The 56,798-nt window shown below is 60.3% G+C and carries 55 protein-coding genes (1 of these 55 only partly in view); 15 read left to right on the top strand and 40 right to left on the bottom strand.

Annotation, left to right across the window (positions count from 1 at the left end):
* The 3 genes in view from HMPREF2822_RS05840 to HMPREF2822_RS05830 are tightly spaced (each overlapping or abutting the next) and all read left to right on the top strand, a layout consistent with a single transcriptional unit that may run on beyond the window.
* Window positions 1-648 carry the 3' portion of an ABC transporter substrate-binding protein gene (locus HMPREF2822_RS05840; protein ID WP_070522222.1) on the top strand. Its footprint begins 234 nt before the window's first position, so the window shows 648 of its 882 coding nt (coding positions 235-882); its start codon lies off the left edge, out of view; its stop codon occupies window positions 646-648.
* A complete protein-coding gene (locus HMPREF2822_RS05835; protein ID WP_070522219.1) occupies window positions 641-1,594 on the top strand; it encodes an amino acid ABC transporter permease in 954 nt (317 codons plus the stop codon). Before HMPREF2822_RS05840 ends, HMPREF2822_RS05835 begins: the two co-directional genes overlap by 8 nt.
* Window positions 1,594-2,358: an amino acid ABC transporter ATP-binding protein gene (locus HMPREF2822_RS05830; RefSeq protein ID WP_070522216.1), complete on the top strand. Its 765-nt coding sequence runs from the start codon at window positions 1,594-1,596 to the stop codon at window positions 2,356-2,358. The genes HMPREF2822_RS05835 and HMPREF2822_RS05830 overlap by 1 nt, the downstream gene beginning before the upstream one ends.
* Window positions 2,359-2,469: 111 nt before the next feature.
* Here the strand turns inward: HMPREF2822_RS05830 and nusB are convergent, their stop codons facing one another.
* From nusB to aspS, 15 genes are all read right to left on the bottom strand, one after another.
* Window positions 2,470-3,000, bottom strand: a complete 531-nt coding sequence (gene nusB, locus HMPREF2822_RS05825) for a transcription antitermination factor NusB (RefSeq protein WP_070522213.1) — start codon at window positions 2,998-3,000, stop codon at window positions 2,470-2,472.
* Between the two features lies 1 nt (window position 3,001).
* Window positions 3,002-3,565 (bottom strand): elongation factor P, encoded by a 564-nt coding sequence (gene efp, locus HMPREF2822_RS05820; protein ID WP_070522210.1) that lies wholly within the window; start codon window positions 3,563-3,565, stop codon window positions 3,002-3,004.
* Window positions 3,566-3,659: 94 nt separating this feature from the next.
* Window positions 3,660-4,751 carry a M24 family metallopeptidase gene (locus HMPREF2822_RS05815; RefSeq protein WP_070522207.1) on the bottom strand — a complete coding sequence of 364 codons (1,092 nt, stop codon included), beginning with the start codon at window positions 4,749-4,751 and terminating at the stop codon, window positions 3,660-3,662.
* A gap of 42 nt (window positions 4,752-4,793) precedes the next feature.
* Entirely contained in the window at window positions 4,794-5,219 is a 426-nt protein-coding gene (gene aroQ, locus HMPREF2822_RS05810) for a type II 3-dehydroquinate dehydratase (protein ID WP_070522204.1), read from the bottom strand.
* 18 nt (window positions 5,220-5,237) lie between these two features.
* Window positions 5,238-6,308 carry a 3-dehydroquinate synthase gene (gene aroB, locus HMPREF2822_RS05805; protein WP_070522202.1) on the bottom strand — a complete coding sequence of 357 codons (1,071 nt, stop codon included), beginning with the start codon at window positions 6,306-6,308 and terminating at the stop codon, window positions 5,238-5,240.
* Window positions 6,309-6,383: 75 nt separating this feature from the next.
* On the bottom strand, window positions 6,384-6,893 hold the full coding sequence (locus HMPREF2822_RS05800; protein ID WP_070522199.1) for a shikimate kinase: 510 nt from the start codon (window positions 6,891-6,893) through the stop codon (window positions 6,384-6,386).
* Entirely contained in the window at window positions 6,890-8,101 is a 1,212-nt protein-coding gene (aroC, locus tag HMPREF2822_RS05795) for a chorismate synthase (RefSeq protein ID WP_070522195.1), read from the bottom strand. The genes HMPREF2822_RS05800 and aroC overlap by 4 nt, the downstream gene beginning before the upstream one ends.
* A gap of 51 nt (window positions 8,102-8,152) precedes the next feature.
* Window positions 8,153-8,545, bottom strand: coding sequence for a prepilin peptidase (locus HMPREF2822_RS05790; RefSeq protein WP_070522192.1), 393 nt, complete (start codon window positions 8,543-8,545; stop codon window positions 8,153-8,155).
* 58 nt (window positions 8,546-8,603) lie between these two features.
* Window positions 8,604-9,410, bottom strand: a complete 807-nt coding sequence (locus HMPREF2822_RS05785) for a shikimate dehydrogenase (protein WP_070522189.1) — start codon at window positions 9,408-9,410, stop codon at window positions 8,604-8,606.
* A gap of 4 nt (window positions 9,411-9,414) precedes the next feature.
* Window positions 9,415-10,605, bottom strand: a complete 1,191-nt coding sequence (mltG, locus tag HMPREF2822_RS05780; RefSeq protein WP_070522186.1) for an endolytic transglycosylase MltG — start codon at window positions 10,603-10,605, stop codon at window positions 9,415-9,417.
* Between the two features lie 22 nt (window positions 10,606-10,627).
* Window positions 10,628-11,176, bottom strand: a complete 549-nt coding sequence (gene ruvX / locus HMPREF2822_RS05775) for a Holliday junction resolvase RuvX (RefSeq protein WP_070522183.1) — start codon at window positions 11,174-11,176, stop codon at window positions 10,628-10,630.
* A 58-nt stretch (window positions 11,177-11,234) separates the two neighbouring features.
* Window positions 11,235-13,922: an alanine--tRNA ligase gene (alaS, locus tag HMPREF2822_RS05770; RefSeq protein ID WP_070522180.1), complete on the bottom strand. Its 2,688-nt coding sequence runs from the start codon at window positions 13,920-13,922 to the stop codon at window positions 11,235-11,237.
* Window positions 13,923-13,989: 67 nt separating this feature from the next.
* On the bottom strand, window positions 13,990-15,345 hold the full coding sequence (locus HMPREF2822_RS05765) for a replication-associated recombination protein A (RefSeq protein ID WP_070522177.1): 1,356 nt from the start codon (window positions 15,343-15,345) through the stop codon (window positions 13,990-13,992).
* Window positions 15,345-16,547 carry a phosphotransferase family protein gene (locus tag HMPREF2822_RS05760; protein WP_070522248.1) on the bottom strand — a complete coding sequence of 401 codons (1,203 nt, stop codon included), beginning with the start codon at window positions 16,545-16,547 and terminating at the stop codon, window positions 15,345-15,347. The genes HMPREF2822_RS05765 and HMPREF2822_RS05760 overlap by 1 nt, the downstream gene beginning before the upstream one ends.
* Before the next feature lie 83 nt (window positions 16,548-16,630).
* A complete protein-coding gene (gene aspS, locus HMPREF2822_RS05755) occupies window positions 16,631-18,451 on the bottom strand; it encodes an aspartate--tRNA ligase (RefSeq protein WP_070522174.1) in 1,821 nt (606 codons plus the stop codon).
* A gap of 204 nt (window positions 18,452-18,655) precedes the next feature.
* Here aspS and HMPREF2822_RS05750 point away from each other — a divergent pair, with 204 nt between their 5' ends.
* From HMPREF2822_RS05750 to HMPREF2822_RS05725, 6 genes are all read left to right on the top strand, one after another.
* Window positions 18,656-19,549 (top strand): KPN_02809 family neutral zinc metallopeptidase, encoded by an 894-nt coding sequence (locus HMPREF2822_RS05750; RefSeq protein ID WP_070522171.1) that lies wholly within the window; start codon window positions 18,656-18,658, stop codon window positions 19,547-19,549.
* A 327-nt stretch (window positions 19,550-19,876) separates the two neighbouring features.
* Window positions 19,877-21,466, top strand: a complete 1,590-nt coding sequence (locus tag HMPREF2822_RS05745) for an inorganic phosphate transporter (protein WP_198530273.1) — start codon at window positions 19,877-19,879, stop codon at window positions 21,464-21,466.
* Window positions 21,467-21,594: 128 nt separating this feature from the next.
* A complete protein-coding gene (locus HMPREF2822_RS05740; RefSeq protein ID WP_070522165.1) occupies window positions 21,595-22,317 on the top strand; it encodes a CBS domain-containing protein in 723 nt (240 codons plus the stop codon).
* 45 nt (window positions 22,318-22,362) lie between these two features.
* On the top strand, window positions 22,363-23,469 hold the full coding sequence (locus HMPREF2822_RS05735) for an LLM class flavin-dependent oxidoreductase (RefSeq protein ID WP_070522160.1): 1,107 nt from the start codon (window positions 22,363-22,365) through the stop codon (window positions 23,467-23,469).
* Entirely contained in the window at window positions 23,470-24,147 is a 678-nt protein-coding gene (locus tag HMPREF2822_RS05730; protein ID WP_070522158.1) for an FMN reductase, read from the top strand.
* Between the two features lie 74 nt (window positions 24,148-24,221).
* Window positions 24,222-25,631: an L-serine ammonia-lyase gene (locus HMPREF2822_RS05725; protein WP_070522155.1), complete on the top strand. Its 1,410-nt coding sequence runs from the start codon at window positions 24,222-24,224 to the stop codon at window positions 25,629-25,631.
* Here HMPREF2822_RS05725 and hisS read toward each other — a convergent pair.
* From hisS to tpx, 3 genes are read right to left on the bottom strand one after another with little or no spacing between them, the layout of a single operon-like run.
* A complete protein-coding gene (hisS, locus tag HMPREF2822_RS05720) occupies window positions 25,628-26,905 on the bottom strand; it encodes a histidine--tRNA ligase (RefSeq protein ID WP_070522152.1) in 1,278 nt (425 codons plus the stop codon). The two genes, HMPREF2822_RS05725 and hisS, sit on opposite strands and share 4 nt — an antisense overlap.
* 5 nt (window positions 26,906-26,910) lie before the next feature.
* Window positions 26,911-27,555, bottom strand: a complete 645-nt coding sequence (locus tag HMPREF2822_RS05715; RefSeq protein ID WP_070522149.1) for an MBL fold metallo-hydrolase — start codon at window positions 27,553-27,555, stop codon at window positions 26,911-26,913.
* Window positions 27,555-28,052 carry a thiol peroxidase gene (gene tpx / locus HMPREF2822_RS05710; RefSeq protein ID WP_070522146.1) on the bottom strand — a complete coding sequence of 166 codons (498 nt, stop codon included), beginning with the start codon at window positions 28,050-28,052 and terminating at the stop codon, window positions 27,555-27,557. Before tpx ends, HMPREF2822_RS05715 begins: the two co-directional genes overlap by 1 nt.
* Before the next feature lie 106 nt (window positions 28,053-28,158).
* On the opposite strand from tpx, the gene HMPREF2822_RS05705 reads away from it, so the two are divergent.
* The 3 genes from HMPREF2822_RS05705 (at window position 28,159) to HMPREF2822_RS05695 (ending at window position 29,970) form a co-directional block, all read left to right on the top strand.
* A complete protein-coding gene (locus HMPREF2822_RS05705; protein WP_070522143.1) occupies window positions 28,159-29,019 on the top strand; it encodes a peptidylprolyl isomerase in 861 nt (286 codons plus the stop codon).
* A 288-nt stretch (window positions 29,020-29,307) separates the two neighbouring features.
* The gene (locus tag HMPREF2822_RS05700; protein WP_070522140.1) at window positions 29,308-29,658 is read left to right on the top strand and encodes a hypothetical protein; all 351 of its coding nucleotides are present in this window, start codon (window positions 29,308-29,310) and stop codon (window positions 29,656-29,658) included.
* A gap of 57 nt (window positions 29,659-29,715) precedes the next feature.
* Entirely contained in the window at window positions 29,716-29,970 is a 255-nt protein-coding gene (locus HMPREF2822_RS05695; protein ID WP_070522137.1) for a hypothetical protein, read from the top strand.
* Window positions 29,971-30,104: 134 nt separating this feature from the next.
* Here HMPREF2822_RS05695 and HMPREF2822_RS05690 read toward each other — a convergent pair whose 3' ends face one another.
* The 11 genes from HMPREF2822_RS05690 to ruvC all read right to left on the bottom strand — a co-directional run bounded on the left by HMPREF2822_RS05690 (window position 30,105) and on the right by ruvC (window position 43,448).
* Entirely contained in the window at window positions 30,105-30,647 is a 543-nt protein-coding gene (locus tag HMPREF2822_RS05690; protein WP_185963378.1) for a DUF421 domain-containing protein, read from the bottom strand.
* Between the two features lie 101 nt (window positions 30,648-30,748).
* The gene (locus tag HMPREF2822_RS05685; protein ID WP_070522132.1) at window positions 30,749-32,857 is read right to left on the bottom strand and encodes a bifunctional metallophosphatase/5'-nucleotidase; all 2,109 of its coding nucleotides are present in this window, start codon (window positions 32,855-32,857) and stop codon (window positions 30,749-30,751) included.
* Between the two features lie 171 nt (window positions 32,858-33,028).
* Entirely contained in the window at window positions 33,029-35,326 is a 2,298-nt protein-coding gene (locus HMPREF2822_RS05680) for a RelA/SpoT family protein (protein WP_070522129.1), read from the bottom strand.
* Window positions 35,327-35,360: 34 nt separating this feature from the next.
* Window positions 35,361-35,915, bottom strand: coding sequence for an adenine phosphoribosyltransferase (locus HMPREF2822_RS05675; protein WP_070522126.1), 555 nt, complete (start codon window positions 35,913-35,915; stop codon window positions 35,361-35,363).
* The gene (locus HMPREF2822_RS05670; RefSeq protein ID WP_083306818.1) at window positions 35,912-37,522 is read right to left on the bottom strand and encodes an ABC transporter substrate-binding protein; all 1,611 of its coding nucleotides are present in this window, start codon (window positions 37,520-37,522) and stop codon (window positions 35,912-35,914) included. Before HMPREF2822_RS05670 ends, HMPREF2822_RS05675 begins: the two co-directional genes overlap by 4 nt.
* A 3-nt stretch (window positions 37,523-37,525) precedes the next feature.
* The gene (gene secF / locus HMPREF2822_RS05665; protein WP_070522120.1) at window positions 37,526-38,677 is read right to left on the bottom strand and encodes a protein translocase subunit SecF; all 1,152 of its coding nucleotides are present in this window, start codon (window positions 38,675-38,677) and stop codon (window positions 37,526-37,528) included.
* Between the two features lie 2 nt (window positions 38,678-38,679).
* Window positions 38,680-40,527, bottom strand: a complete 1,848-nt coding sequence (secD, locus tag HMPREF2822_RS05660; RefSeq protein WP_070522115.1) for a protein translocase subunit SecD — start codon at window positions 40,525-40,527, stop codon at window positions 38,680-38,682.
* A gap of 186 nt (window positions 40,528-40,713) precedes the next feature.
* Window positions 40,714-41,046: a preprotein translocase subunit YajC gene (gene yajC / locus HMPREF2822_RS05655; protein ID WP_070522112.1), complete on the bottom strand. Its 333-nt coding sequence runs from the start codon at window positions 41,044-41,046 to the stop codon at window positions 40,714-40,716.
* Between the two features lie 39 nt (window positions 41,047-41,085).
* Window positions 41,086-42,171, bottom strand: coding sequence for a Holliday junction branch migration DNA helicase RuvB (gene ruvB, locus HMPREF2822_RS05650; RefSeq protein WP_070522109.1), 1,086 nt, complete (start codon window positions 42,169-42,171; stop codon window positions 41,086-41,088).
* 15 nt (window positions 42,172-42,186) lie between these two features.
* Window positions 42,187-42,795 carry a Holliday junction branch migration protein RuvA gene (gene ruvA, locus HMPREF2822_RS05645; protein WP_070522106.1) on the bottom strand — a complete coding sequence of 203 codons (609 nt, stop codon included), beginning with the start codon at window positions 42,793-42,795 and terminating at the stop codon, window positions 42,187-42,189.
* A 41-nt stretch (window positions 42,796-42,836) separates the two neighbouring features.
* Entirely contained in the window at window positions 42,837-43,448 is a 612-nt protein-coding gene (ruvC, locus tag HMPREF2822_RS05640) for a crossover junction endodeoxyribonuclease RuvC (protein ID WP_070522103.1), read from the bottom strand.
* Window positions 43,449-43,604: 156 nt separating this feature from the next.
* Here ruvC and HMPREF2822_RS05635 point away from each other — a divergent pair, with 156 nt between their 5' ends.
* Complete coding sequence (locus HMPREF2822_RS05635) at window positions 43,605-44,300, top strand: nitroreductase (RefSeq protein WP_083306817.1); 696 nt, start codon at window positions 43,605-43,607, stop codon at window positions 44,298-44,300.
* Between the two features lie 6 nt (window positions 44,301-44,306).
* Here the strand turns inward: HMPREF2822_RS05635 and HMPREF2822_RS05630 are convergent, their stop codons facing one another.
* A complete protein-coding gene (locus HMPREF2822_RS05630) occupies window positions 44,307-45,062 on the bottom strand; it encodes a YebC/PmpR family DNA-binding transcriptional regulator (RefSeq protein ID WP_070522100.1) in 756 nt (251 codons plus the stop codon).
* Window positions 45,063-45,191: 129 nt separating this feature from the next.
* Entirely contained in the window at window positions 45,192-46,058 is an 867-nt protein-coding gene (locus HMPREF2822_RS05625) for an acyl-CoA thioesterase (RefSeq protein ID WP_070522097.1), read from the bottom strand.
* Window positions 46,059-46,159: 101 nt separating this feature from the next.
* On the opposite strand from HMPREF2822_RS05625, the gene HMPREF2822_RS05620 reads away from it, so the two are divergent.
* Entirely contained in the window at window positions 46,160-46,642 is a 483-nt protein-coding gene (locus HMPREF2822_RS05620) for a DUF3817 domain-containing protein (RefSeq protein WP_070522242.1), read from the top strand.
* A gap of 52 nt (window positions 46,643-46,694) precedes the next feature.
* Window positions 46,695-47,897, top strand: a complete 1,203-nt coding sequence (locus HMPREF2822_RS05615; protein ID WP_083306816.1) for a glycosyltransferase 87 family protein — start codon at window positions 46,695-46,697, stop codon at window positions 47,895-47,897.
* Here the strand turns inward: HMPREF2822_RS05615 and HMPREF2822_RS05610 are convergent.
* The 9 genes from HMPREF2822_RS05610 to HMPREF2822_RS05570 all read right to left on the bottom strand — a co-directional run bounded on the left by HMPREF2822_RS05610 (window position 47,882) and on the right by HMPREF2822_RS05570 (window position 56,540).
* Window positions 47,882-48,340, bottom strand: a complete 459-nt coding sequence (locus tag HMPREF2822_RS05610) for a LemA family protein (RefSeq protein WP_070522091.1) — start codon at window positions 48,338-48,340, stop codon at window positions 47,882-47,884. The two genes, HMPREF2822_RS05615 and HMPREF2822_RS05610, sit on opposite strands and share 16 nt — an antisense overlap.
* Window positions 48,341-49,441: a glycosyltransferase family 4 protein gene (locus HMPREF2822_RS05605; protein WP_070522089.1), complete on the bottom strand. Its 1,101-nt coding sequence runs from the start codon at window positions 49,439-49,441 to the stop codon at window positions 48,341-48,343.
* Window positions 49,442-49,459: 18 nt separating this feature from the next.
* On the bottom strand, window positions 49,460-50,362 hold the full coding sequence (locus HMPREF2822_RS05600) for a phosphatidylinositol mannoside acyltransferase (protein ID WP_070522086.1): 903 nt from the start codon (window positions 50,360-50,362) through the stop codon (window positions 49,460-49,462).
* Window positions 50,363-50,425: 63 nt separating this feature from the next.
* Entirely contained in the window at window positions 50,426-51,061 is a 636-nt protein-coding gene (pgsA, locus tag HMPREF2822_RS05595) for a phosphatidylinositol phosphate synthase (RefSeq protein WP_070522083.1), read from the bottom strand.
* Window positions 51,054-51,671 (bottom strand): ATP adenylyltransferase, encoded by a 618-nt coding sequence (locus HMPREF2822_RS05590; protein ID WP_070522237.1) that lies wholly within the window; start codon window positions 51,669-51,671, stop codon window positions 51,054-51,056. The genes pgsA and HMPREF2822_RS05590 overlap by 8 nt, the downstream gene beginning before the upstream one ends.
* A 6-nt stretch (window positions 51,672-51,677) precedes the next feature.
* On the bottom strand, window positions 51,678-53,741 hold the full coding sequence (thrS, locus tag HMPREF2822_RS05585; RefSeq protein ID WP_070522080.1) for a threonine--tRNA ligase: 2,064 nt from the start codon (window positions 53,739-53,741) through the stop codon (window positions 51,678-51,680).
* Window positions 53,742-53,834: 93 nt separating this feature from the next.
* A complete protein-coding gene (locus HMPREF2822_RS05580; RefSeq protein ID WP_070522076.1) occupies window positions 53,835-55,115 on the bottom strand; it encodes a Dyp-type peroxidase in 1,281 nt (426 codons plus the stop codon).
* A gap of 64 nt (window positions 55,116-55,179) precedes the next feature.
* Window positions 55,180-55,875 (bottom strand): copper chaperone PCu(A)C, encoded by a 696-nt coding sequence (locus HMPREF2822_RS05575; protein ID WP_070522073.1) that lies wholly within the window; start codon window positions 55,873-55,875, stop codon window positions 55,180-55,182.
* 77 nt (window positions 55,876-55,952) lie between these two features.
* Window positions 55,953-56,540: a copper resistance CopC family protein gene (locus tag HMPREF2822_RS05570; RefSeq protein WP_070522070.1), complete on the bottom strand. Its 588-nt coding sequence runs from the start codon at window positions 56,538-56,540 to the stop codon at window positions 55,953-55,955.
* Window positions 56,541-56,798 lie beyond the last annotated feature (258 nt).

The raw sequence follows: 56,798 nt of genomic DNA, 5'->3' as shown, positions 1-56,798 counted from the left end.
CTTGAAATGGACTTGGCCAATGCAGTCGCTCAAGTGATGGGCCTCAAATTCCAGCCGGTGGAGCAGGACTTTTCCATGATCCTGCCGGCAGTCCAGTCCGGGCAGATTGATCTCGGCGGGTCTGGGTTTACCGATACCGATGAGCGCCGTGAGAACTTCGATTTCGTCGATATCCTCTACGCCGGCATTCAGTGGGCGGAGCTCACCGACAGCCCCAACAAGGTTGATCCATCGAATCCCTGTGGCCTCACCGTCGCGGTGCAGCGCACCACCGTGTCTGAGACTGACGACTTGCGTCCGAAGCAAGAAGCCTGCGATGGGGACCTAACCATCCTTCCCTATGACACGAGTGACAACGCCGCCCTTGCGGTACTCATGGGCCGCGCGGACGCACTTTCGGCGGACTCACCAGTCTCTGCGTGGGCGGTCAACCGCTCGGATGGGCGTATGTCCATGGTCGGCGAAATGTTTGACGCCGCTCCCTATGGGTTTGCCGTACCTAAGGACTCCGAGCTCGGGCCTGCCGTGGCGGCCGCGCTCCAGCACCTTATTGACACCGGGGCCTACGCAGAAATCCTCGAAAAATGGGGCGTTACCGAGGGGCTCGTCGAACACGCAATGATTAATGAAAGGCCGATCAATGACTAATTCCTCTCTCCCGGCAGCATCGGATTCTGCGGCTTCGGCTACCCCACCAAAGATCGAAGCCCGGCCACTTCGCCACCCGTGGCGATGGGTCTTCGCCGCCCTCCTCGTTCTCCTTGCTGTGTGGTTCGTCATCTCTTCGGCACGCAACGAGGCCTTCGGATGGGGCACTTACTTCCAGTACCTCTTCGACACTCGCATCGCCACCGCCGCGCTGCATACCATCGCGATTACGATTCTGGCGATGATCATCGGCGTCGTGGGCGGCGCCGCTCTCGCCGTGATGCGTATGTCCCCCAACCCCGTGCTCGGCGGTGTGTCCTGGCTCTTCCTGTGGCTATTCCGAGGAACCCCGATCTACGTGCAGCTCGTCTTCTGGGGTCTGCTCTCCGCGCTCTACCAATCCATCAACCTCGGGTTTACGGAGATTTCTCTCACAGAGGTACTCACCAATGCATTCCTACTCTCCGTGCTCGGTTTGGGCCTGAACGAAGCCGCCTACATGGCGGAAATCGTCCGCTCCGGAATCTCCTCGGTTCCCGAGGGCCAGAAGGAAGCCAGCAAGGCCCTGGGTATGGGCTGGTGGATGACCATGCGCCGCACGGTTCTCCCGCAAGCCATGCGCATCATCATTCCGCCGACCGGTAATGAGTTCATTTCTTTGCTGAAGACGTCTTCCCTTGTGGTGGCAATTCCCTACACCGCAGAGATTTTCGGCCGCGCCACGGATATTTCCGCTGCGCTTTTCGAGCCTATCCCGCTTCTCATGGTGGCAGCGACGTGGTACTTGGCCATCACCTCGCTTCTTATGGTGGGCCAGTACTTCTTGGAGCGCCGCTTCGAACGTGGCGCCACCCGCGAGCTCACCGGCCGCCAGCTGGCTGCGCTGGCGGATGCTGAAGGAACCATTCCCCGCAACGTGTCTGTCATCCCGGAGGTAAAGAACTAATGACCACCCCAATGATCTCTGCACAAAATGTGTATAAATCCTTCGGTCAGCTCGAGGTTCTCAAGGGCATCGATCTCACCGTCATGCCCGGCGAGGTCACTTGCCTACTGGGCCCCTCCGGTTCCGGAAAATCAACCTTCCTTCGCTGCTGCAATCACCTAGAGAAGGTCACGGCCGGCCGCCTCTACGTCGACGGCGAGCTCATTGGATTCCGTGAACGCAACGGCGTGCTCTATGAAATCTCCGAAAAGGAAGCCGCCGCTCAGCGCCAAGACATCGGCATGGTGTTCCAACAGTTCAATCTGTTCAGCCACCGCACAGTACTGGAAAACATCATCGAGGCCCCCGTCCAGGTGAAGAAACAGAATCCAGAGCAGGCAAAGAAGAAAGCGATGGAACTGCTGGAAAAGGTGGGCCTCGCGCACAAGGCAGATGCGTACCCGGTGCAGCTTTCCGGTGGTCAGCAGCAGCGCGTCGCCATTGCCCGCTCTGTGGCCATGGATCCAAAGCTGATGCTTTTCGACGAACCCACCTCCGCACTCGACCCCGAGCTGGTCGGCGAGGTCCTCCGCGTTATGAAGGAGCTTGCCGCCGATGGCATGACTATGCTCGTCGTTACTCACGAGATGGGCTTTGCACGTGAAGTCGCCGACAACATCGTCTTCATGGACGGCGGCAGCGTCATTGAAACCGGAACCCCCGAGCAAGTCTTGGACAATCCGCAGCACCAGCGCACGAAGGATTTCCTCTCTTCGCTGCTCTAGCGCACCTAGCCAAGGAACCAACTGCCCTATCAACTCATCCACGACAAAACTCCGGCCAATCCGCAAAGGATTAGTGGCCGGAGTTTAGGGCTTCCACGAAAGGCACAGACGCTACTCGGCGTCCCCTTCCGCTTCACCAGTCACTGTGGGCTCTTCAGATTCCTCGGCAGAAGCCGATTCCATTGGGCTATCCGCAGACTGGGCTTGGATGACGTCATCCAACACAGCGTGGATATAAGGTGCTGCCTTGTCATTGGAGTATTCCGAGGCAAGCTCGACACCTTCGACGAGCGCGGTAGCGTTAGGCACATCCGCGTTGAAGAGGATTTCCCATACCGCTACGCGCATGATCGCACGATCGACGGCCGGGATGCGCTCGAGCGACCACTCGCTGGAGAGGTAGCGGGCGATCGCGTCATCGATGTCATCCAGTTCTTCGGCAGCTCCGCTGACGATTTCGCGGGTGTAGTCCGCGACCGGCGCCACGCCGTTTTCAGGGTCGCGGGCCAGCTCTACGCGGTCCTCAACGATGGCTACCGGATCAACATCGCGCGATTCAGCTTCGAAAAGAATATCCGCGGCGCGGCGACGTGCTCGGTAGCGCGCCGTGTGGCGCTTATAGTTTGGCTCTGGTTGGGTCATCTTAGTTGTTGACGCGAGAGAGGTACTCGCCGGTACGGGTATCAATCTTGAGAACGTTTCCGATCTCAATGAACAGCGGAACCTGAATCTCGGCACCGGTCTCGAGCGTTGCCGGCTTGGTGCCACCATTGGAGCGGTCACCCTGCAGGCCCGGTTCGGTGTGCTCCACCTTCAGGTCAACGGAGATCGGCAGCTCGCCGAACAAAGCCTCACCGTCATGGAAGGACACCTGAACGCGCATGTTCTCCAGCAGGAACTTGCCAGCGTCGCCGAACTTATCAAACGGCAGCTCGAACTGCTCAAAAGTCTTATCATCCATGACCACGTAGTTCTGGCCATCGTTGTACAGGTAGGTCATGTCGCGGCGGTCGACGTTTGCGGTCTCCACCTTGACACCAGCGTTAAAGGTCTTGTCGGTCACCTTGCCAGAGACCACGTCCTTGAGCTTGGTGCGCACGAATGCCGGGCCCTTGCCGGGCTTGACGTGCTGGAACTCAACAATCTGCTGCAGCTTGTTGTCGATCTTCAGAACGAGGCCGTTCTTGAAATCAGTGGTATCTGCCATGAAATGACTCTCCCAAATAACTTGTAGTCGAAACTATGAAAACAGTGTCTAAGCATACCGTACGCGCATCAAGTACGGCGCCAAGGGGTGCTAGCTAAAGCACCTGAAGGTCCTTCGGGTAAGCCGTAATGATCTTCGGGGCACCTGAAGTGATAATGAGGCTGTCCTCGATGCGCACTCCTCCCTTGCCTGGGACGTAGATGCCGGGCTCAATGGTCAGGGTCATGCCCTCAGCCAACGTACCCTTTCCGGTTGTGGCCGCATAAGGCCCTTCATGCACGTCGAGACCAATGCCGTGGCCGGTGGAGTGAACGAAGTAGTCACCATAGCCAGCATCGGCAATAATGTCGCGGCAGGCCGCGTCGACGTCGACAAGCTTGGCACCTGGCACCGCTGCCTTGACACCCGCTTCCTGGGCGCACAGGACAACGTCATAGATTTCGCGGGCGAAATCAGAAACCTCACCGATGACGAAGGTACGGGTGCAGTCTGAGTTAAAGCCGCGGAGGTGAGCACCGAAGTCAATCGTTACCAGATCGCCCTTGCGCAGTTCGCGGTCATCCGCACCATGGTGGGGCTTTGCAGAGTTCTCGCCGGAGGCCACGATGGTGTCGAAGCTCACGCGTTCCGAACCAAGCATGCGCATCCGGTATTCAAGGTCGGCGGCTACCTGGCGCTCCGTGCGTCCAGCGGCGACTTCCCCGGCCTCGACGAGTTCGGTCAGCGCCTGGTTTGCCAAAGCTGCGATTTCTTCGAGTTTTTGAAGCTCGACATTGTCCTTGACGAGGCGAATCTTCTCTACCACGCCGGTGACAGGCACCAGAGTAACGCCCTCCGGTTTTGCTTTCTCCAGCCGCTCAAGTTGTGAAACGGTGACATAGTCGGCTTCATAGCCAACGCGAAGGTCCTCAGAAACCTGCCCCAGCAGGTGCGGGCCCACATCGCGGCCGAGTGTGGCTTCGATATCCGGGACCTCTTCCGCAATTTGTGTGGTGTAGCGGCCGTCCGTGGCCATGAGCGCGGAGAGGTCCTTGCGCAACAGTAGACCACCATTCGAACCGGAGAAGCCGGTGAGGTAGCGCACGTGCGTCAAATGGGTGACGATGATCGCGTCGACGCGCTGACCAGAGAGCTCGGTCATGAGCTTGCGGCGGCGGTTGCTATAACGAGTATCGGCTAATGCCATGTGAGAACCACTCCATTCATTTCAAGCGATACTCCATGATAGCTAATCTGCGAGGAAGTACCCCAGTGCCGCGACATATCCATAAGAGCCAAGCCCAGCGATGACACCGCGTGCTATCGGGCTCAGGTAGGAGTGCTGACGGAATGCTTCCCGCGCGTGCACGTTGGATAGGTGTACCTCAACAAAACCTGCACCATCGGCTACTTCCGCTAGGGCATCGCGCAGTGCCACCGACGTATGCGTAAACCCACCCGGATTGATGATGACGGGCCAGCCTTCGTCGGCGGCGCGATGCACCTGCTCGATGAGCTCGCCCTCGTGGTTGGACTGGAAGAAGACGATCTCTTCCTCCCCCGCCGCTGCGCGGACGCGACGCTCGATGTCCTCTAGGGTTTCGCTGCCATAGATTTCTGGTTGGCGCTTGCCCAGACGGTTGAGGTTCGGGCCGTTGAGAACGAGAATGGTCATGGCAAACTCCTTAAGCTTTTATGAGGCGAGCTGCGCATAGGCTGCGCGCAGCTCGTCGACGGTAGCATCTTCCAAGCGCGTGGTTTCCCCGATTCCCGTGAGGGCCACAAAACGGATGTGGCCACCGCGGTTCTTCTTGTCATGGCGCATGCCATCCAGCAGCTGTTCGAAATGGCCCTGCTCATAGGTTGTGGGCAACCCAATTCGGGTGAGAATGTCGCGGTGGGTGACTACCAGGTTGGCGTCGATAAGCCCGCGTGCGTGGGACAAGTAGGCGATGAACATCATGCCCACTGCTACCGCGCGGCCGTGGCGCCAGGTGTAGTTTTCGCGGCGCTCTACGGCGTGGCCGAAGGTGTGGCCGTAATTGAGGGTTTCGCGCAGCCCCGATTCCTTTAAGTCCTGGCCCACCACGTGCGCCTTGACCGCGATGGAACGCTGGATGAGCTCGGGCAGCAGGCCGTCGGGGTCCAAGCAAGCGGCAGGATCCGCAAGGTAATGCTCGATGATGCGCGGATCATGGATGAAGCCAGTTTTGATGATCTCCGCAGAACCGGCGACGATTTCGTCGGCAGGTAGGGTGCGCAGGTGGTCCAGATCGACAAAGACTGAGTCCGGCTCGTGGAAAGCCCCAACAAGGTTCTTGCCTGCGGCAGTGTTAATACCTGTCTTTCCACCAACGGCCGCGTCCACCATCGCGAGCAGTGTAGTCGGGGCCTGAATTACTGGGATACCACGCATCCACGTCGCTGCGGCAAAGCCTGCCAAGTCGGTCACGGCCCCGCCGCCGAGACCAATAACGGCGTCACGGCGGCTGAAACCAGCCTCCCCGAAGGTATCCCAAAGCCGGGCAAGTACATCGAGCTGCTTAGCTGCCTCTGCATCAGGTACCTCGACCAGAGTTGCCTCTATTCCCTGTGCACGGGCTTGCTCGGCGAGGTCACCGGCAGCCTGCGCGAGCGGCGGCTGGTGAATGACCGCCACCTTAGCCGCTCCAATGTCCGCCACGCGCCCAATCACTTCTGTGCTCAGACCAGTGCCAATTGTGACCTCATAAGGTGAAGGTCCTTTAACCGGAATAGTGTGCATGAGTAGTGCTCCTTTGGCTGGGCTAGCGGTGATTGTGCGGCTTCATCATGAGGTTAAAGCAAAACAGCCGGCGATTTAGAGGGTTTCAAGGAAACTCAGAATATCGCCCACTACCTGTTGCGGGGAGCGCACACCAGTGCGCACCTTCAAATCAGCTACCTCCGAGTAAAGGGGGCGGCGCGCCTCCAAAAGCTGGGTATAGTGCGCCAATGGATCTGCAGATTCCAACACGGGGCGGTTCGCATCACCCAACGTGCGGCTTACGCCTTCTTCCGGCGTGACATCGAGGAATACGACGGTCAGGTTATCGAGCAAGGCACGTGTGGATTCGGTCAGCACTGCTCCGCCGCCGAGGCTCACGACCCCAGTGGTGGCCAGTGCCTCGCGCACCGCTTCTGCTTCTACCTCACGGAATGCCGGCTCACCCAGTTCAGAAAACACTTCACCGCAGGCCTTGCCGTAGCGGGCCTCGATCAGATCATCAGAATCAACAACGTCACAATTCAGCGCCCGCGACAAACGGCGGCCAATCGTAGTCTTTCCGGAACCGGGAGGCCCAACTAAGACAACGCGTGGGGAGCTCATGCTTCACCCCAATCCAAGCGGCTTGCCACATAGTCCTGGTAGGAGGCGATGTTCCGCTTAGTCTCAGCGAGGCTATCTCCACCAAACTTTTCCAACACGGCGCGCGCGAGGACCAACGCCACCATTGCTTCTGCAACAACACCAGCAGCAGGAACCGCACACACATCGGAGCGCTGATGGATGGCAGTCGCCGCTCCACCTGTGGCCATATCCACCGTCTTCAAGGCGCGCGGAACTGTGGAAATCGGCTTCATCGCCGCGCGCAAGCGCAGCGTCTGGCCGTTGGTCATTCCACCTTCTAGACCGCCCGCCCGGTTAGTTTCTCGATCCACGCCGCGATCGGTTCGGACCATCTCATCATGAGCCTCGCTTCCGCGACGGCGGGCCTCAGCAAAACCATCACCGACTTCAACGCCCTTGATGGCCTGAATGCCCATCAAGGCGGCGGCGAGCTGTGCGTCGAGACGGTCCTCCCCTGACGTGTGCGAGCCCAAGCCAATTGGCAAGCCCTCCACGATGACCTCAACGATGCCGCCAAGGGTATCGCCTTGCTTCTTAGCGGCTTCAATCTCTGAGATCATAGATTCCTCTGCGGCCTTATCGCAGGCCCGAACCGGAGAAGCATCGATGGCCTCGATTTCTGCAAAGCTGGGCGACGGGCCTTCATAGGGCTCAGAGGCACCAATCGAAATCACGTGGGAGAGTACTTCGACTCCCAAGGTTTCACGAAGGAAGTTGCGTGCGACGGTGGCTGCAGCCACGCGGGCGGCGGTCTCGCGCGCGGAAGAGCGCTCCAGGATGGGGCGCGCCTCCGAATGATCAAACTTCACCATGCCGGCAAAATCGGCGTGGCCGGGGCGCGGGCGGGTCAGCGGGGCGCCGCGACCGGAAGCCATAGCTTTAGCGGACTCCGGATCCTCCGGATCCAAGGCATCGGGCGACATGATGGTGGTCCACTTTGGCCACTCAGTGTTGCCGATCATGATGGCGATAGGACTGCCCAGGGTCAAGCCGTGGCGGATGCCGCTGAGCAGGGTGAGGTCATCAGCCTCAAACTTCATGCGCGCGCCACGCCCATAGCCAAGGCGGCGGCGAGAGAGCTGGAGAGCGATGTCGTCTTGGGAAACGGGAACCCCGGCCGGCATGTGCTCAATGAGTGCAATGAGCGCTTGACCGTGAGATTCACCTGCGGTAGTCCAACGAAGCATGCGGACTATTATCGCATGCCAGGGCTTCTTTCGTGGTCACTAGGCCAACTATCACACCGTGTTGGGGCTAAAGAACACGACGAGAGCCGCAGCAAACAGCATCCCGGGACCATGCGCAGGCGCCCTATCCCGCGTGATGATTCCCCACAACACGGTGCTGAGAGCCGCCCCCATCATCGCCAACGCAACCCCTGGTAGGCCCGCTGCGTGGGCGGTCACCATTCCCAGAGGCAGAGCTAGCTTGAGGTCGCCCCCGCCCACGCTTCCTGTACGGCTAAACCAGGCCACTAACACGTAGAGCCCTATCCAGAGCAGGCCCGCCAAACTGAACCAGCACAACGATAAAGCCGCGGCCGGCAGCGTCAGATAATTAGGCAAGCGCTTAAAACGCAGGTCATAAACAATTAAGGCGCACCCCCACGCCAAGAAAAGCACATCCCCCATAGCCCGCAGCCTACCGCGCGGAAAGACAAGGCGCACGCGGTCGTTGAGAGCGAATTGCCTAGGGCAGCTTGAGCGCCTTGTTGAGCGCCGTCAACATCTCTGCCCGTGGAGCGGTGTGCCCTGTAAACTGCTCGAACTGCGAAAAGGCCTGGTTGGCCAGCATGACGTGCCCGCCGACTGTCGGGTAGCCGTCGGCAGCGGCATAAACGGTCAACGGAGTTGGCCACGGATCATAGATAACGTCAAATACCGGAGCTTTGGCCAGCTGCGTTAGGTGCTCTTCCAAGGCGGCGGAGGGAACGGTGGAGACCACGAGATCTACCGAACGCGCAAGCCCCGCGAGATCATCGCTGAACGTTGCCACGTGGAGGGTGAGGCCAAGGTCATCAGCCAGCGGGCGCAGCTCGGCGATGCGGTCGGAGCGATTGAGCACCGTAACGTCCTGCACACCGCGCTGGGCTAGGCCCCACAGGACAGGCCGTGCGGTTCCACCTGCTCCGATGAGCAGTGCCGTCGACGGTTGGGACCTTCCAAGCAGCTCGTCGAGCGCGCCCAGAACTCCCTCGGTATCCGTGTTATCCGCACGCCACCCTTCTTCGGTGCGCACCAGGGTATTCGCGGAGCCGATGAGCTCGGCGCGTTCGCTGACGATGTTCGCGCAGGCGAGTGCGTCGAACTTGAGCGGCATGGTGACCGAAAAGCCGCGGTACTCCTCCCCCGCATTGGCGAGGAAGGCAGCTAGGTCCGTCGCCTCAATCTTGGTGTAGTCCCAATCCTCCAAATTCACAGCTTCATAGCCTGCGTTATGGAGGACCGGGGACAAGGAATGAGCGACAGGGCTGCCCAGAACTGCGGCGCGGGGCATCAGGTTACTGCTCCTCGGCCGGTGGCTCGTCGGCCGGTGGCTCGCCAGCGCCTTCGCGCTGGCTGTCAAGGATGCCGGAGCGAACAGCGTCATCGACGTTGGCGAGGTGCTCGTCGTAATTATCGGTAAACACCGTGGTGCCCTTGTCGTCGACGGTGACGAAGAAGAGCCAGTTGCCCTCCGCGGGGTTCTCCATGGCCCCGATGGCTTCCTCCGAAGGAGAAGCAATCGGTGAATCTGGGAGACCATCCTTCGCGTAGGTATTCCAAGGAGTCTCGCGGTGGCGATCCTCATCGGTAGTGGCCAGCTCAACATCCTCGAGGCCATAGTTGACCGTGGAATCCAGCTCAAGGCGCATCGGCTCATCAAGGCGGTTGAGGATTACACGGGCGACCTTGTCAAACTCACCGGCCGGGGACTCGCGCTCCACCAGCGAAGCCGCAGTAAGAAGCTCGTAGGGCTTGAGGCCAATTGCCTGGGCGCGGTCAACGATATTGGTGTCGTTGTACTTCTTCGTCGAACGTGTGATGAGATCCGTCAGGATCTCCTTAGCGTCCATGTTCGGATCGAGGACGTACTGGCCCGGAGCGATAAGGCCCTCAATACGCTTGGGGTCCTCACCGCGGGCACGAATTTCCTCCAATGCCCACTCCGGCGCACCCAGCTCAGCAGGATCCACCGTGGCCGCGATCTTCTCCAGCTCCTCGGCGGATACGCATTCGCCCTCCTTGCAGGAGACCTGAGAAATCAGCGAGTAAATACCGTAGCGGACATCACCGCCGACCACGTTGACGTCGAGAAGCGTAGCTCCGCCCTGCACGTCGAGGAGGTCAACCATGTTGCCCTCATCAAGCAGCGCTTCGACGGCAGACTTCGCGCTCATCTCCTCCTGAAGGCGGTAGAATCCAGGCTTAATTTGGCTCGCGCGCGGATTCGAGTTGGCCGCAGAAGAGAAAGCTTCGGGCGTCTTCACCACGTTCTTCTCCGCCAATTCAGGTGCCAGCTCGCTCATCGACGAGCCCTCCGGAACCTGAACAAGCTGGGTTACTCCATTGCCCTGCCCCTCATAGTCCAAGGTGCTGCCCCCTCCCAACAGGCGGAAACCAATGTAGCCAAGTCCACCGATGATCAGGACCAAGCTCGCAATGAGCACGGCCATGCCGCGCTGACGGCGCTTGACATTTTGGGGTTCCATCGAGCGTCCGATGCGTGAAGGTTTACGGCTCACGTACTTCGTCTCCTACGTTTGAAGGGCTGTGGCCGTTCAACGCGAAATGGCGCGCATCCAGCCAGGATTGCAAAATTTCCACCGCGGCTGCTTGGTCAATCACCGAGCGACCTCGCTTCTCTGACACGCCAGAGGCCCGCAATGCGGAGGAGGCGACCACGGTAGTAAGGCGTTCATCCACCATACGCACGGGCGGAGGTTCTTTCATCCTGTCATCTTTTGCCAAGCGGCGGCGGATACGAAACGCGATTTCCTTGGCATGTTTAACACTTGATGAACCATTGCCCTTGAGATCACGCGGCAAACCAACGGCTACCTCAACGACGTCATACTCGTGAATCAGCTCAAGCAGGCGGTCAATATCGCCCTTGTCGCGGTCTTTAAACCCGGTCTCACGCCGGACGGTTTCGACCGGCATGGCCAAGCGCGCGTCCCGGTCAGAGACCGCCACGCCGATGCGGACGGTACCAACGTCGAGGCCCAAACGGCGCCCCGGGCCGGGATCGTCCACGCCTGGTTTGTCGGGTTCTACGGCCATCGTGCTCCTCCTGATTCTGCGAGTCAGCTACAACTGCACGCCAACTAGGGCGAGTTCGTTAGTGGGCTTCGAGCTCATCACGGACGGCGTCGAAGGCCTGCTGGAGACCTTCAGCGTTGGCGCCGGAACCTTGAGCCATATCGGGCTTTCCGCCGCCCTTGCCGTCAACATAGCCAGAAATAACCTTGACGAAGTCACCAGCCTTGACGCCGCGCTCGACGGCAGGCTTAGTGGCGCCAACGATGAACGGGAGCTTGCCGCCCTCGTTCTCCGATGCCAGGACAACCACACCGGCGACATCACCGAGACGGTTCTTGATATCCGAGGCCAACGTGCGCAGATCACCGCCGTTTACTCCGTTAGGAAGTTTGACCGATACGAGGGTGAAGTCATTAACGGTGGTCGCACCAGAAATCATCTCCGCGGTCTGCGACATGAGCTGGGCCTTGTGCAGCTCCGCAATCTGCTTCTCAGCGGCCTTGAGCTTCTCCGTCAGCTGCGCGATGCGCTCCGGAAGATCCTCAGTTTGGACCTTGAGCTCGCGGGAGACACCCTCCACAAGGGCGGTCTCCTTGGAGTAGTAGCGGAATGCATCCAGGCCCGAATAAGCCTCGATACGGCGCGCGCCCGAGCCCACGGAGGATTCACCGAGGACAGAGACCGGGCCGATTTCTGCAGTGTTCTTCACGTGCGTACCACCGCAGAGCTCGATGGAGAACGGGCCGCCCATCTCCACGACACGGACCTCGGAACCGTAGTTCTCACCAAAGAGGGCCATCGCGCCCATCTCCTTGGCCTTCTCCAAAGACGTCTCGATGGTATTGACCGGGAAGTGCTGGTCCACCGCCTGGTTCGTCACCAAAGCGATCTCATCGAGCTGCTCCTGGGTGAGCTGGTCCGTGTAGTTGAAGTCAAAGCGCAGGTAGCCGGGTCGGTTCAAGGAACCAGCCTGGACTGCAGTCGGGCCTAGCACTTGGCGCAGGGCTGCGTGGATAAGGTGCGTCGCCGAGTGCGCCTGCACGGCGCCGTGGCGCCATTGTGCATCAACGGCAGCCGTCACGCCGTTGCCCAACTCAAGCCCACCGGCGGTCACCGTAGCCTTGTGCACCCACAGCTTCTTGCCAATCTTCTGCACATCGTTGACTTCAAGGAGGGTCTCGCCCGCGAAGATTCGACCATGGTCGGCGGTCTGGCCACCGGCTTCAGCATAAAGCGGCGATTGGTCCAGGATTACCTCGACGGTATCTCCTGCCTCGACCTCGGTTACCTTCTGACCATCGCGCACAAGGCCGATGACCTTGGCCTCAGATTCCAGGGTCTCATAGCCCGTGAACAACGTCGGGTGGTTATCCACCCACTCGCGGTACAGAGACAAGTCTGCGTGACCATGCTTCTTGGCCTGGTTATCGGCCTTGGCGCGGCGGCGCTGCTCGCCCATGGCGGCGTCGAAGCCGTCCATATCTACGGTCAAACCGGCTTCCTGAGCCATTTCCAAGGTCAGGTCGATGGGGAAACCATAGGTATCGTGCAGTTCAAAAGCCTTCTCGCCGGAGAGGACCTTCGGGGTGGCCGCACGAGAGGTGCTCTTCAGTTCCTCCACGGCTTCGTCGAAAAGCTTGGTGCCTGACTCCAGCGTCTTCAGGAAGGCCTTCTCCTCCGCCACGGCAACGCGCAGGATACGCTCGCGGTTATCGGCGATCTCCGGGTAGGACGGAGTCATGGTGTCCATGATGGTGTTCATGAAACGCTCCATGGTCTCCCCCTTCGCACCAAGCAGCTTGGCGGAGCGGATGATGCGGCGCAGCAAGCGACGCAGAATGTAGCCACGACCCTCGTTACCGGGGGTAACGCCGTCCAAAATGAGCATCATGCCGGTACGCGAGTGGTCCGCCACCACGCGGAAACGGATCAGGTCTTCCTTCGGCGCATCCGGAACGTACTTCGCACCGGTAAGCTCCTCGGCTACGTCGATGACCGGGCGCAGCAGGTCCGTCTCGTAGACGTTGTCCACGCCCTGCAGGATGCAGGCCACGCGCTCGATGCCCATGCCGGTATCGATGTTCTTCTTGGGCAGCTCGCCCACGATCTCGAAGTTGCCCTTGCCGATGCCTTCGCCGCGCTCGTTCTGCATGAAGACCAAGTTCCAGATCTCCATGTAGCGGTTATCGTCCGCAATCGGACCGCCATCCTGGCCATATTCCGGCCCGCGGTCATAGTAGATCTCAGAGCACGGACCGCACGGCCCGGGAATACCCATGGACCAGTAGTTGTCTTCCATGCCGAGGCGCTGAATACGCTCGGTGGGCACGCCGATCTTGTTGTGCCAAATATCGGCCGCCTCATCATCGTCGAGGTAGACCGTGACCCACAAACGCTCCGGGTCGAGGCCCAAACCGCCTTCATCGACGGAGGTGGTCAGCAGGTTCCAGGCGTGGGTAATTGCGCCTTCCTTAAAGTACTGGCCAAAGGAAAAATTACCCGCCATCTGGAAGAAGGTATTGTGACGGGTGGTAATGCCCACTTCCTCGATATCCAGGGTGCGCACGCACTTCTGGATAGAGGTCGCCGTACCGTTAGCAAAAGGCGGGTTCTGCTGGCCCAAGAAGTAGGGCTTGAAGGGAACCATGCCGGCGTTAACGAAGAGCAGGTTCGGGTCATCCAGGATCAGCGACGCGCTGGGGACGGCCTCGTGGCCGGCCTTGACGAAGTGCTGGGTAAAGCGTTCCCGGATCTCATGAGTCTTCACGAGCAAAATTCCTTCACTGTTGAATGGTTTCTAGTCAGCGCTCAACTTTACCCGTCCGGTGCTGTGCTTAGCGACGCCGCCCCCGGATGATGTCCCGCAGCCTTCCCAGGTACTCGCGCACACGCTTCTCCGCGCCATGGTCGGTGGGGTGATAATACTCGGCATCCGCCAGCGTCTCCGGCAAATACTGCTGGGACAGTACACCGCGCGGATCATCATGCGGGTACTGATAGCCCACTGCATTGCCCAAGCGTTTCGCTCCCTCATAATGGCCGTCGCGCAGGTGCGCGGGCACATGCCCGCTCTTGCCGGCGCGAACGTCGGCCTGGGCCGCGTTGATGGCGTTGATAACGGAATTGGATTTCGGTGCCGTAGCGAGATGGATTGTCGCCTGAGCCAGCGGAATACGCGCCTCGGGTAATCCGATAAGGGCCGCGGCCTCCGCTGCGGCCACGGCAGTGGGCAGCGCGGTGGGATCAGCCATTCCGATGTCTTCGGAGGCATGCACGATAAGCCGGCGGGCGATGAAACGCGGGTCTTCGCCTGCCTCAATCATGCGGGCCAGGTAATGCAGCGCGGCATCCACGTCGGAACCGCGGATGGACTTAATAAACGCGGAGACCACGTCATAATGCTGGTCGCCGTCGCGGTCATAGCGCACCACCGCGTGATTGACGTTTTCTTTGAGAACCTCAACGGTGAGTTCACCGCCATCGGGCACTGCCTCGGCCGCCGCCTCAAGATAGGTCAGTGTGCGCCGAGCATCGCCCCCGGCGAGCAGCACCAGCTGGTCTAGAGCATCGTCCGTTGCGGTGATCCTTCCCGCCAATCCCCGCTCGCTGGTCAATGCGCGCTCGGCGAGGGTGCGCAGGGAGGCGTCGTCCAGCGGCTCCAAGTGCAGCAACAAGGAACGCGAAAGCAACGGCGCCACGACGGAAAAGGAAGGGTTTTCGGTAGTGGCGGCCACGAGCAGCACGGTGCGATTTTCGACGGCCGCGAGCAGCGCGTCCTGCTGAGTCTTGGAGAAGCGGTGCACCTCATCGATGAACAGCACGGTGCGGCGCCCTTGAATCAGCTCACGGCGGGCATGGGAGATCACCTCTCGAACCTGCTTCACGCCGGAGTCTAGGGCGGAAAGCCCAATGAAGTTATCTCCCAAGGAAGATGCGATGAGTGAGGCCAGCGTCGTCTTTCCGGTTCCCGGCGGTCCGTACAGGATGACGGAGGCCTCGCCTGAGCCTTCCACCAGCCTACGCAGCGGGGTTCCCGGCTCCAGGAGGTGCTTCTGCCCCACTACTTCATCGAGGTTTTGCGGCCGCATGCGCGCGGCCAGCGGCGAACCGGGGTGGGTTGCAAACATATCGGGGCCACCCGGCAGGCTTGGCGCTGACTGGTCATCGCCGAAGAGTGACTCCTGCCCCATCAGGGCTCCCGGAGTCGAGAGGCCACGGCTCGCCCAAACTCGGCGACCGCGGAGCACCCGTCATTGCTACATTGCGCGGCAAACCGCGACAGCGCTTCGAAGGTCTCATAAAGATCGCGCCGAATCAGTATTTCATCCTCGCTGAACGGACCATGGTCGGATCGACGAAGCAGAGAACGGTGCGGGTCACGGTAGATCTCAGCGTTGCCTTCCGCCAACGCGACGACCCCTTCGATCCCGCCGGCATACATCGTGGTCACGCTCGACAGAGCCCAACCGATGAGGCAGGAGACGAGCAACTCGTGCAGCGTCTTCTCATCGGCGAGCTGCGGCCAGACATCGACAATGCGGCGCTGCCAGGCATGGATGAAAAGCCCCGCCTCGGCATCAGTGATCGGCCGAGAAAAAAGAAACTGCGGGAAGCCGGCCACCACGCAGGCCACGTCAAAGCCGACGTTGCGGAAACCGGCCCACTCATAGTCCAAGAAGGTCAGCGTTGAGCCGACGATGATGTTGTCTGGGGACAGGTCGAAGGGAGTAAAAGCGCGGTTGCGGCCAGAACTCAGACTCTGCATGGCGGCACGGGCCAATGTGCGGACGTGTTCCGGCGGTTCCAGTCCTGCCTCGCTGAGGATATCCGCACCAATCAGAATGGAGCTCTGCAAGGAATCATCGCGCAATGCCTGGTGCTCGGCGTATTCGGGATGCCGACGTAACTGGCGCTTGAGCAGGGCGTCATAGTCTTCTTCGCGCCCGGCAGTCCCAGCATGCATTTTGCCCAACGCGCTGCCCAGAGCCCTGAGCAGCTCGCCGCGGTCTTCATCACCGCTGCGCGCAAGGGTGTCCGCCAGGGTGTCGCCTTCGCCGGCGTCGGACAGCACAAGAATGCGCTTGTCCACGTCGTGTGCGAGCAACACAGGTCCTGGGCGGACCTCCTCAGACAGCGCCGTGGTGAACTGATAGGCCACCACTTCACGGAGAAGCGCGGCGTCATCAATAGTGTGCCCGGTGACCGGGTTGTACTTGATGACGACCGAACGATGCGGGAAGAAGGCGCTGGGAGTCGTCCGAGCACGAAGTACCACGGCATTGCCCGAGCCGGTGAGTTGCTCAACGTCACTCAGCTCAGGCTCCCCGCCATAGCGGCGCGAAATCATCTGTGAGGCTTCTGCTACCACGGCATCAGCCACAGAATTATTCATGGACTCGTGTCCCGTCGGATTCACTTGCTTGCCTGCTTCCACTTGTTGTCGGCCCAATGAGGTACACCCATGGTGTGGGGCCTTTAGGACTCCTTCCCAGCCTTTTCACCCTGGGCTGCCTTCGCAGCCTTCTCCGGCTTGAAGTCCACACCGGTCTCCTTGCGCTGCGCGGCGGGGATGGTGCCGGGGGCGTCGGTCAGCGGGTCGACGCCGCCACCGGACTTCGGGAAGGCGATGACATCGCGGATGGACTCGAATCCACCGAGCAGGGAGACGATGCGATCCCAGCCGAAAGCGATGCCGCCGTGTGGCGGAGCACCGAACTGGAAGGCGTCGAGCAGGAAGCCGAACTTCTCCTGCGCTTCTTCTTCGCCGATGCCCATGACGTCGAAGACGCGCTTCTGCACATCCTGGTCGTGGATACGGATGGAACCGCCGCCAATCTCATTGCCATTGCAGACAATGTCGTAGGCATAAGCCAGGGCCTCTCCCGGGTTCTGGTCAAAGTTATCCAGGTACTCCGGCTTCGGCGAAGTGAAGGCGTGGTGGACTGCAGTCCACTTGGAGTGGCCCAAAGCCACGTCACCCGAGGCGGTGGCATCGGCGGAGGGCTCGAAGAGCGGTGCGTCGACGACCCAGGTGAAGGCCCAGTCGCCGTCCTTGATGAGGTCGAGCTTCTTCGCAATCTCACCGCGAGCTGCGCCCAGCAGCGCACGGGAAGCCTTGGTCTCGCCGGCAGCGAAGAAGATGGCATCGCCCGGCTTGGCGCCGACGTGGGCGGCAATACCCTCGCGCTCGGCATCCGTGATGTTCTTGGCTACCGGGCCACCCAATGTGCCATCCTCGGCAACGGTGATGTAGGCCAAGCCCTTCGCACCGCGCTGCTTTGCCCACTCCTGCCATGCATCGAACTGGCGGCGCGGCTGGGAGGCTCCGCCTTCCATGACGACGGCACCGACGTATTCGTTCTGGAAGACGCGGAAGGTGGTGTCCTTGAAGAAGTCCGTGCACTCCACGATCTTGATGTCGAAGCGCAGGTCCGGCTTGTCGGAACCGTAGTACTTCATGGCATCGGCATAGGTCATGCGCGGGATGGGGGTCTTGATTTCGTAGCCGATGAGCTTCCACAGGGCGGAGACGATCTCTTCCGCCAGAGCAATGACATCATCCTGGTCCACGAAGGACATCTCGACGTCGAGCTGCGTAAACTCCGGCTGGCGGTCAGCGCGGAAGTCCTCATCGCGGTAGCAGCGAGCGATCTGGTAGTAGCGCTCCATTCCGGCGACCATGAGCAGCTGCTTGAACAGCTGCGGGGACTGCGGGAGTGCGTACCAGCTGCCCGGCTTCAGGCGCGCCGGCACGAGGAAGTCACGGGCGCCCTCCGGGGTGGAGCGAGTCAGGGTCGGGGTTTCGATCTCAGTGAAATCGTGGCTGTCCAGCACCTGGCGGGCAGCGCGGTTCGCGGCCGAGCGCAGGCGCAGTGCATCGTGCTGGCGCTCACGGCGCAGATCCAGGTAGCGATACTTCAGGCGGGTCTCCTCACCGACCTCACCGGAGGAGGATGGATCATCAATCTGGAACGGCAGCGCTGCGGACTTGTTGAGTACCTCCAGGTCCGTGACGTTGACCTCAATCTCGCCGGAGGCCAGGTTCGGGTTAGCCGAACCCTCCGGGCGGGGCTCCACGACGCCAGTGACCTTGACGCAGTACTCGGAACGCAGATCGTGGGCGCGCTCAGCTACCTCGGTCTCGCGGAAAACAACCTGGGCAACGCCGGAGCGGTCACGCAGGTCAATGAAGATAACACCACCGTGGTCGCGACGGCGTGCGACCCACCCCGTCAGGGTGACGGTCTCCCCCGCCAACTCCTTGCGCAGTTCGCCTGCCAAATGTGTACGCAGCACTCTCGTTCAATCCCTTCTCATCGTTGACGCTCACACCCACTCACGCCACGCGTAGACAGCACGCGCCGAGGGATGCAAGTACTTGAACGGCCCAAGTCTACCGCCCGCACCGGACTTGCTCAGCGCTAGGGTGAGCACCGCGCGCATGGCGGTGCACCCACTATCGAGCAGACACCACCACCAGCATGTGGCAAAATCTGGAGCATGACTTTTAAATCTGGCGCCAATTTTGATGGTAAGCGAGCAAGCTCCGGCGGTGGAGGCCGCGGCGGCATGATCGCTACCGGCGGCGGCATTGGTTCACTCCTCCTCATCGGCCTCTATCTCCTTCTCGGCGGCGATCCCGGCGCCATCACCGGAAGCGATCCCCAGGCCGACCAGACCCAGGTCGGCCCCGAAGAAAGCGGGGAGGACGCGTTTGCGCACTGCCAAACCGCTGAAGACGGCAACAAGTATGACGATTGCCGCGTCATGTTTGCGGCCCAGTCCGTGGACAAGGTGTGGGCGCAGCAGCTACCAGACCAGGCTGGCATCGACTACGTCGAACCGGGCCGCGTCATTTTTAAAAACACCACTATGTCGGGCTGTGGCCAGGCCTCCGGCGCTACGGGTCCGTTCTACTGTCCTGCGGATGAGTCTGCATACTTTGACACTGCTTTCTTCGACCAGCTCCGCAACTTCGGCGGCGATAATGCCCCATTGGCACAGATGTATATCGTGGCCCACGAATTCGGCCACCACATCCAAAAGCTGGAAGGAACACTCAGCCTCTCGAACTACAACGAGCCCGGCGAGGATTCCAACGCGGTGAAGATTGAGCTGCAAGCCGATTGCTATGCCGGCCTGTGGGCGCACTACGCCGACAAGGGTGACGATGCCCTGCTCGAAACCATTACCGAGCAGCAGGTGACTGATGCTGTCAACACTGCACGCGCCGTGGGCGATGACAACATCCAGCGCCGCTCAGGGGGCGAAGTACGCCCCGATACGTGGACGCACGGCTCTTCCGAAGACCGTGCGCAGTCGTTCCTCGCCGGTTATAATTCCGGCAAAATGGAGCAGTGCGACACCTTAGGCCGTGGGGTTTACAAGTCTTAGGGTCTTAAGAAGCGCCCACCCCAAGGTCGCACCACCCCCAAATGTGCCACATTAGCCCAGATTAGATTCACATACACCAGGTGTTTACCTGCCGTACACCTTAATGCTTTAAGGTAGTCAAGTTCCCGCCGGTTCGTGGTGGGTTCCGCTCTGTCTTTAAAAGCATAAAAGAACTGCGCGTGATGTCATTATCACCTGCACCGCGGTAGGTATGGCGCTTCCCGCGCCAACGCCGAATGCACCCCGCCCGCGGCCTGCTCACACTGTCTCATCACGCAGCGTTCTCTTCATGAAAGGAACGACGTTTTGAGCACCGCCACGCCGACGATGCCTGATCTTGAGTCGATGAATGGCAAGAACAAGGACTGGATTTGGCACCTGTTCTTCGGCGCCATCACGGCTGTCACCCTGATCTTTTTCATCATTTGGGGCAACGGAGAAGTTGCTGAGGGAACCAACAAGGTAGTCCTTGTTACAGCAATTATCTTCGCTGTCTTTATGGCCTTCAACATTGGCGGCAATGACGTCGCCAACTCCTTCGGTACCTCCGTGGGCGCGGGAACCCTCTCCATGAAGCAGGCCCTCGCTGTCGCGGCGGTCTTTGAGGTATCCGGAGCCATCCTCGCCGGCGGCGAGGTGACTGATACGGTCCGCTCCGGAATCGTGGACCTCGATGCCATCGATGGCCTCGACCCGATGGAATTTGTCTACATCATGATGGCGTCACTCCTCGGCGCTGCCATCTGGCTTTTGGTAGCCACCCGCATGGGTTGGCCGGTTTCTACCACCCACTCCATCGTCGGCGGCATCGTCGGCGCCGCTCTGACCGTCGGCTTCATCACCGGCAAGGGCGGCATGGACATGGTGCAATGGGGCGGAATCGGCACCATCGCTTTCTCCTGGGTGCTTTCTCCGGTTCTCGGCGGTATTGCCGCATACCTCCTTTTCAAGTGGATCAAGTCTTCCATCTTGGTGTACAACGACGCTGCAGACGAACGCCTGCGTGACATCAAACTTCGCCGCGCCGAGCTGCGCAAGGAGCACAAGACCCGCTTCGAGCGTATGAACGAGCTACAGCAGATCTCCTACACAAATGCGATGGCTCGCGACGCCGCCCTTACCGCCGAAGAGGACTACGACCCAGAGGCACTCGAGTCCGACTACTACCGCGATCTGCACAACCTCAACAAGGATCTCGAGGATGTCAATGCACACCGCGCGCTCGAGAACTGGGTTCCGCTGCTCGCAGCGCTGGGTGCCGTGATTATCTCCGCGATGTTGCTCTTCAAGGGCCTGAAGCACACCGGCATCGATGTCACCGCCCTAGAAACTTTCCTAGTCATGGGCATGGTTGGAGCCATAGTCTGGATGGCCGTCTTCATCTTTGCCCGCTCCCTGAAGAAGAAGTCCCTGAAGCGCTCTACCTTCCTCCTCTTCTCGTGGATGCAGGTCTTCACCGCCTCCGCCTTTGCGTTCTCGCACGGTTCCAATGACATCGCCAACGCCATCGGCCCCTTCGCTGCAGTCTTCGATGTCTTGCAGACCAACCAGATCTCCGATGAAGTTTCCGTGCCGCTGCCGGTCATGGTAGCCATGGGCATCGCCTTGGTTTCCGGCCTTTGGTTCATCGGCCGCTTCGTCATCCAGACCGTGGGTTCTGGCCTCACTCAAATGCACCCCTCCTCCGGTTTCGCTGCCGAGCTGGCCGCTGCTGCCGTCGTCATGGCTGCTTCCCTCTTGGGCCTGCCGGTGTCCTCTACCCACATCCTCATCGGTGCCGTCCTTGGTGTCGGCATTGTGAACCACGCCGCCAACTGGAAGCTGATGAAGCCCATCGCTTTGGCATGGGTCATCACTCTTCCGGCGGCCGCCGCCATCGCTGCGGCGACGGTGTCCATCCTGCGCGTCGTCTTCTAAAGATCAACGCATCGCGCATACCGCATTCTCGCCGTGAGTTTCCCCAACCACCGGGGTTGCTCACGGCGAGATTTTTCTTATCGCTTGAGCCTTAAGCACAAATCCAAGAACCCGTACACTTAGGCGGCATGAGCGACAACTCCCTGGCCAGATTCTTTTCCGCTTTTAATGACATTGAGCAGTTCCTCCGCCAAGCTATCGGGGCAAAGAACTCTGATTCTTTCTGGTGGATTGTTGATCGCGCCCACGACAAACACCTTTTAAGCAAGCGCCAAGCAGAACAGCTGAAGGACTTTAGCAACCTTCGCAACGCCATCGCCCATGGCCGCTACTTCAGCGGTGAGCCCATCGCTACCCCACATCCTCACGTCATCAAGCAGCTCGAAAACCTGCAACGCCTGCTCACGGATCCACCCACAGCGCAGGCTCTGCTCGCTAGCCGTGACGTGACCACTCTTGCCCCTGACACCCCGATCATGGAGGCCTTGAAGCTTATTGACACGACCGGCTATTCCCAGATCCCAATCTATGAGTCCGGGACTTACCAGGCGCTTCTCACCACCAACGTCATTGCCCGATGGGTTGCGGCAGATCTCGGTGACGACGGTGTGATTAACGCGGCGTCGATTAACACGGTCCTGGAATTCGCAGAACGGAAGGACCGCGCAGAGTTCCTGCCCCGCACCGCCAGCGCGCAAGAGGTCATCGACGCCCTCACCGACCCTGCGGCAGACGGCACCCACCCCGGCGCGGTCCTTCTCACCGAGCACGGCAAGCCTTCCCAACTTCCTGTATCCATTGCAACACCTGCCGACCTCGCAACATTGGTTGCTGCAGTCGAATGGGAATAACTCCCCTCCCTAACCTTGTTGACATGACATAGAAAGGAGGATGTCATGCAATTTGGAGTCTTTAGCATCGGCGATGTCACCCAGGACCCGACCACCGGCCGCACCCCCACTGAGGCCGAGCGCATCCGCGCTATCACGGAGATTGCCCTCAAAGCAGAAGAGGTGGACCTCGACGTCTTCGCCACCGGCGAGCACCACAACCCGCCCTTTGTGCCATCAGCACCCACCACCCACCTGGCATACATTGCGGCACAGACGAAGAACCTTCAACTCTCCACTGCCACCACGCTGATCACTACCAACGACCCTGTTCGCCTCGCGGAGGACTACGCATTCCTCCAGCACCTGGCAGATGGGCGCGTCGACCTCATGCTAGGCCGCGGCAACACCGGCCCGGTTTACCCGTGGTTTGGCAAGGACATCCGTGAGGGCATTCCCCTCGCAGTGGAGAACTACCACCTACTGCGCCGCCTCTGGCGCGAACCCGTCGTGTCCTGGCAAGGAAAATTCCGCACCCCGCTGCAGGGTTTTACTTCCACACCCGCACCTCTCGATGGAATCCCACCCTTTGTCTGGCACGGCTCCATTCGCTCCCCACAGATTGCGGACCAGGCGGCTTTTTACGGCGATGGCTTCTTCCACAACAACATCTTCTGGAACAAGGAGCACACCGCGAAGATGGTGAACCTGTACCGCAATCGCTACGAGTCCTATGGCCACGGCCGCGCCGACCAGGCCATCGTGGGCCTCGGCGGGCATGTCTTCATCGCGCCCACGGAGCAGCAGGCAAAGGACTTCTTCCGCCCCTACTTCGACAATGCCCCGGTGTACGGTCATGGCCCCTCCTTGGAGGAGTTCACGGCACAGACTCCGCTCACCGTAGGCACCGTAGAGCAGGTGGTGGAGCGCACACTACAGTTCGCAGATTGGGTGGGTGATTACCAGCGCCAGCTCTTCCTCATCGACCACGCCGGACTGCCTCAAGAGGTGGTGCTCGAGCAGATCGAAATCCTTGGTACCCAGGTGGTGCCCGAGCTTCGCCGCCGCTTTGAGGAACGCCGCCCGGATCATGTACCTTCTGCCCCGCCCACCCATGCCACGCTCGGCGCTTATGCCCCGCACGCGCAGGTCAACCCTGAAGAGGAGAAATAGTTGCGCTCGCTCGTACTCGTTACGGCTGGACTTTCATCACCGTCCTCGACGCGTGCGCTTGGCGACGCCCTCTCCGCCGCCACCACCGCCCGCGTTAGTGCCCGAGGGGAAGGCATCGACGTGACCGTCGTGGAGCTGCGCGAGCTTGCCGGCGAGTTGGCAGAAGCCATGACCAACTGGGTTTCACCCACACCCCGCCTCCATGCCGCGCAGACTGCCGTGACCAAGGCGGACGGTCTCATCGCCGTCAGCCCGGTATTCCAGGGCAGTTATTCGGGTTTGTTCAAGATGTTCTTCGACACTTTAGAGCCGCATTCTCTAGAGGGACTGCCCACGCTCATCGCTGCCACCGGGGGCTCGAGCCGGCACGCGCTTGTGCTCGACTATGCTCTGCGCCCGCTGCTTAACTACCTGCATGCCACAGTGGTCCCCACCGGGATCTTCCAGGCCACGGAAGACTTTGGCACTGCAGAAGGCGCGCGCAATGACAAACGCATAGAACGCGCCGCCGAGGAGCTAGCGGACCTCATGGTGCGCCCGCTCGACCGGGTCTCTGGACTTGCCGGGAGGCTCGGCGAAGCGGAGGAAGCGCCCCAGGGGGAGCTATCACAGGACGTCGATCCAGACCCTTCAGGATTCCGCGCGCTGCTTTCCCGCCACGACGGGCAGCCGAGCTAAGCGGTTGCGGAGGGCTCTCGGTACTATCGTAAGGCGACACTTATCTAACGCTCCCAAGGAGGTTTCACCCCCACATGACAATTAGCGTGACCGATATCTTCTCCATCGGAATCGGCCCCTCCTCCTCCCATACAGTCGGCCCCATGCGCGCGGCTAAGGCCTTCCTCGAGGCGCTTGATCAACACCCGGCCAAGGTCCACACCGTACTGCGCGGTTCCCTATCCGCTACCGGCCGCGGCCACGCCACGGATCGCGCCGTGATTCTGGGCCTCGCCGGATGGGATCCGCTGTCCGTACCGCTCGACGCAGAGCCACGCGCCGATGCCTTTATCCCCACCGAGGGCACCATTTCTGGCCCCGCAGGCGAAGTGCAGTACAGCATCGAATTCAACAACGAACCGGTGCCGGAACACCCGAACTGCCTCATCTTTACGGCCTGGGGCAAGGACGGGAACGTCCTTGCCGATAGATCGGAGTATTTCTCCGTCGGCGGCGGCTTTATCCTGTCCCGCGAGGAATACGATGCCCAGCTCCAAACTGACACCGGTGTGCCAGCCGGTGTCGCCGCGGCCACCGCTGAAGACACCGTTCCTTATGAGTTCCAGTCCGGCGAACACCTGCTTCACCTGTGCGCGGCCAATGACAAAGCTATCTGGGAAATCGTCGCCGCCAACGAGGCCGTGTTGCACCGCGAAGAAGGCGGTCTCGACTACGTCTACCAGCACCTTGACTTGGTCTGGGATATCATGCGCGAGTGCGTGACCGAGGGCATTTCCTCCAAGGGAATCCTTCCCGGTGGCCTGCGCGTGAACCGCCGCGCGCCACGCATGTACCAACAACTTCTGGCCAAGCAAAACGACGAGTCCTGTGGCTTGTCCGCGATGGAATGGGTCAACCTCTACGCGCTTGCCGTCAACGAACAGAATGCCGCCGGCGGCCGCGTCATCACCGCCCCCACTAACGGCGCGTGTGGCATCATCCCCGCCGTGCTGCACTACGCGCGTGACTTCCAGGCTGATTTCACCCGCTCCGATGCCCGCCGCTACCTGCTGACCGCAGGTGCCATTGGCATCATCATCAAGTCCAATGCCTCAATTTCCGGCGCGGAGGTGGGCTGCCAGGGCGAGGTTGGCTCAGCGTCCTCCATGGCAGCTGCTGGCATGGCAGAACTACTCGGAGCAACACCGGAACAGGTGGAAAACGCCGCCGAGATTGCCCTTGAGCACAACCTCGGCCTGACCTGTGACCCCGTCGGAGGCCTCGTGCAGATTCCCTGCATCGAGCGCAACGCCATCGGCGCAGTCAAGTCCATCAACGCCGCGCGCCTTGCTCTCATGGGTGAGGGAACGCACCACGTTACCCTCGATAACGCGGTGCGCACCATGGCCGAAACCGGACGCGACATGCTCTCCAAGTACAAGGAGACCTCGCTCGGCGGCCTGGCGAAGACGATGGGCTTCACCGTCTCGCAGGTGGAGTGCTAAACGAGCTGGCGAAGCTGCTTGACGACGTCCCCCACCGGGACGTCGTGCTGCTCGTGCGCGCGCAGATCCTTCAGCGCCACGGTGCCAGACTCTAGCTCTTGGTCACCGAGGACGAGTGCGAAGCGGGCGTTGGCGCGATCAGCACCCTTCATCGCTCCCTTGAGGCCGCGGTCACCGAAGGACATATCCGCGGAAATACCGGCTTTGCGGAGATCATTAATGATGCTGACCATCTTCTTCTTTGCCGCCGCGCCCAAAGCAACGCCATAAACGGCCACGCGTTCTTCGACGCCCTCGAGCTCCACGCCCTCGGCCTCCAGGGCCAAAACCGTGCGGTCCACGCCGAGGCCGTAGCCGATACCGGACAATTCCTGTCCGCCGAGCTGAGCCATGAGGCCGTCGTAGCGGCCGCCGCCGCCAATGCCGGACTGCGCGCCGAGTCCATCGTGGACGAATTCGAAACAGGTCTTCGTGTAGTAATCAAGACCGCGGACCATGCGCGGGTTGATGGTGTAGGGCACGCCCATGTCATCGAGCAAGCCAGTGACCGTCTCAAAGTGCTCGCGGCACTCGGCATTGAGGTGGTCGAGCATGAGGGGGGCGTCGACAAGCTGCTCCTGGACCTCCGGGCGCTTGTCATCGAGCACGCGCAGCGGGTTCAGCTCCGCGCGGGCCCTGGTTTCCTCGTCGAGGTCCAGCTTGAACAGGAATTCCTGCAGCTTCTCCCGGTAGGCCGGGCGGCAGTCGTGGTCCCCCAGGCTGGTCAGCTCCAGACGGAACTGGCTAAGCCCCAGGCTGCGGTAGGAGCGGTCCGCCAGTGCGATGATTTCCGCGTCCAGCGCCGGATCATCGACACCAATGGCCTCGACGCCGACCTGCTGCAGCTGGCGGTAGCGGCCAGCCTGCGGGCGTTCGTAGCGGAAGAAGGGGCCAAAGTAATTGAGCTTGACAGGCAACTGACCGCGGTCGAGGTTGTGCTCGATAACTGAGCGCATAACACCCGCGGTGCCTTCGGGGCGCAGAGTCACGGAGCGGTCGCCGCGATCGGCGAAGGTGTACATCTCCTTCGACACGACGTCCGTGGACTCCCCCACGCCGCGGGCGAACAGCGACGTGTCCTCAAAGACGGGGAGTTCGATGTGTTGGAAGCCGGACAGATGTGCCTGATGTACGAAGGTCTCACGAACCTTGGCAAAGATGGCCGATTGCGGCGGAACGTAGTCCGGCACACCCTTGGGCGCGGACAGGGCTTTGAACTGCTTCTTATCACTCACGCCCTTTAGAGTACATCCCCCGCCGCACGGAGAAACGGATTAGTCGCGCGTTCGCGGCGCATCGTCGATGTTGGGCCGTGGCCCGGCAAGATGGCAAGGGAATCATCAAGGCCCCACACCGGACCGCGCAATGAGCGCTGCATCGCCGCGGGATCGGAATGCGGAAGGTCTGTACGGCCGATCGAGCCCTTGAATAACACGTCACCGGTCAGCGCAAAATCCTCGGCCACGAGCATGACGCAACCCGGTGAATGCCCCGGCGCATGGAGTAATTCAAACTCCAGGCCGACGAGGCTCAGCGTCTCACCACCCAGCAGATCACGCCGGTCCGCCACCTGCTTCATGGAAGCGGCGGCGAAAAGCATCTGCGATTCGGGAGATACTCCGGAGCCATCCACCAACATGAACGCGTCATCCGGGTGGATGTAGACCGGCAGGTTAAACTCAGCGGCATCACGCGTGTGGTCAATGTGACCGTGGGTGAGCACGACGGCCTCAAATTCCAGGGACTTCTCACGCGCGAGCTGCTCAAGGCGCTCGCGTGTGTGCATCCCTGGGTCCACGATGAACGCCCGCGAGCCGTTAGCCACAACATAGGTGTTGGTTTTATAAGGCCCTGCGGCGAAACCGTAGATATCGGGTGTGTTCATTACTTGAGGGCGGCCAAAGCTGCGTCGTAGTCCGGCTCCGTCGTAACCTCTGGAACCAGCTCGGTGTAGGTCACCTTGTGGTTCTCGTCGGTGACGATGACCGCGCGGGCACACAGGCCCTTGAGCGGGGAGCCTTCCAGGACGAGGCCCAGCTTGTCGGCGAAATCGGAGCGGAAATCAGAAGCGCTGACGACGTTGTCGATACCTTCAGCAGCGCAGAAACGCTCCTGTGCGAAAGGCAGGTCACGGGAGACGGACAGGACAACGGTGTTCTCCAGACCAGCCGCCTCTTGATTGAACTTGCGCAGCTGCGCTGCACACACGCCGGTATCCACGGACGGGAAGCAGGACACCACCAGGCGCTTACCAGCAAAGTCCGCATTGGTCAGCTCAGACAAGTCGGTGCCGACGAGGGTGAAGTCCGGCAGCGCGTCACCGACCTTCGGCAGCTCAGCATTGGTTTCGACGGGTTCATTCTGAAAATTCGTAGTAGCCATGGCACCCAAGCGTACTGACGTGCGGGGCGGCGCGCCACGGTGAACTACCGTGCGGTTAGGATAGGTGGGTCAAAGTTTTTAAACCACCACTGTGGAGGAAACATAGGTGTCTACTAACAGCCAGCGCTTGGATGATGCGCTCAACCAGCTCGATCGCGAGCTGAAATCCCGCGACCGTAAACAGAAGAGCCGCCCGCTCGGCGTCGTTTTGATGGCCGCCGTCGTTATTGTTGCCCTCGTCGGCGGTATCTGGTTCTTGGCCACGCGCTCGCCGGAGGAAGAAGAGATTCAGGCCTCGGAAACCTCCGCCGCCGATACGCCCACTGAAGCCCCTACCGCCGAAGCATTGAGCGGCAAGCGTGCTAAGCCGCTCGGTGAGACCGTCACCTGCGAGTACAACGAGACTGGCGACGCTTCCCGCGATGTCCCTACTCCGCAAGGAAAGAACATTCCTGCCAAGGGTGAGGTGACCGTCAATTTCGCCACCAAGCAAGGCGATATTGAGATGACTCTCGATCGCTCACTTGCTCCGTGTACCGTCAACGCAATCACGGACATGATTTCCGCGAAGTACTACGACGACACCGTGTGCCACCGCATGACGGAGGGCACCCTCTCCGTCCTGCAGTGCGGTGATCCGACCGGCAAGGGTTCTGGTGGACCGGGCTTCCAGTTTGCCAATGAGTACCCCACCGATGAGGCTGACGACGCCGCTAAGGCACAGCCTGCTCTGTACCCGAAGGGTTCCATCGCCATGGCTAATGCCGGCGAAGACACCAATGGTTCCCAGTTCTTCATTAACTATAAGGACTCGCAGCTTCCGCCCTCCTACACCTATTTTGGCGACCTGACGGAGAAGGGACAGAAGACCATCGACGCCATCGCTGCCAAGGGTGTCAAGGATGGGCAGTCCGACGGCGCTCCCGCTGAAGAAGTTCGCATCACCAAGGCAACCGTCGAGAGCTAAGTTTTACCCCCTTTACGGTGGCCGGCCCCGCTCGCATTCAGCGAGCGGGGCCTTTCCCATTCCAACCGCCCCTCCCCACCTGGATTAAGAATTTCTTAGCCTTGAGCTGTTCATTTGGCAAACTATTACCCACGTCCACAACCTGCACCGGACCAAACCCCAGCTCACATGCCGCGGACAGCCGCCACACAGATTCATCAATTGATTGTCAGATCCCTTGCAAAACCCGCAATGCCTCAGTAGCATCTGTGAGGTCTTTGAAATTCCCGAGATGTATAAGGAACGAGAATGAAGCTCTTCTCCCGTAAGGCCCTTGTCGCTGCCGCTACCACCGCTGCCGTTTCCCTGTCCGGCGTGACCGTTGCTAACGCTGAGACCGCCAACGATAACACCGCCGCGGTAAACGAACCCACCAACGACGCTCCTAAGTCTGAGGGCGAGGACAACAACAAGAAGGACGACAAGAAGGACGACAAGAAGGACGAGGAGTCTTCTTCTTCCTCCTCCGATGACTCCGAGGGTTCCTCCATCTCCGACATGAAGCCGTCCGAGATCCGCGACTGGATCGCTGTCTTCACCGCCATCATCGGCGCTCTGGGCACCGTCTTCGCTTTCTACAACAAGAACTTCGCGAAGTAAGTCAGACCCACTTAAGTCAGACTTTCCGTTCACATTCGAATCAGATTAGGAAATCCTATGAAGTTCTTCTCCCGTAAGTCCATCGTTGCCGCTGCTACCGCTGCAACCATCGCTTTCTCCGGCACCGCAGTTGCTTCCGCAGCTCCGGTTGAGGATGACAGCTCCTCCAAGGCTTTCTTCGCTCTCTCCTCCGACGATGAGGGTAACGTCAGCCCGAAGGAAATCCGCGAGTGGATTAAGGTCTTCACCTCCATCATCGGCGCCATGGATGACGCAATGCGTCTCGGCGATAAGCTCGCTGGTATCAAGTAAGCCACAAGCGCCGCTCTCTCCCCTTGCGCAATCCGCGCAGGGGGAGATTTTTCGTTTTCCTGGACAGCGGATTCAACGCCCAAACACGACGCGGCTTCTAAGCCCGGCTACTCTTGCAACCTAGAAGACTGTTCCTAGTCCTGTGCATCTACTTCCTCGATGCGCTCGGCGCCGAGAACGTCCTTGAATACGGAGGCATCAACAAGCTGGCCTCGTCGGATGACGGAAATCTGGCCGGTTGGCTCCAGGATCATCAGTTGCACATCGCTGCGCCGGCCGAGGCCAGCTTTACGCACGGCGGAGTTAATGTCTCTTTCAGTGATGTGGGCGAAACTCATATTGTCTTCCTGCAGCTGCCCCTTATAGACCAGCAATACCGGCTTGCGGTCAATAAACCGTGACCACGTCACCAATTGGCGGAATGTGCCGAAGGCGGCCTCCAAAAGCATGAGGGTAAACAGGCCAATGATGCCGGCGGCAAGCGTCGGTGGGTTGCCCACAATAACGCGGCCCGAGACCGCACCAAACATAATGATGATGACAGCATCAGAGGCAGTGATGGACGTCAGAACACGGCTGCCAAAGAGCTTGACCAAGACCATAAAGGCCAAATAAATCCCCAGCGTCGCGAGCATCACCAGTGGGATTCGGTGAGGCTCGATACCTAGCTGGTACATTGCCTCGCGTCCAAACAGCCTCAGTGTATCCACAGCTTTCCACCATACCTTCCGCATGAGGAAAGCCCGCACGATAGTGCGGGCTTGTGCATCAGTACAGACTAGATGTTGAACTGCTTGCGCAGCTGCTCAATCAGCTGCTGCACCGGTGCTGGGAGCGCAGCAACCGGCATGTTGATGGCACCAATCACAGCGGCAATGGCGGCGGCGATAGCGGCGGTGATACCCACACCTAGGCCGATGGAGGAAGCTGCATCCTTGGCGGAACCAGTATCCTTCGGGTCCTTCGCGTCGTCGTCACCGTCGAGGGAAATCGGAAGGGCGGCTTCAGTGCCAGCATCGGTAGTAATGAGCAGCTTCTGCTCGCCCTTCAGACCCTCCGGGATGGTGAGCTTGACGGTTGCACGCCCGCGCTCGCCGAACTGCTCGTCACCGGGCTGTGCTGCGTTGTCAATGTCTGCCTCGGCCTTAGCGTCACCCAGTGCAACGGTGACCTTCTTAGCCTGTGGCTCTTCTGCGTTGGAGTAGTTCAGGGAGGAAAGGTCGACTGTGATCTCCTCCCCCGGCTTCAGGTCACCAGACACGTGGGCACCGATCTGCCCCTGGCCGGTGCGGACCTTGGACTCGCCGGAAGCGATGTAGTCAATCATCGCCTGGGTGTCCATGTAGCCAACGTCATTGCGGTTCTTGATGGAACCGGGCTCAAAGAAGCCATCGCCGCCGGCCTCCGTCTCGCTGGAGGCAAGGAAGGAGGACAGAGCAATGCTGTAGTTCTTCTCCGGGTCAATCGGTTCACCGTTAATGGTGACAGACTTAACGCGCTTGCCCTGCTCAGCCTTCTGGTCGTAGACAACGGTGACGTTGTTGGACAGGCCCAGAGCCAGGCGCGGGCGCGACTGGCCAGGCTTCCACTGGTTCTCCAGTGCGGTGATGAAGGCAGCGCCGCTGACCTCCGCGGTAATCACGGAGTTACCGAAAGGCTGGACGGCAAAGATGTCCTGGTAGGAAACATCACCTTGCTTGAGGTCGGCGCGCACACCGCCTGCGTTCATGACACCGATTTCGATGTCCTTGTCCGTCTGCTTAGATAGAGCAAAGCGCTGGCCATCGGCAATAAAGTTGTTGAGGGTCGACTCCACACCGCGGTTGGTACCGGTGTCCTTGCCCTCATCAGAACCGCGGTACATGGCCTTCTCGGTGGTACCAGCAGTCTTGGCACCCTCAATCTCCGCTACCTTCTTTGCTTCCTCGACAACCTTAGCTACCTCGGGGTCGTCTTCGAGGCCCTGCAGCTGGGCGAAGACCTCTGCGTTGGCCACGTCGTACTGCTTGAGATCAATCTTGGTGATTTTCTTCTCGGCTTTGTCGAAGGTGATGTCGGCGTCGTTAAGCACCTTGCCGTACTCGTAGCCCTGTGCCCAGTACAGCGGCATTGCCCCCTCACGAGCAACCTCGCCCTGGGTCTTAACGTGAGTATCACCGCCAAAGAGGATATCCACATCCTTGCTGAAGCCCTCCGCGTACTGCTGAGCGTCCTCGTGCATGAGCGCCACAACGACGTCAGCCTTGCCGGATTCCTTCAGTCGGCTGGCTTCCTTATTGGTGGCCTCGACCGGGTCGGAGAACTCGACGCCCGGGATGGACGCAGCGGACACCTTGTACTTGGTGTTCTCGGTGACGGTACCAACGAAGCCCACCTTCACGCCGTCTACCTCCTTGACGAAGGAAGCATCGAGCAGGGGCTTGCCATCTTTGGTGACGTTGGCGCCCAGGATCGGGAAGTTGGACTGGTCCTTGATACGGCCCATCAGGTCATCGGTGCCCTTGTCGAACTCGTGGTTGCCCACGGCCGTGACATCGAGATTCATAGCATTGAGGGCCTCGTTGGTGTACTTGTCCTCAGAAATCGCAGACACAAAAGCGGAACCACCAACGTTATCACCGGAGGAGGTCAAGGCGTACTCCTGGTCCTTGTTGACGGCCTTGATGAGCGCAGCCATGCGAGCAGCGCCCATCTCGGAGTAGCCAACCAGTTCCTCGGATTCCTTGTCAAAGTTTTCGGCCAGCTCAAGGTGGCCGTGGAAGTCGGTGAAGTTGGTGACGGAAATGGTCACCTGGTCGGCCTCAGCGGCGAAGGCAGGCGCGCCGGAGACGGCAACGGCGGTGACGGTGGTGGCGGCCAGAAGCTGGCCAAAGCGACGGAAGTTCACGTGGATCTCCTGGGTATGAGAGAAATCTTGTCCACGTGTTTATAACGCATCCATCACGATTGCGCAGCGCTTGCTGACGCCACGACCAGCGCGTTCACCAAACATCTCCCCTAGTTTCACCCAGGCGCAACCTCCCGTTCAGCCACACACCCCCAGTTGAGGGGTGATGCCTTAAGCCGTGACGCGATAGACGTCGAAGACGCCCTCGGTGTTACGCAGGGTTGTCATCAACTGCCCCAGCTGCTTGGTGTCAGAAACCGAGAAGGTGAAGCGCACAGTCGCAATGTGGTCATCGCCGCGATTGGAGGTCATCGACAATACGTTGAGGCTCTGATCGCTAAAAATCCGGGTGAGCTCAAAGAGCAGACCTTGACGGTCAATGGCCTCCAGTTGCAGCGTTGCGGAGAAGGCACCGGAAGACTTCGGCCCGCCAGCCCACTCCACCTGCATCATGCGCTCGGGTTCCGACTTGAGCTTTTCAGCATTGGTGCAGTCAGCTCGGTGCACGGACACGCCGCCGCCGCGGGTCACGAAGCCAAAGATGGCGTCACCAGGCACAGGCTGGCAGCACTTCGCCAGCTTGGCCATGACGTCCGGGCTGCCCTCCACCAAAATTCCGGTGCCGGATGCGGAATCCTTCGTGTGCTGAGCGCGGGAATTCTCCAGCTCGCTGAGCGGAGTACGAGAAGCCAAGGCATCGACTGCATCGTCCCTGTCTCCGAAAAGCGCCATGAGCTGGTTGGCAACATGCTGAGCTGAGACATGGCCGGCGCCGATGGCGGTATAGAGCGCATCCACATCCGGGTAGTGCAGCTGCTCGGCTACCTGCTTCATCGAGCTAGCGGTGAACAGCCGGTGCATGGGCAAACCGCCACGCTGAACCTCGGCGGCCAAGGCATCCCGCCCGGCTTCGAGGTGCTCCTCGCGGCGTTCCTTGGCAAACCATTGCCGCACCTTCGTCTTAGCCCGTGGCGAGACCAAGAACTCCTGCCAATCCCGCGAGGGACCCGCATTCGGATCCTTGGAGGTGAAAATCTCAACTTTATCGCCGGATTTCAGCTCCGATTCCAATGCCACGAGCTTGCCGTTGACCTTGGCACCAATGCACCTATGGCCTACCTCCGTATGCACCGCATAGGCGAAATCCACGGGGGTGGAACCAGCGGGCAAATTGATCACGTCACCCTTCGGGGTAAACGCAAAGATTTGCTTGGCGGTCAGGTCATAACGCAGAGAGTCCAGGAACTCATTGGGATCAGCGGCTTCCTTCTGCCAATCCAACAGCTGGCGCATCCACGCCATCTGATCCACTTCTTCTTGGTGGCCGGAATTCCTGCCCTTGGTCTCCTTGTAGCGCCAGTGCGCCGCAACGCCAAACTCGGCGTTGTAATGCATCTCGTGCGTGCGCACCTGCACCTCAAGGGTGGAGCCGCCGTCCGCGATAACGGTGGTATGCAGCGACTGATAGACGCCGAAGCGTGGCGAGGAGATGTAATCCTTGAATCGCCCCGGAAGAGCCTGGTACAACGAGTGCACCACGCCGATGGCGGCGTAACAGGAGTTGATGTCGTCGACGAGGATGCGGATTCCGACGAGATCGAAGATCTCCGCAAAGTCACGCCCACGAACGATCATCTTCTGATAAATCGACCAGTAGTGCTTCGGGCGCCCCATCACCTCGGCTTGAATGCCGTTTGCCTTGAGGGCTTGGCTTACCTGGGCCTTGATTTCCTTGAGCGCTTTATCGCGTGAGGGAGCGCGGTCCGCCACCATGCGCACGATCTCGTCGTACTTCTTGGGATACAGAATCGCGAAGGCAAGATCTTCGAGTTCCCACTTAACGCTTGCCATACCCAAGCGGTGAGCAAGCGGCGCAATGACGTCAAGGGTTTGCCGTGCCTTCTTCGCCTGCTTCTCCGGCGGGAGGAAGCGCATGGTTCGCATGTTGTGCAGGCGATCGCACACCTTGATGACGAGCACGCGGGGGTCGGTGGCCATGGCCACGATCATCTTGCGGATTGTCTCTGCTTCGGCGGCGGCGCCGAGGGCGACCTTGTCGAGCTTCGTGACGCCGTCGACAAGCCGGGCCACCTCCGGCCCAAAATCACGGGTGAGGTCCTCCAGCGAATAGTCAGTATCTTCCACTGTATCGTGCAGCAAGGCCGCCGCAACGGTCGTGGTGTCCATGCCAATCTCCGCCGCGATGGTTGCCACCGCAAGCGGATGCGTAATGTAAGGCTCGCCGGACTTGCGGAATACGCCCTCGTGCAGCCGCTCCGCCGTCGCATAGGCCTTGTTGAGAAGCTCCGCGTCCGCCTTCGGGTGAAACTCCCGGTGGATAGACATCAACGGGTCCAGCGCCGGATTGATCTTTACGCGACCGCCCGTCAGCGAGCGCGCCAAGCGCGCGGACATGCCGCGCACACCGCCCGGCCGCCACGCAGTCTTGTCCTGCTTTTCAGTCGTCATGTCTGCCTCCGCGAAGTAGCTTAGGCATACAACCTTAGTCCTTTGCTCCCATCTGATTGAGCACAATCAACGGGGAACCTTGCAGTCGCTCACGCCCTTGGAGTCCATTGACCTCCAGAACCACGACATTGCCCGCCACTTCCGCGCCCGCGGATTCCAGCAGCAATGCGGCTCCGTGGAGCGTGCCGCCGGTGGCGAGGACGTCGTCGACAAGCACGATGCGCTTGCCCTTAATGTCAATACCGCTATTTGGGATCTCGAGCGCTGCCGTGCCGTACTCCAGCTCATACTCCTGGGTCAAGACGGGTGGCGGAAGCTTGCCCTTCTTGCGGATGGCGAGAATTCCCACCCCCAACTTGTAGGCAACGGCAGAACCAAGAAGGAACCCGCGCGCATCGAGGCCACCGACCAAATCGGCACCGAGCTCTTTGCAGGCCTCCGCCAAGCCATCGACCACGGCGGCGAAAGACTCCGCATCTGCCAATACCGGGGTCAGGTCCTCAAACAGGATTCCCTCCTCCGGGAAGTCTTGGACAAGGCGGACCTTATCCTTCAAGGCTTGTGCTGCTGCGACGTAAATCTCGCTCACGACTCTTCCTTAGTTTCGGTTGCTGTTTGTGGGGTATAGCTCCAACGGTCGAGGTTCCACCCGATACCCGCAGGGCCAGTGTAGGGCACCACGCCTGTCACAGCGCGGTCAGTGATAAAGGTCCGAGGCTGCGCGGAGATGGGAATAGACGGCAATTCCTCCCACAAATCCTGCTCCAACGTGCGCAATGCCGACGCATTCTTCACGCTGGAGGCGGGAGCGGAATGCTCACGCATCGGATCTACTGCCCCAAGGTAGACGTCGATCTCCGGCAGGCCAGTCGCGGGATCCGCGGACAATTGCTCGCGGGAAACACGGTCTCCGGAGCGGTCTTCCACGGTGATTCCCGCGGGCTCGCAGGCCGCGCGCAACTGCTCAACCATTGCCTTATAGCGAGGGTTGGGAGCGAGGTAGCCTACGCCGATGGTGTAACCGGACAGACCCGACGCAGCTGCGTTGTCGACGGGGACTGTTGTTAGCGAGGCCATCTGGGCCGCAACTGGATCATCGTTGCGCACCGTGCGCACGGTGACGGCAGGAACATCCACGCCTGATTCCTTCGAGGAGGCCTGTGCCAAGCGCTGCGTATCCACGCACGCGGCGAAGGCGGCGCGTGCCCACGGCTGAGCAAAAATCCCAGCCTCCGAGAAGACCAGAGTGTCGGTCAGGCCACCCGGTATGGATTTCACGTCCACCGGCTTCCCCTCAGCATTGCGGTCCAACCACGAGGGTGAAGCCGTGGGCGACTCTGCAACGCGAAGCTCGTCTGAGGCTACAAACGCTGCCGCATCCGCGCTGTTGGGCAACATGACTACTTCACGCACGACAGGCTTGTCGCCGTAGTAGTTGTCATTCGCCGTCAGAACGATTGAGCCATCATCCTCGACGCGGTCAATCTGATATGGCCCGAAGGAAACCTGCATGTCCGGGTCAAAACGCCCCGGTTCCGTCGAAAAGCCATCGCGCCAAGCCTCCGCCACTGGTTGCAGGGTTGCCATGTCCTGAGCGTGAAGCGCCGCGTTAAGCTCTTCGACGCTCATCCCCGCCCGCTTAGCCATCACGTGCGCTGGGAGAACCGTGCCGGGGCCAAACAAGTAGCGCCACCGCGACCCCGCATCGGGCGTAAACCACACGGTAAATTTCTTGCTGTGAGGCGCGCATTCCACTCCGCTGACCTCTTCCATCAGCGGAAGGTGGGAGCCAAAGGTCTCACTCAACTGGCCAGCAGTGTAGGCCAAGAGGTAATCGTCACAGGTCACTGCCTCACCGTCGGCGAAGCGAGCCTGCTCCGTCAGCGTGAAGTCCACGTGTGCCCCGGTCTCATCGCCGTCGGGAGCGAAATACTCCGCGTGAGCAAGATCTGAGTTGGGCACCATCTGCCCGGCTGGGCCCGGTACGTACAGCGCAGGATAGACGCGGCTTGCTAGCTGGGCAGCCCCGACGGCATCGCCCCACGCGGAGGCTGCGTTACTAGTAGCAAGGGGGGAATCGCTCAGCACCGCGAAACGTGATGCCGAAGAGTCCTCCCCCGCACCCTCCTCATTAGAGCCGCACGCTGTCACGGTGAGGGCTAGGGCCAGCAGTGCCGCGACTGGAGAAGTACGCACGGCTTAACGCCCGGGGCGCCAGGACGCCCCACCCGACTCGTCAGTGCGTGACTCGGGCTCAGAATGCGAAGCCGCGGATGGGGAAACGACGGTGCGCGTAGCCTTCGGTTCCTCATCGCCTTCGCCTGCCTTCGTAGGCTCGCCCTCCGCACGGTAGGCAGCAACCACGGCGTTGTGCTTCTTCACGCTCTTTCGCTGGTTCGACAAAGTCACCAGAAGCGTCGTAGCGAGGAAGATTGAGGAGAATACGCCCTCGATAACGCCAATGAACTGCACAAGAGCAAGATCTCGCAGTGTGCCGATACCCATCAGCCATACGGCGACAACGAACAGAGCGATGATCGGCAGGGCTGAGATAATAGACGTGGAGATCGAACGCATCACCGTTTGGTTAATGGCCAAGTTGGTGAGCTCCCCATAGGTCTTCTTGCGCTGGCCTTCCAATCCCGTCGTATTCTCGTCCACCTTGTCAAAGACAATGACGGAGTCGTAGAGGGAGAAGGTCAGCACCGTCAGCAGACCAATGATGACTGCCGGGGACACCTCGATGCCAAAGAGCGCATAGATACCGGCAATGAACACACCATCAAAAATGAGGGCAAGAATTGCCGCAAAGGCCATGTCCCGCTGCAGGCGGACCGCCACGTAAATGGTGGCCAGCACGAGGAATACGGCCATCGCGATGACCATGCGCTTGGTAATCGACGAGCCCCACGATTCCGACACCGTCGAAGAACCAATCGCATCCGGGCTCGGCTTACCGTTATCATCCTTGACCTGATACTTCTCAAAGATGGCTTGGCGGGCCTGATTAACCTCATCCTGGCTCAGACGCTCGGAGGTGATTTCCAGCGTCTCCGAGGAACCCGCGCCCACGATCTGCACCAGCTCTGGGGTAACACCGGTGGCCTCCGTAAAGGTTTCCTCTACCTGTTCGGTGGACAGATCCCCAGCTGGCATGTTGAGCTTCGTGCCTCCCTCAAAGTCCAGAGAGAGATTGAAGCCACGAAGTGCAATAGCCAAGATGGAGGCGATGAGCAGCACACCGGCGATGGTGTACCAGGTCTTGGCCCGACCAACGAAGTCAAATCCACTGCCGTCTACGTAAAGACGGTCAAAGCGGGAAATCTTGCGGTTAGTATTTTCGACAGCCATGATTACTTCTCCTCATCCGTAGCAGTAGCGACGGGTTTCTTGGCCGGTTTGGCATAAAAGCCGCGTTCGCGGCGCTCCTCCACGAGGTTGTAGATGCCGCCGAGGCCGTTCATCGACGGTTTGGCAAAAGCTGGGCGGCTGCCAAGGAGCTGCATCAGCGGCGCCATGATCAGGAAGGAAACGATGAGGTCGAAGATGGTGGTCAAGCCCATGGTGAAGGCAAAGCCCTTGACGGCGCCAATAGAGAGGAAGTACACCACGACGGAGCCGATAAGCGTCACGGCCTTACCCGTGACAATCGTTGCCCGCGAGCGCTCCCAACCCGTGCGGGTGGCAGACCGGAATGTGCGCCCGCCCAGGATCTCATCCTTCATACGTTCGTAGTAGACAACGAAGGAGTCGGCCGTGGCACCAATACCAATGATCAAGCCTGCCATGCCAGAAAGATCAAGCGAGTAGCCGATCCACCGACCCAGCAGGACCAGGGCACCATACAGCATGACGCAGGTGGTGACGAGAACCAGCAGCGCCACCGAAGACAGAGCGCGGAAATAGTAGATGGAGTACAGCGAAACCAGAATCAGGCCGACGATGCCGGCGATGAGTGCTGCCTCAAGGGCGGCCTTGCCCAGTGACGGCGGCACGGTCTCCACCGTTCCGCCCGGCTCGCCATTGGAGCCGGTAAAGGACAGCGGCAGTGCACCATAACGCAGGTTATTTGCCAGGTTCTGTGCTTCCTCCTGAGAGAAATCACCCGTGATGGAGGTAGCGGCACCAACCGGGGTCGCGCCCTGGATTACCGGAGCAGAAATCACGCCGGAGTCCAGGGTGATGGCCACCTGCTTTTGCAGGTACTCCTGGGTCAAGGTGGACCACGTCTGCGAGCCATTGGGACCATCGCCGGTCTTGAAGGCGAAGCTGATCTCCATCTGGCCGGTCTGGGAATTCAGGCCGCCCTGAATCGGAGCGTTGCTATCAATCTCGTTACCAGTCAGGCGGGTTCCGTTCGGATCCTCAATACCGTCCAGAAGCGGAGCTGGCTTGAGCAAGTAGGGCTGCTGATTAGAGTAATCGCAAGCCACCAACGGCTTTGCCGGGTCATCGGTTCCGGCCAATGGGTCGGATTCCGCGTCACACGTCATCAAGCCCAGTGCTGCCGTTTGTTGGGTGGGATCCTCAGACTGACGGTCCTTAAGCAGAACCTCAGTAACCTTATCGCGGCGCTCAGATTCCTCGAGAGAGTTCGCTGGGGCCGGAAGCGGCTTCTCGCTCACAGTAGGAGCCGGAGACTTCTTTTCGTCCTTCTTCTCCCCGCCTTGGGCGGCTGCATCTGCGTTCTGGTTGAGCGCATCGTGAATGGAGGCCAGCGCCTTATTGGCCTGCTCTGGCGTCACGACTCCGTACTTGACCCAGCGGTTAGCCGTATCAGTCATGGACTTCTCAAGCTTGTCCATATCCGGCATGGGCTGCTCGCCCACCGGGCGGAACAGCAGCTGAGAGGTTTGACCCACTGCCTGCGCCTGGGACGCATCTTCGCCCGGAACAGTAATCACCAAGCTGGATCCACTGATGACGACCTCAGAGCCCGAAACACCCATGCCGTTCACACGCTGCTCGAGGATGGTGCGCGCCTGCTGCAGCTGCTCCTGGGTTGGGTCCTCACCCTGCGGAACCAGGGTTACGCGAGTACCACCCTGCAGATCAATGCCGAGCTTTGGGGTTGGTGACTTATCACCGGTCAGAAATATCAGTGCGTAAATCACGATGACAATGAGCGCAAACAGCGCTATCGCGCGCTTAGGCCATTGCCGTTGACGGCTGCTAACGCCACCACGTTTCGAAGCGGACACAAAGTTCTCCTGTGTTGTGTGGAACAGGGCTAAAAATCATAGGTCATGGTAGCCATCTCCACGACGCGATTGAGCGCCATGACGCCACCATGACTAAAGCACAGTCCAACATGGTACGTCATGGACCGCGGTTTTCCTTAACAGGCTTAAGGTGAGGCACCCGCAGTGTGACGAGCGCAACTCGAATTAGAGCTTCGGGAAGCGTTCGTCGTTGTCGCCCTCCGCCTCAGCCGGCGCATCGTTGACCGTGCCAGCCTGCTCAGCAGATCGCACGATAGCCATCGTGTCGAAGGTAATCACGGTGCCGTCTTTAACGCGCAAATCAACCTGCTGCTTACCGGCTTCCACCACGGTGCCGTGCAGGCCGCCGGCGGTAATCACCTCTTGGCCAGGCTTCAAGGAGGACTGCAATTCTTGCATCTGCGCTTGGCGCTTGCGCTGCGCGCGCATTGACATAAAGCTCGGCAAGATTACGAGAATTGCGAGTACGAGGAGTAGAAGAATCTGGGTTCCGTTCATAAGTGGTCAGTGTGCCAGACCTCCCCGTCTCCGGGCCAATTAGAAGAGCGTCCCGCCCACAGTTCCCTCGGGCGCCTCAAGCCCTAGGTGGTGCCATGCCGCTGCAGTCGCAACACGGCCTCTGCCCGTTCGCGAGATCATCCCCGCGCGCACGAGGTAGGGCTCGCACACCTCCTCCACTGTCGACGGCTCCTCGCCCACCGCGATGGCCAGAGTATTGACACCCACGGGGCCACCGCCGTGCCCTTTAATGAGAGCCTCGAGTACCGCACGGTCAAGGCGGTCCAGCCCACGTTCGTCCACATCAAAAACCCGCAGCGCTGCTTGTGCTGCGCCAACATTGATGTGACCATCCCCATTGACCTCGGCGTAGTCACGGACGCGGCGCAGGAGGCGGTTGGCAATTCGCGGAGTTCCGCGCGACCGAGATCCAATCTCCACCGCAGCATCTTGGTCAATGTCAACCTCCAAGATTCGCGCTGCGCGGGTGATGACCTGGGTGAGGTCCTCGGTATCGTAGTACTCCATTTGCGCGGTGAACCCGAAGCGATCACGCAACGGCCCGGTCAGCATTCCGGCGCGAGTAGTCGCCCCCACCAGGGTAAAAGGCGGAATTTCCAACGGGATAGAGGTAGCCCCCGGGCCCTTGCCCACGATGACATCAATGCGGAAATCCTCCATCGCCATGTAGAGCATTTCCTCAGCCGGGCGGGCGATGCGGTGAATCTCGTCGATGAAGAGCACATCGCCCTCCATCAAATTCGACAACATGGCTGCTAAGTCACCTGCTCGCTCCAGAGCAGGCCCCGAGGTCATACGAAGCGAGCTTCCCAGCTCTTGGGCGATGATCATCGCCATCGTCGTCTTGCCCAGTCCGGGAGGGCCGGATAGCAACACGTGATCTGGCGTTACGCCGCGATTTTTCGCTCCATTAAGCACAAGGGATAGCTGCTCGCGCACCTTAGGCTGGCCAATGAACTCGCCGAGCGACTTCGGACGCAACGAGCGCTCAATATCGTGCTCGCCCTGTTGCTCGGTAGCATCCATATCCTGGTTGCGCTGGAGTGGAGAGTTAAGCTCCACCCCGTCCGGCAGTGAGAATTCTGTGCGTTCTACGTCTGACATGTCACCCACTCTCCCCTATTTCTTGGACCCCAGCTTGCTGAGTGCTGCGCGCAGCACCACTGGTGTCGCCGCCTCAGGTATTTCAGCCACAACTGATTCCACCACAGGGCGAGCCATCTTGTCCGTAAAGCCCAACCCGACGAGCGCCTCAACAACATCCTCAACAACCGGTCCGGACGCGGTCTGCGCAGCAACCGAAGAATCTCCGCCATCCACAGAAGCAAAAGCTTGAACCTTGTCCTTGAGCTCAAGAATCAATCGTTGTGCAACTCGTTTGCCCACACCCGGAATCTTTTGCAGGCGTGCTGTCTCCTCCCCCGCAATCGCCTGAGCTAAATCGCCGGCGCTCATCACCGACAGGGCGGCCAGGGCCAGTTTTGGCCCCAACCCAGAAACGGTCTGGAGCACGTGGAACATGTCGCGGTCATCGTGGCTCGTGAAGCCGTACAGCGTCATCGAGTCTTCCTTTACCACGAGCGTAGTCATAACCCTGGCCTCTTCACCGCGCTGGAGCGTCCCCAACGTGGCCGGGGTGGCAAGGACCTTATAGCCCACGCCGGCACATTCGAGCACGGCGTGATCAAGCTGGATGTCGAGGACTGTTCCGCGCAGAGATGCAATCATTAAATAAAAATTCCTTGGTTCGAAGGGGTATGCCAGTTAGCTTAAGAGGTTGACTTTGCCGCGCGAGAGACAGACGCGGTACGCGGTGAAGAACCCCGTACCCCGCTTGTTCGTGCGCCCGCCCCTATGCCGGCGCTCGCGTCACTGCCGCTCATCCATGCCAGCGCTGGAGCACGCCAGCAGTGACAGACCGCAAGGGCCAAAGCATCCGCCGCATCAGCCGGCTTGGGGGCCTCACTCAGCCCCAAGATACGGGTAATCATGGCTGTCATCTGCTTCTTGTCAGCGCGCCCATTTCCTGAAATCGCCTTCTTCACCTCGGAGGGCGTGTACATGTGCACAGGAATATCGCGCTCTGCTGCCGCGAGCACCAAGACCCCGACGGCATGAGCGGTCTGCATGACGGTTGACACTTGGCCGCGTTCGAATACGCGCTCGAGCGCCACGACATGCGGCTGGTAGTCATCCATCCATTCCCTCACCGCCACAGATAGCCGCTTCAGGCGTTCCCCCAACTCTTTGTCACTGGGGGTGCGCACGACACCTACTGCGATGGGAATAACCGCGCGCCCACGTCCTGCTTGGACAACGGACAGGCCGCAGCGCGTCAATCCAGGATCAATACCCATGACGCGCAGCCCTTCCAAATTCACGGCCGCCTCCTCGCCCTACTGATGAACTCACTTGCCTGGGGCATAGTGTACACACATGTGTTCTAGCGCAATCAGCGCCCTGCGAACGATGCCTGCCAAACCAGTCAGGCCCTTCCCATCTGCTTCCTCTTCATCACCGCGGGTAGAGTGGCGCGCATGTCTCAACAACCAAATGACTATTCAGGCTTTATCCGATCCCGTCATTCCCCGCGGGCGTTCCTACCGGATCCCATCCCCACTGATGTCATCGAGCAGGTGCTTATCGACGCCCAATCCGCGCCTTCCAATTCCAACACTCAACCGTGGAACGTGCACCTCGTGAGCGGCGCGGCTTTGAAAGAATTAAGCGCCGCGCTGATCGCGGAGTTCGATAAGAACGGAATTAATCCAGACTTCACGATTGACTATGGTCAGGGAGTCCATCCGCAGCGCTCGCAGCAGCTCGCCGCCAAGATGTACGGGCTGCTCGGCATTGCGCGCGAGGATAAAGAGGCGCGCACGGAGTTCATCCGCGAAAACCTTCGTTTCTTCGGTGCCCCGCACGCGGCGCTGCTTTTCATTCCACCGCTGGGTGATCGCATTCGCGCTGCCTTCGATCAAGGCACCTATGCTGAGAACTTTTTGCTCTCGCTGCAGGCACACGGCTACCACGGTGTTCCACAGGGCATGATTTCACTCCTCGCGCCTACGGTCCGTGAATTCCTCGGGCTGGACGAGGAGTACAAGCTCGTCACCGCCCTCACCTTCGGCGTGGCCGATGAATCCAGCCCTGTGTTCAAGACTGCCCCGGGGCGCGCGCCGTTATCAGAGACGGTGACGGTACATGGCCTGGAAGGCCTTAAGCTCAGCTAGAAGCCCTTAGTCCTCGTCGAGCTCGGCGAGGACCTCATCGCTGAGGTCCATGTTGGTGTAGACGTTCTGGACATCGTCCGAATCCTCAAGCGCATCGATGAGGCGGAAGATCTTGCGGGCATCATTTGCCTGCAGCGGAACCTCAACGGATGCGCGGAAATCGGTGTCGGTGTCATCAACTTCGATGTCAGCAGCAACAAGGGCCTCGCGCACGGCCGGAACATCACCCGGTGCACAGGTGATCTCGAACTTCTCGCCGTTGTCGTTGACCTCCTCGGCGCCAGCTTCCAGCACAGCGAGCAGGATGTCATCTTCGCTAAGCTCACCCTTCTCCACCATGACCAATCCGATGCGGGAGAACATGTACGCAACGGAACCGGACTCGCCGAGGTTGCCGCCGTTCTTAGACATCGCAGTACGAACGTCGGTGGCTGCGCGGTTGCGGTTATCCGTCAGGCACTCGATGAGCATGGCCACGCCGTTGGGGCCGTAGCCCTCGTACATGATGGTCTCCCAATCTGCGCCGCCGGCCTCTTCGCCGGAGCCGCGCTTGCGGGCACGCTCAATGTTGTCGTTCGGAACGGAGGCCTTCTTGGCCTTCTTAATCATGTCATCGAGGGTGGGATTCGCCGCCGGGTCGCCGCCGCCGGTGCGGGCCGCTACCTCGATATTCTTAATCAACTTGGCAAATTCCTTGCCGCGCTTGGCATCGTTGGCAGCCTTCTTGTGCTTAGTCGTTGCCCATTTGGAGTGGCCTGACATGTCATCCCTTTCGATATGGCTGTGCAATAAATTGCTAGAAACTGGTGCAATTATACGGCCTCACGCCACGTACCTCCGCACAGGGGTACGCGTGGAAGCCTCATTCCTAACTGTCGGTTCGCTGTAGCATCACACATTTTGCCAATTGCCGTTGGCGCTGGTGCCTTCACTTTCAGGATGCATGGTCCGTGTCAGCCCCTCCTGCATGGCCACCGCGAGTAGCTCCCCGCGTTGGTTGTATATCTTGCCCTGCGCAAGGCCAGTCCCGGTCTGCGCTGAGGGACTCGACTGCGAGTACAACATCCATTCATCGACCCGGACCGGACGCAAGAACCACAATGAATGATCCAAGCTGGCTAGTTGGATCCTCTCCCCTTGGTGCGGGAGCAGCGCTGAGCGAATCAACGTCATGTCGGACATGTAGAGCAGCGCCGCTTGATGGAAGGACGGATCGGGGGCGTCGGCAAGCAAGGCACCCGTATTACGGAACCAGATATTTCGAAACCCAGCGCCCGTGGTTTCCGCGGCGACGGCATCGCGGGATGCGTCGGGGACCAGCCTCACGTCCCAGTCTTCCCACTCCTTCAAGATGATCCGGGTGGAGTACGGGGATTCTGTAATGCTCTCCGGCGGCGGCACCTGCGGCATGTCTGCCTGATGCTCCGGGCCAACATCGCCTGACGCGTGGAAACCGGCGCTGAGCATGAAAATCATGCGGTCCCTTTGGTAGACGCGCACGTGGCGATGTGCAAAAGAGCGGCCATCCCGTATCCGCTCCACGCGGATGGTTGTGGGCACACTGGAGTCACCAGGCCCCACGAAGTAGCAATGCATAGAATGCGCCAACTTATCGTCGACGGTGAGCTGCGCCGCCCGAAGCGCTTGCGCCATGGTTTGTCCCCCAAAGGTGCGAGCGATGAGCGAGGGAACCGCGGGTGCGCGAAATTCGTCCTCGCCTATCCTCTCGATATCGACTGCCTGAGCCACCGATGCCATCTTTACTCCAATTCCATCGCCGTTATGGCGCCCGCCACACTCACTCCGACCATCCTACTCACGAGCTGATCTGCTCCTGGGAGTTGCGTACTATGTTCCGCATGACTTCAACCACCCCGCACAGCGTGCACCGCGTGGCCGCCTACCTAGAAATGATCACGTGGGGTCTGCTGATCCTCTCCATGATCCTCAAATACTCCGGCACCACCGAGGCGCTCACACCGATTGCAGGTGGCATCCACGGCTTCGGCTTCCTCTGCTTCCTGCTCATGACGGCCCTGGTGTGGATCAACAACCGCTGGCCTGTGGGGGTTGGAATCCTGGGCCTGGTAGTGACCGTCATCCCCTTCGCGGCGCTGCCCTTTGCGGTCTGGGTATCTCGGCGCGGACTCGTTGATGGGCCGTGGCGCTTTGCCGACGACGCACAGCCACACGGCTTCTTCGATTCGGTTTTGGCACAGGCCATCCGCCACCCGGTGCGCAGCGCGCTCATCGCGCTACTCGCCGTCGCCGTTGTGTTTAGCATCCTGCTCGTGTTGGGACCACCCGTTGATGTAGAGTCCGCCATTGAAAATAATCGCTAAAGCTCCAAGTATTTGGGCTGGCTGGGTCCTGGCGCGCCTTCTCCTCGTTTACATGCTCGTCAACGACACGGACCCGCTCGGAGACGTTCGGTATTACCTCGAGGGCGTCTTTGGCGATAATCCTCAAGACATGACGGAGTATCCGCAGGTCGGAACTTGGCCCAGCGTCCTGCTCGCGTGGCTTACTGGCTACGACTTTGAGCGCTATGCTATCGGCTTTACAGCCATGGTGTTGCTTGCCGACGCCACCTTCCTCACCCTCCTCCTGCGCCATCACCGCGACAACCCCGCAGCGTATAGCGCCGGATGGTTTTGGGTGTTTTTCGGCACCGCGGCAGGCCACGTTTTCACGTGGCGGCTAGACCTCTATCCCGCCTTGCTCGTCGCCGGTGCGGGCGCACTTCTGGCCACCCGCCCGCGTCTTGCCTCGGCTTTGTTGGCCTGGGCCACCGCAGCCAAGCTGTGGCCCGGGGTCCTCGCTGCCGGGCTCGTCGGACGCGCAACCTCTCGTGGTACTTGGCAGCGGCTGGCCGCTTTTTTCGGAAGCCTCGCCGCCCTCTGCCTCGGCGTAGCTGCGATAGCCGGTGTGGATAGGTTGCTCTCTCCTCTGACGTATCAAGGTCAGCGCGGCCTCCAGATTGAATCTCTAGCCGCCACCTGGTTCGTCTACCAAGCCCATCACCAGCCTGGGGTGTGGACGATGGAATACGCGGCGTCGAAAAGCTTTGAGATCTCCGGGCCTGGTGTCGATACGGCGATTACTGTGAGCACCATCGCGATGGGCGCCGCACTCCTCTGGATCATTGCAGTAGCGCTCGTTCACTTTCTGCGCGGCGGCTGGAGCTCACGCTCCACACTTGTCTTCTTCATCGCGGCAATCCTGCTGCTCATGGCAACGAATAAGGTCTTTTCTCCGCAATATATCGTGTGGCTTGGGCCGATTCTGGCAGTGGCGCTCCGCTCCCCCGTCCCCGTGGAGTCTGCTTCCTACCGAAACAAGGCCGCTAGTATCGCTGGGGTGCGCGCCATCATGGCAGTACTCGCCGTGGGAACAGCAGCCCTGGGAACCGTCATCTACCCCTATGGCTATGACTACATCTGGTTCTTTGTGGGCGAAAACCTCAACCCGGTGTACGCACTCGTGTTGCGCAACCTCCTCATCCTGGCGATGACCGCTTTTGCTCTGTACTGGTACTCCCTCGAATTCCGCATGGAGCGGGCTCAACAGTCCCAGGTGGATCACACCTCGATCTGACTCAGCTCGAAATACTCCGGCAGCTTCGCCGTGCCTCCCAAGCGCAGCAGCTTGACGGCCGGGCGCAGGCGCAGCGCGCGGGTATCGCTGACCGCCTCGTTGTAGAAGCGGTGAGCTAAGTGGATGCGTCCTTCGGCGTCGGCAAGCACGGCTGGGCGCGCCTCAAAGCGCTGCGCGATGGCCGCAGACAGCTCACGCTCCCGGGTGGCCCGTTCATCGAAACTCCCTTGCGCAAGCTTCGTCACCTCTGCGCGCGCCGCAATGCCCTCGAGCTCGGGAGCTAGCGCGCTAACCACCGCCGCGCGGCGATCCAGCGTAGCCTCAAGCTGAGCCAGGGCCGCATCGGTGCGGATATGGAGGGAGTTCAGCCGCTGCGCCGTATAAAGCGCCCACATCCCCAGCATGAGGAGGACGGCAAGAGCAATGACAACTTCAATCGGCATTTAAGACACCCGCACCTTCGTGCCATCCGCCACCGTCTCGTACACGCGCATAACGGCAGCGGCCACATGATCCCAATCGTATTCGCAGGCGCGCTCCACTCCTGCCTTGATCAAGGCCTGTCGCTTGTCCGTATCGTTCACTACATCCTGCAGCACGCGCGCCAAGTCCGTGGCGTCGCCGGTTCTGAACAAGGCACCAGCAGGCTCTTCCGAGTCGGCATTGCACACTGCAGCGAAGGCCTCCAAATCCGAAGCCACCACTGCACAGCCAGCTGCCATTGCCTCAACCAGGACGATGCCGAAGCTCTCGCCGCCGGTGTTGGGAGCCACGTAGATATCGGCGCGCCCCAAAATGGCTGCCTTCTCGGCATCGCTGACGCGCCCCACAAAGTCGACTCCCGGAACGCTCCGCGGATGACCGCCGCCCATGACTGTCACGCGCACCTTCTCTGGGAGCAGGGTGAGGGCCTCAAGAAGAATGTCCAGGCCCTTTCGCGGCTCATCGAGACGCCCCAAGAACACGATCTCAATCTCTGAATCATTCTCTTTATGCTCGGCACGAGCACGCTCGCGCGCATACACAGAGGTATCTACCCCATTGGGAATGAGCACGGGGTCACCACCCAACTGCTCTACCTGCCAGCGACGAGCCATCTCTGAAACCGCAATGCCTCCCCGGATCTTTTCCAGGTAGGGGCGCAGGAAAGGTTTGGCCAGGGTCAGCGCCACGGAGCTTGATGCCGAAGCATGGTACGTCGCCACAATAGGACCACGTGCCGCTGCCAGCGCAGCCATGGAATAGCTCGGGGAATTCGGCTCGTGGATGTGTAGGATGTCGAAGTTCCCTTCGCGAATGAAGCGCTTGATGTTGCGGCGCACGTGCGGGCCGATAGACAGGCGAGCCACCGAGCCGTTATAGGTAATTGGCACGGCCCAGCCACCCTTGCGCACAAAGCTGGGCACCTGCGTGCTTGTCGACGCCGGCCCCAGCACCTCCACGTGGTGCCCCTGCTCAATGAAGACAGTGGCTAGGTCAAGGATGTGGGCCTGAACCCCGCCGGGTTCGTCGAAGGAATAGGGGCAGATAATACCTATGCGCATGGAGTGTGTTCTGCCTTTCTACTTCTTGTGGCGAGCAGCGCGCCGGCGCTCGACGTCCGCATTCCAGTGCGGTTGCAACATGTGCCAATCTTCCGGATGCGCCCGGATGTTTTCTGCGAAGCCGTCCGCGAGGCGCTGGCACGTCTCCTGAAGAGTCGTGACCTCAACCTCGGGGCCGACGGACAGCCCCCAGCCCTTGCGGTCGAACCACGAGTGCACCACGTGGAGAGCCGCCCCTGTTTCTATGGCGAGTTGGGCGGGGCCGGCGGCAACGTTGGCTTCTTCGCCCATGAAGTCTACGGGCACGCCGGTGCGCGTGAGATCACGCTCGGACAGCAAACACACCACCCCGCCTCGTTCCAAGGCATCCTTGAGGCGCGGGAATGGTGACGAACTACCTCCGGTCAGCGGCAGAACAGTGAATCCGAGACTTTCGCGGTAGTCCACGAAGGCGTCGAAAAGCGCCTCCGGCTTCAAGCGCTCAGCCACCGTAGTAAAGCCGCCATAGTGGCCCACGCAGAAGACGCCCGCCATGTCCCAGTTTCCTGAGTGCGGCAGCGCAAAAATCACGCCGCGCCCGGATGCCACCGACGCATCCGAGTACTCCTTGCCGCGCAGGCCAGCCAACAACCGCTTCTGCAGATCAGGGTCCGAGTGGATGGCCGGCAAGCGGAAGGCCTCGAACCAGTAGCGCATGTAGGAGCGCATCGAGTTCCGCACCAGCTCCTGCGTGACGTTTTCGGGCCCCACAACCCGGCTCAAGTTCTGGCGCAGCTGCTCCATGCCCTTGCCGTTGTCGCTAGCCCAGTCCGCGCCCCGCTCGAAAAGCCAGGCAGCGAGAGGCTGCGGGAGGAAGCGCACGACCTTCCAGCACGCGATGTACGCGGCGGCGGTCAGCCGGTCACGATCCAGTAGAGCCACGGTTCAGGAGCCTTTCTGTGCGGGCCGGGGGCACGGTACCTTCCGGTGGGAGCGGGGATTGAGCTATAGGTGCTTCAGTTCCTTCTTAAAACGCGCCTTGGTGTCCTGACGCGCCGCTTGGCGCATGCGCTGGTAAATGGTGAAGATAGACCCCACCGCCAGCAGCCACAGGGCGACTTCCAGCGCATAAGGCACGCCCAAACCTTCCAACCCCACACCGCCGAGTCCTAGGATGAGGCGCTCTGGGCGCTCGACGAGTCCGCCAACCATCTTGAAACCAGAAGCCTCGCCGCGCGCCTTGACATAAGAGATGACCTGGGAACTAACCAGCACCACCATGCAGGCGGCGAAGTTGATGGGGTGAGCGTTATCGACGTACACCATCCAGTAAGCGATCGCCGCGAACAAGGCACCGTCGGTAATGCGGTCGCAGGAGGCGTCGAGAGTAGCACCGAAGTTGGATCCACCCGTGGTCAGGCGCGCCATCGTGCCGTCGAGCATGTCGAAGGCCGCGAAGAGACCCGACAACAGCGCGGCGGCAAAGAGGTGATCAAGTGGGATGAGGATGACTGATATGGCAATGGTGACGATCGTTCCCACAATGGTGACGATATTCGGGGTCAGGCCCATCTTGAGGAAGAGCTTGGCCACCGGGACCACAACCACGGCGGCGGGTTTGCGCCCGTGAACACTAAGCATGCGCTTCTCCTGAGATGATTCCTTCGGCGGCGAGCTCCGCCCATCCCTGAGCAAGAAGGGAACGGGTGTCTTTGAGGAGCTGCGGCAGCACTTTAACGCCATCCACAATAGTCATGAAGTTTGAATCTCCGCTCCACCGCGGAACGATGTGCATGTGCAGGTGCTGCCCCACCGATCCGCCCGAGGCCCGCCCCAGATTGAATCCAGCGTTGACGGCATCGGGGCCGGACACCTTCTTCAGGACCCGGATGGCGGCCTGGGCAAACTGGAAGAGCTCGCGGGACTCCTCCTCGGTGAGGTTTTCCAGCTCAGATTCCTGGCGGTACGGGATGACCATCATGTGGCCGGCGTTATAGGGATAAAGGTTGAGCACGCAATAGACAAGCTCACCGCGGGCAACGATGAGCCCGTCCTCGTCCGACATCTGTGGGATCTCCACGAACGGGTTACGGGCTTCCTTTGGCACGTCGCCGGCGCCGCCCTCACGCTTGATGTAGCTCATACGGTACGGCGCCCACAGGCGCTCTAAGCGGTCGGGGGTTCCCAGGCCGGTATCGACGTACTCTCCCACTCTGTGTGTGCTCCCTTTCTCAGCTCTGTCTAGATGCATCTGCACCTAGACGCGCTCGGCGATGGTTTCCTTGGTCGGTTGATCGTTGTTGCGCTCACGCACCCAAGCCTCGATGACGTTGACCGCGGCTTCCACGGGCACGCCGTTAACTTGCGTGCCGTCAAGGAAACGGAAGGACACGGCGTCTGCCTCAACGTCGCGCTCGCCCGCCAACAACATGAACGGGACCTTGCCAGTGGTGTGGTTGCGGATCTTCTTTTGCATGCGGTCGTCGGAAGTATCGACGTCAGCGCGCAGGCCGCGGGAGCGCAGCTCGGCACAGACCTTCTCGAGGTGCGGGGCGAAGGTATCCGCCACCGGGATGCCCACCACCTGGTGCGGGGCCAGCCATGCCGGGAAGGCGCCGGCGTAGTGCTCCAGCAGCACGCCGAAGAAACGCTCGATGGAACCGAAAAGTGCGCGGTGAATCATGATCGGGCGCTGCTTGGAGCCATCCGACGCCGTGTACTCCAGCTCGAAGCGCTCCGGCAGGTTGAAGTCCAGCTGCACGGTAGACATCTGCCAGGTACGGCCAATGGCATCGCGAGCCTGGACAGAGATCTTCGGGCCGTAGAATGCCGCGCCCGCCGGGTCCGGAACCAGCTCAAGACCGGACTTCTCCGCCACGGACTGCAGAATAGCCGTCGAGCGCTCCCAAATCTCATCAGAACCGACGTACTTATTCGGATCCTTGGTGGACAGCTCCAGGTAGAAGTCGTCCAAGCCGTAGTCCTTGAGCAGAGAAATGATGAACTCCAGAACCTTGGTCAGCTCATCTTCAAGTTGCTCAGGGGTGCAGTAGATGTGGGAGTCATCCTGGGTGAAGCCACGGGCGCGAGTCAGACCATGAACAACGCCGGACTTTTCGTAGCGGTACACCGTGCCGAACTCGAAGAGGCGCAGCGGCAGCTCGCGGTAAGAGCGGCCACGAGAGGCGAAGATGAGGTTGTGCATCGGGCAGTTCATCGGCTTGGCGTAGTAGTCCTGCGGCTGCTTGGTGCAATTACCGTCCTCATCCCACTCGCCATCGAGCTGCATCGGCGGGAACATGCCATCCGCGTAGAAGTCCAAGTGTCCAGACTTCTTGAACAGGTCACCCTTGGTCAGGTGCGGGGTGGACACGAAGGAGTAGCCGTCCGCAATGTGGCGGCGGCGGGAGTGCTCTTCCATCTCCATGCGCACGGTGGCGCCATTGGGGTGGAATACCGGGAAACCGGAACCGATCTCATCCGGGAAGGAGAACAGGTCCAGCTCGGCACCCAAGCGGCGGTGGTCGCGCTTTTCTGCCTCTTCCACCATGGTCTTGTAAGACTCAAGTGCTTCTTTGGATTCGAAGGCAGTGCCATAAATGCGCTGCAGGCCAGCCTTGGACTGGTCACCGCGCCAGTAGGCAGCAGAGGAACGCGTCAGGGCAAAAGCTGGAATGTACTTGGTGGTCGGAACGTGCGGGCCACGGCACAGATCGAACCACTCCACCTCGCCGGTGCGCGGGTTGACGTTGTCATAGTGGGTCAGATCACCGGCACCAACCTCGGCAGCCTCATCGGAATCAGGGTCCACGTTGCCCTTGTCCTGAACCAGCTCGAGCTTAAACGGCTCGGCCGCAAGCGCCTGCTCCGCTTCCTCCGGGGAGGAGTAGACGTGGCGCTCGAAGCGCTGGCCGCCCTTGATGATCTTCTTCATGCGCTTCTCAATGGCCTTGAGGTCCTCCGGAGTGAAGGGCTCTGCGGTCTGGAAGTCGAAGTAGAAGCCGTTCTCGATGGCCGGGCCGATGCCCAGCTTGGTGCCGGGGAACTCCGCCTGCACGGCCTGGGCCATGACGTGCCCGCAGGAGTGGCGAATAACGGCGCGGCCGTCTTCCTCGCAGGCAGCAACCGGGGTGAACTCGGCGTCAGTGTCCGGCGTGTGGGAAAGGTCGTAGAGAGTACCGTCGGCGCCGCGGACGACGACTACTGCTTCGGGGCCCTTGTTGGGCAGCTCATGCTCGCGCATCGCTGCTCCCACGGCAGTACCGGCCGGGACCGTGATCGGCTCGTAGTTCACCGGGACTGCTGGAATCATTTCCGCCATGACTTGTTGCGCTCCTTTGCGCTCACGCGCCGCTCGACATACCTGGCCGAGCAGCGCTCAACGAGAAAGTTACAGCGGCTTAGTCTACCCCTCTTAACTGCGGATGAGCGATTCGCCCCAAAAGGTTTCGCCCTCAGTTCCGGCAGGCATGTAGTACACGGCCGAGCCGATGTGGGTAATCCACTCGTTGAGGCGATCCGCTTTGTCGAGGCGCGCCTGGATGGGCTCGAACTGGGCCGTAGGATCCTTCTGGTAGCAAATGAAGATCAATCCAGCGTTGCTGAGTTCACCGCGCTTGGTGGTCTCCGGGGAAGGCGGAAGGTTGTAGTTATACGGACGGCGCAGCAGCTTCTGATGAGGTGAGTCGACCGGAGGATGTGCCCGGGCGACATGCGAGTTTTCATCAATAGCCTTGAGGCCAAACTCGTTTCGCGCGTCCAGGTCAACCTCGTCGAACTCGTCCTTGCCACCTAGAGGTGCGCCGGTATCGAGCGCTCGACCTGTAGCGTTTTCACGTGCAGCACGATCAAGTTGCTCCCACGTATCGAGGTTCATGTGGATGCGGCGAACCACCATGGCGCTGCCGCCGGCAAAGGGGCCGTCCTCGATCCACACTTGCTCATTGAAATCTTCATCGCTTCGCGGGTTGACCGTGCCGTCTTTTTGCCCAAAAAGGTTGCGCGCGGTTGTTCCCTTCGGTGCGGAACCATAAGCGTGGCTAAACCCCTGTTGAATCCACGCGACGTCGGCGTAGTCTTTACCGGCACGAGTCATATGCCGCAGTACATAGGCCGCGGTGAAGGCATCATCACTGCAGATCTGTAGGACGATATCGGTCTGTCCCCATTCAGGGCGCAAATCATCGTGTTCAAAGTCCTGGATATCTCGCAGCCAGCTGGGCTTGGCGACGCCCACCGTGTCAAAGAATCCTTCTCCCCAACCGCACGTGACGGTGAGGTTTGCCGGGGTGGTAGACAATTCAGGCTCGAGGCTACCCAGCGGGTTCTCGCCGGTGCACAGGCGGCGAGCGTCCTCCGTCCACAGACGCATGAGTGCGGCCGCGCCGCGTGCGGTGGTCTCCTTCTTCAGGTTGAAGCCGACCAATTCCACGTGCGCCTGGACCGGGGTTTGGATGCCTGCTTGATGCTTGCCATCGAAGGCGACGATATCGCCACCCATGGTTTCCTCGCGGCGCTCCGGCCCGGTGCTTCCGGCGTCACCGGCCTGCGCTGCTTGGGAAGCGTCTGCAGACTCCGCCGAAGACTGCCCTGGCTCCTCCCCCTTCGCGCAACCAGCGAGGGCTACCGCGCTTGCAGCCACAGCACTTCCGGCGAGCAATCCACGCCGGCTGACAGGTTCCTCGAACCCGCTCATCGTTGATGTCTCCCTATCTCGTGAGAACCGATAACTTGCCTACCTTGGCCCAGAGAACGCTTTTCTAGTGAGCGTGCTCTTCCGTCTTCATGCCCGACATGTCTGCGGACTCTGAGTGGTCCATGTGATCACCATGCTTCATGTCGCCATGGTCCATATCGTCGCCGTGATCCATGCCGCCCATATCGCCATAGTTCTCGTCGCCTGCGCCGATGGAACGCACGGGGATGTCGCCCAGGTCGACCGTTGAGCCGTCGCTAAGCTCCAGCGTCAGTGTGGCGGTCTCGCCAGCCATAACGGGCTCTGTAACTCCCATCAGCATGAAGTGGAAGCTACCCGGTGCGAGCTCGACGGATTCGCCAGCAGGCAGATCAAATCCACCTTCTTTTTCCTGCATGACGCCATCGACGACCTCATGGATCTCGTAGTGCTCCGCCTTCACCGACGAGGTGAAGCCAACCACGTTGATGTCCTTGTCCGTGTGGTTGTGGAGGGTGCCGAAGATCGCGGTCATATCCGAATCCTTCTCCATGGCGCGCACGACAGCATCCTCGAAGGTCACACCGGACTCAGCGGAGGAAGAAGCCGAGTCACTGGTCGCAGCTTCCTTGTCCTTCTCAGCGCCATTCTCAGCGCTGGCTGCAGCGCTCGATGGGGCTGCGGTGGAATCTTCCTCGCTCGTCGAGCAGCTTGCCAGTGCAAGGCTGGCAGCAGCAACGGCAACCACGGAAGCGCGGAGGAAAATACGGGAATTCAGCATGTGACATGCCTTTCTGCAGTAACAGTAGTTAAGGAAAATGCGGATTGACTCTCACATCATCAAAAGCCGTGTGATGCTTAGCCTTCTGGGTCTTCTCCACCAGAGCGGCGGGTCTTTGCTCCGAAGGCGAAAAGGGCTGCGCCAACGACGAGAACTGCTCCTACACCAATGATCCATTTGGCCGCGGTAGGCAAAGAACTCAGGGGATCCTGAGACTCTTCTGCATCGTCGCTTTCCTTGGCACCATCGGCAGAAGCATCTGCAGTCTTATCTCCCCCAGCCCCGGAGGCCACGCTAAATGGCACGGAACCGAGTGTGGAGTGCCCATCGGAGGACGTAATGCGGAAACCTACTTGGTAGTCACCATCACCGGGCTCGACGTCCTGGGGGACTTCGACGGTGAGGTTTCGGCCGTCAATGGTCGGGGTTGCGTCAAAGAGCACGTCGCCGCGTGTCTTATCACTCACGGCGAAGGTGTTGAAGTTGTCCTTTGGGATGCCAGAGAATTCCAGCGTGATTTCGCGGGGAAATTCCTCCAGCGGCACATCACTCACAACGTTGCCGCCTATGACTGAGTCATGCGCCGCCGCTAGTGGCGCGGACAGCCCGACCGCGAGGCAGGCTGCCCCGGCAGCAATCCCTGTGGTGACCTGACGCAGCTGCATGTCCAGAACAACTCCTTGATGGTCTGATGAAACTTTTGGTTGAAGGTTCCCTCATCCTATCGCCGGGAGGGATCCTCGAGCCAATCCTTCACCCCGCACGGAATATGCGAGGTTACCAAGTAGTCGTTGCACGCGACGGAAAAGTTCCCTGGACCGCCCCTAGCCATACACCCCGGCAAACAAGAAAAACGAAAAGTGCCCCTCCATAGTGGAGGGGCACTCGACGTGGAGCGGATGACGAGACTCGAACTCGCGACC

Source organism: Corynebacterium sp. HMSC062E11 (assembly GCF_001811845.1).
GTDB classification, from domain to species: Bacteria; Actinomycetota; Actinomycetes; order Mycobacteriales; family Mycobacteriaceae; genus Corynebacterium; species Corynebacterium hesseae.
This window is presented reverse-complemented; position numbering and strand designations above follow the sequence as displayed.

Coding starts and splice junctions, on each gene's coding strand:
- HMPREF2822_RS05835 (WP_070522219.1), top strand. CDS start 641: ATGACTAATTCCTCTCTCCCGGCAGCATCGGATTCTGCGGCTTCGGCT.
- HMPREF2822_RS05830 (WP_070522216.1), top strand. CDS start 1,594: ATGACCACCCCAATGATCTCTGCACAAAATGTGTATAAATCCTTCGGT.
- nusB (WP_070522213.1), bottom strand. CDS start 3,000: ATGACCCAACCAGAGCCAAACTATAAGCGCCACACGGCGCGCTACCGA.
- efp (WP_070522210.1), bottom strand. CDS start 3,565: ATGGCAGATACCACTGATTTCAAGAACGGCCTCGTTCTGAAGATCGAC.
- HMPREF2822_RS05815 (WP_070522207.1), bottom strand. CDS start 4,751: ATGGCATTAGCCGATACTCGTTATAGCAACCGCCGCCGCAAGCTCATG.
- aroQ (WP_070522204.1), bottom strand. CDS start 5,219: ATGACCATTCTCGTTCTCAACGGCCCGAACCTCAACCGTCTGGGCAAG.
- aroB (WP_070522202.1), bottom strand. CDS start 6,308: ATGCACACTATTCCGGTTAAAGGACCTTCACCTTATGAGGTCACAATT.
- HMPREF2822_RS05800 (WP_070522199.1), bottom strand. CDS start 6,893: ATGAGCTCCCCACGCGTTGTCTTAGTTGGGCCTCCCGGTTCCGGAAAG.
- aroC (WP_070522195.1), bottom strand. CDS start 8,101: ATGCTTCGTTGGACTACCGCAGGTGAATCTCACGGTCAAGCGCTCATT.
- HMPREF2822_RS05790 (WP_070522192.1), bottom strand. CDS start 8,545: ATGGGGGATGTGCTTTTCTTGGCGTGGGGGTGCGCCTTAATTGTTTAT.
- HMPREF2822_RS05785 (WP_070522189.1), bottom strand. CDS start 9,410: ATGCCCCGCGCCGCAGTTCTGGGCAGCCCTGTCGCTCATTCCTTGTCC.
- mltG (WP_070522186.1), bottom strand. CDS start 10,605: ATGGAACCCCAAAATGTCAAGCGCCGTCAGCGCGGCATGGCCGTGCTC.
- ruvX (WP_070522183.1), bottom strand. CDS start 11,176: ATGGCCGTAGAACCCGACAAACCAGGCGTGGACGATCCCGGCCCGGGG.
- HMPREF2822_RS05765 (WP_070522177.1), bottom strand. CDS start 15,345: ATGGGGCAGGAGTCACTCTTCGGCGATGACCAGTCAGCGCCAAGCCTG.
- HMPREF2822_RS05760 (WP_070522248.1), bottom strand. CDS start 16,547: ATGAATAATTCTGTGGCTGATGCCGTGGTAGCAGAAGCCTCACAGATG.
- HMPREF2822_RS05750 (WP_070522171.1), top strand. CDS start 18,656: ATGACTTTTAAATCTGGCGCCAATTTTGATGGTAAGCGAGCAAGCTCC.
- HMPREF2822_RS05745 (WP_198530273.1), top strand. CDS start 19,877: ATGCCTGATCTTGAGTCGATGAATGGCAAGAACAAGGACTGGATTTGG.
- HMPREF2822_RS05740 (WP_070522165.1), top strand. CDS start 21,595: ATGAGCGACAACTCCCTGGCCAGATTCTTTTCCGCTTTTAATGACATT.
- HMPREF2822_RS05735 (WP_070522160.1), top strand. CDS start 22,363: ATGCAATTTGGAGTCTTTAGCATCGGCGATGTCACCCAGGACCCGACC.
- HMPREF2822_RS05725 (WP_070522155.1), top strand. CDS start 24,222: ATGACAATTAGCGTGACCGATATCTTCTCCATCGGAATCGGCCCCTCC.
- HMPREF2822_RS05715 (WP_070522149.1), bottom strand. CDS start 27,555: ATGAACACACCCGATATCTACGGTTTCGCCGCAGGGCCTTATAAAACC.
- tpx (WP_070522146.1), bottom strand. CDS start 28,052: ATGGCTACTACGAATTTTCAGAATGAACCCGTCGAAACCAATGCTGAG.
- HMPREF2822_RS05700 (WP_070522140.1), top strand. CDS start 29,308: ATGAAGCTCTTCTCCCGTAAGGCCCTTGTCGCTGCCGCTACCACCGCT.
- HMPREF2822_RS05695 (WP_070522137.1), top strand. CDS start 29,716: ATGAAGTTCTTCTCCCGTAAGTCCATCGTTGCCGCTGCTACCGCTGCA.
- HMPREF2822_RS05690 (WP_185963378.1), bottom strand. CDS start 30,647: ATGTACCAGCTAGGTATCGAGCCTCACCGAATCCCACTGGTGATGCTC.
- HMPREF2822_RS05680 (WP_070522129.1), bottom strand. CDS start 35,326: ATGACGACTGAAAAGCAGGACAAGACTGCGTGGCGGCCGGGCGGTGTG.
- secF (WP_070522120.1), bottom strand. CDS start 38,677: ATGGCTGTCGAAAATACTAACCGCAAGATTTCCCGCTTTGACCGTCTT.
- yajC (WP_070522112.1), bottom strand. CDS start 41,046: ATGAACGGAACCCAGATTCTTCTACTCCTCGTACTCGCAATTCTCGTA.
- ruvB (WP_070522109.1), bottom strand. CDS start 42,171: ATGTCAGACGTAGAACGCACAGAATTCTCACTGCCGGACGGGGTGGAG.
- ruvA (WP_070522106.1), bottom strand. CDS start 42,795: ATGATTGCATCTCTGCGCGGAACAGTCCTCGACATCCAGCTTGATCAC.
- HMPREF2822_RS05635 (WP_083306817.1), top strand. CDS start 43,605: ATGTCTCAACAACCAAATGACTATTCAGGCTTTATCCGATCCCGTCAT.
- HMPREF2822_RS05630 (WP_070522100.1), bottom strand. CDS start 45,062: ATGTCAGGCCACTCCAAATGGGCAACGACTAAGCACAAGAAGGCTGCC.
- HMPREF2822_RS05625 (WP_070522097.1), bottom strand. CDS start 46,058: ATGGCATCGGTGGCTCAGGCAGTCGATATCGAGAGGATAGGCGAGGAC.
- HMPREF2822_RS05620 (WP_070522242.1), top strand. CDS start 46,160: ATGACTTCAACCACCCCGCACAGCGTGCACCGCGTGGCCGCCTACCTA.
- HMPREF2822_RS05615 (WP_083306816.1), top strand. CDS start 46,695: ATGCTCGTCAACGACACGGACCCGCTCGGAGACGTTCGGTATTACCTC.
- HMPREF2822_RS05610 (WP_070522091.1), bottom strand. CDS start 48,340: ATGCCGATTGAAGTTGTCATTGCTCTTGCCGTCCTCCTCATGCTGGGG.
- HMPREF2822_RS05605 (WP_070522089.1), bottom strand. CDS start 49,441: ATGCGCATAGGTATTATCTGCCCCTATTCCTTCGACGAACCCGGCGGG.
- pgsA (WP_070522083.1), bottom strand. CDS start 51,061: ATGCTTAGTGTTCACGGGCGCAAACCCGCCGCCGTGGTTGTGGTCCCG.
- HMPREF2822_RS05590 (WP_070522237.1), bottom strand. CDS start 51,671: ATGCATCTAGACAGAGCTGAGAAAGGGAGCACACACAGAGTGGGAGAG.
- thrS (WP_070522080.1), bottom strand. CDS start 53,741: ATGGCGGAAATGATTCCAGCAGTCCCGGTGAACTACGAGCCGATCACG.
- HMPREF2822_RS05580 (WP_070522076.1), bottom strand. CDS start 55,115: ATGAGCGGGTTCGAGGAACCTGTCAGCCGGCGTGGATTGCTCGCCGGA.
- HMPREF2822_RS05575 (WP_070522073.1), bottom strand. CDS start 55,875: ATGCTGAATTCCCGTATTTTCCTCCGCGCTTCCGTGGTTGCCGTTGCT.
- HMPREF2822_RS05570 (WP_070522070.1), bottom strand. CDS start 56,540: ATGCAGCTGCGTCAGGTCACCACAGGGATTGCTGCCGGGGCAGCCTGC.